The sequence below is a fragment of the Pseudochelatococcus sp. B33 genome (assembly GCF_053570585.1).
The window spans coordinates 1-57671 of the sequence record NZ_JBSEFH010000003.1 but is presented as its reverse complement, the minus strand read 5'-3'; the positions used below and the strand labels follow the sequence as shown (position 1 = coordinate 57671).

47 protein-coding genes (1 of these 47 running past the window's edge) are annotated in these 57671 nt (G+C 63.4%); 18 read left to right on the top strand and 29 right to left on the bottom strand.

Annotated features, from left to right (window positions below):
- From ACUSIJ_RS03815 to ACUSIJ_RS03805, 3 genes are all read right to left on the bottom strand, one after another.
- Window positions 1-13, bottom strand: the 5' portion of a protein-coding gene (locus ACUSIJ_RS03815) for a flavin reductase family protein (RefSeq protein ID WP_449307044.1). Its footprint begins 551 nt before the window's first position; only the first 13 of its 564 coding nucleotides appear in the window; the start codon lies at window positions 11-13; the stop codon falls past the left edge of the window.
- An 88-nt stretch (window positions 14-101) separates the two neighbouring features.
- Window positions 102-431 carry a hypothetical protein gene (locus ACUSIJ_RS03810; RefSeq protein ID WP_449307043.1) on the bottom strand — a complete coding sequence of 110 codons (330 nt, stop codon included), beginning with the start codon at window positions 429-431 and terminating at the stop codon, window positions 102-104.
- A 56-nt stretch (window positions 432-487) separates the two neighbouring features.
- Window positions 488-1354 carry an SDR family NAD(P)-dependent oxidoreductase gene (locus ACUSIJ_RS03805; protein WP_449307042.1) on the bottom strand — a complete coding sequence of 289 codons (867 nt, stop codon included), beginning with the start codon at window positions 1352-1354 and terminating at the stop codon, window positions 488-490.
- A gap of 176 nt (window positions 1355-1530) precedes the next feature.
- On the opposite strand from ACUSIJ_RS03805, the gene ACUSIJ_RS03800 reads away from it, so the two are divergent.
- Window positions 1531-2484: an AraC family transcriptional regulator N-terminal domain-containing protein gene (locus tag ACUSIJ_RS03800; protein WP_449307041.1), complete on the top strand. Its 954-nt coding sequence runs from the start codon at window positions 1531-1533 to the stop codon at window positions 2482-2484.
- Window positions 2485-2607: 123 nt separating this feature from the next.
- On the opposite strand, the gene ACUSIJ_RS03795 is transcribed toward ACUSIJ_RS03800, so the two are convergent.
- Window positions 2608-3246, bottom strand: a complete 639-nt coding sequence (locus tag ACUSIJ_RS03795; protein WP_449307040.1) for an isochorismatase family protein — start codon at window positions 3244-3246, stop codon at window positions 2608-2610.
- 124 nt (window positions 3247-3370) lie between these two features.
- On the opposite strand from ACUSIJ_RS03795, the gene ACUSIJ_RS03790 reads away from it, so the two are divergent.
- Entirely contained in the window at window positions 3371-4393 is a 1023-nt protein-coding gene (locus ACUSIJ_RS03790) for a carbon-nitrogen hydrolase family protein (protein WP_449307039.1), read from the top strand.
- 74 nt (window positions 4394-4467) lie between these two features.
- Here ACUSIJ_RS03790 and ACUSIJ_RS03785 read toward each other — a convergent pair whose 3' ends face one another.
- Window positions 4468-5208, bottom strand: coding sequence for an enoyl-CoA hydratase/isomerase family protein (locus tag ACUSIJ_RS03785; protein ID WP_449307038.1), 741 nt, complete (start codon window positions 5206-5208; stop codon window positions 4468-4470).
- A gap of 31 nt (window positions 5209-5239) precedes the next feature.
- Entirely contained in the window at window positions 5240-6403 is a 1164-nt protein-coding gene (locus tag ACUSIJ_RS03780; protein ID WP_449307037.1) for an FAD-dependent monooxygenase, read from the bottom strand.
- 453 nt (window positions 6404-6856) lie between these two features.
- Between ACUSIJ_RS03780 and ACUSIJ_RS03775 the strand changes: the two genes are divergently transcribed.
- Window positions 6857-8632: a thiamine pyrophosphate-binding protein gene (locus tag ACUSIJ_RS03775; RefSeq protein ID WP_449307036.1), complete on the top strand. Its 1776-nt coding sequence runs from the start codon at window positions 6857-6859 to the stop codon at window positions 8630-8632.
- Between the two features lie 60 nt (window positions 8633-8692).
- On the top strand, window positions 8693-10132 hold the full coding sequence (locus tag ACUSIJ_RS03770) for an aldehyde dehydrogenase family protein (protein WP_449307035.1): 1440 nt from the start codon (window positions 8693-8695) through the stop codon (window positions 10130-10132).
- Window positions 10133-10184: 52 nt separating this feature from the next.
- Here the strand turns inward: ACUSIJ_RS03770 and ACUSIJ_RS03765 are convergent, their stop codons facing one another.
- Window positions 10185-11696: a 4-hydroxyphenylacetate 3-hydroxylase family protein gene (locus ACUSIJ_RS03765; protein ID WP_449307034.1), complete on the bottom strand. Its 1512-nt coding sequence runs from the start codon at window positions 11694-11696 to the stop codon at window positions 10185-10187.
- Between the two features lie 265 nt (window positions 11697-11961).
- Between ACUSIJ_RS03765 and ACUSIJ_RS03760 the strand changes: the two genes are divergently transcribed.
- On the top strand, window positions 11962-12519 hold the full coding sequence (locus ACUSIJ_RS03760; RefSeq protein ID WP_449307033.1) for a MarR family winged helix-turn-helix transcriptional regulator: 558 nt from the start codon (window positions 11962-11964) through the stop codon (window positions 12517-12519).
- A 169-nt stretch (window positions 12520-12688) separates the two neighbouring features.
- A complete protein-coding gene (locus ACUSIJ_RS03755) occupies window positions 12689-13225 on the top strand; it encodes a flavin reductase family protein (protein WP_449307032.1) in 537 nt (178 codons plus the stop codon).
- 53 nt (window positions 13226-13278) lie between these two features.
- On the opposite strand, the gene ACUSIJ_RS03750 is transcribed toward ACUSIJ_RS03755, so the two are convergent.
- The 4 genes from ACUSIJ_RS03750 to ACUSIJ_RS03735 all read right to left on the bottom strand — a co-directional run bounded on the left by ACUSIJ_RS03750 (window position 13279) and on the right by ACUSIJ_RS03735 (window position 16103).
- Window positions 13279-13770, bottom strand: coding sequence for a MarR family transcriptional regulator (locus tag ACUSIJ_RS03750; protein ID WP_449307031.1), 492 nt, complete (start codon window positions 13768-13770; stop codon window positions 13279-13281).
- Window positions 13771-13878: 108 nt separating this feature from the next.
- A complete protein-coding gene (locus ACUSIJ_RS03745; RefSeq protein ID WP_449307277.1) occupies window positions 13879-14055 on the bottom strand; it encodes a DUF2798 domain-containing protein in 177 nt (58 codons plus the stop codon).
- Window positions 14056-14127: 72 nt separating this feature from the next.
- The gene (locus tag ACUSIJ_RS03740; RefSeq protein ID WP_449307030.1) at window positions 14128-15324 is read right to left on the bottom strand and encodes an amidohydrolase family protein; all 1197 of its coding nucleotides are present in this window, start codon (window positions 15322-15324) and stop codon (window positions 14128-14130) included.
- Between the two features lie 86 nt (window positions 15325-15410).
- A complete protein-coding gene (locus tag ACUSIJ_RS03735; RefSeq protein ID WP_449307029.1) occupies window positions 15411-16103 on the bottom strand; it encodes an amino acid synthesis family protein in 693 nt (230 codons plus the stop codon).
- Here ACUSIJ_RS03735 and ACUSIJ_RS03730 point away from each other — a divergent pair.
- On the top strand, window positions 16086-16937 hold the full coding sequence (locus tag ACUSIJ_RS03730) for a hypothetical protein (protein WP_449307028.1): 852 nt from the start codon (window positions 16086-16088) through the stop codon (window positions 16935-16937). The two genes, ACUSIJ_RS03735 and ACUSIJ_RS03730, sit on opposite strands and share 18 nt — an antisense overlap.
- A 47-nt stretch (window positions 16938-16984) precedes the next feature.
- On the top strand, window positions 16985-17650 hold the full coding sequence (locus ACUSIJ_RS03725) for a GntR family transcriptional regulator (RefSeq protein WP_449307027.1): 666 nt from the start codon (window positions 16985-16987) through the stop codon (window positions 17648-17650).
- Window positions 17651-18066: 416 nt separating this feature from the next.
- Here ACUSIJ_RS03725 and ACUSIJ_RS03720 read toward each other — a convergent pair whose 3' ends face one another.
- Entirely contained in the window at window positions 18067-19032 is a 966-nt protein-coding gene (locus ACUSIJ_RS03720) for a Bug family tripartite tricarboxylate transporter substrate binding protein (protein ID WP_449307026.1), read from the bottom strand.
- A 1124-nt stretch (window positions 19033-20156) separates the two neighbouring features.
- Here ACUSIJ_RS03720 and ACUSIJ_RS03715 point away from each other — a divergent pair.
- Window positions 20157-20852 (top strand): GntR family transcriptional regulator, encoded by a 696-nt coding sequence (locus ACUSIJ_RS03715; protein ID WP_449307025.1) that lies wholly within the window; start codon window positions 20157-20159, stop codon window positions 20850-20852.
- Window positions 20853-20927: 75 nt separating this feature from the next.
- Here the strand turns inward: ACUSIJ_RS03715 and ACUSIJ_RS03710 are convergent, their stop codons facing one another.
- Together ACUSIJ_RS03710 and ACUSIJ_RS03705 are read right to left on the bottom strand one after the other, a co-directional pair.
- Window positions 20928-22211 (bottom strand): TRAP transporter large permease, encoded by a 1284-nt coding sequence (locus ACUSIJ_RS03710; RefSeq protein ID WP_449307024.1) that lies wholly within the window; start codon window positions 22209-22211, stop codon window positions 20928-20930.
- Window positions 22208-22846 carry a TRAP transporter small permease gene (locus ACUSIJ_RS03705; RefSeq protein ID WP_449307276.1) on the bottom strand — a complete coding sequence of 213 codons (639 nt, stop codon included), beginning with the start codon at window positions 22844-22846 and terminating at the stop codon, window positions 22208-22210. The genes ACUSIJ_RS03710 and ACUSIJ_RS03705 overlap by 4 nt, the downstream gene beginning before the upstream one ends.
- A 411-nt stretch (window positions 22847-23257) precedes the next feature.
- On the opposite strand from ACUSIJ_RS03705, the gene ACUSIJ_RS03700 reads away from it, so the two are divergent.
- From ACUSIJ_RS03700 to ACUSIJ_RS03690, 3 genes are all read left to right on the top strand, one after another.
- The gene (locus ACUSIJ_RS03700; RefSeq protein WP_449307023.1) at window positions 23258-24280 is read left to right on the top strand and encodes a TRAP transporter substrate-binding protein; all 1023 of its coding nucleotides are present in this window, start codon (window positions 23258-23260) and stop codon (window positions 24278-24280) included.
- 185 nt (window positions 24281-24465) lie between these two features.
- Window positions 24466-24930 carry a tripartite tricarboxylate transporter TctB family protein gene (locus ACUSIJ_RS03695; RefSeq protein ID WP_449307022.1) on the top strand — a complete coding sequence of 155 codons (465 nt, stop codon included), beginning with the start codon at window positions 24466-24468 and terminating at the stop codon, window positions 24928-24930.
- A 210-nt stretch (window positions 24931-25140) separates the two neighbouring features.
- On the top strand, window positions 25141-26640 hold the full coding sequence (locus ACUSIJ_RS03690; RefSeq protein WP_449307021.1) for a tripartite tricarboxylate transporter permease: 1500 nt from the start codon (window positions 25141-25143) through the stop codon (window positions 26638-26640).
- 97 nt (window positions 26641-26737) lie between these two features.
- On the opposite strand, the gene ACUSIJ_RS03685 is transcribed toward ACUSIJ_RS03690, so the two are convergent.
- From ACUSIJ_RS03685 to ACUSIJ_RS03675, 3 genes are all read right to left on the bottom strand, one after another.
- Window positions 26738-27451, bottom strand: coding sequence for a DNA helicase (locus ACUSIJ_RS03685; RefSeq protein WP_449307020.1), 714 nt, complete (start codon window positions 27449-27451; stop codon window positions 26738-26740).
- Window positions 27452-27706: 255 nt separating this feature from the next.
- The gene (locus ACUSIJ_RS03680; protein ID WP_449307019.1) at window positions 27707-28990 is read right to left on the bottom strand and encodes a cystathionine gamma-synthase family protein; all 1284 of its coding nucleotides are present in this window, start codon (window positions 28988-28990) and stop codon (window positions 27707-27709) included.
- Between the two features lie 188 nt (window positions 28991-29178).
- Complete coding sequence (locus tag ACUSIJ_RS03675; RefSeq protein WP_449307018.1) at window positions 29179-29871, bottom strand: TetR/AcrR family transcriptional regulator; 693 nt, start codon at window positions 29869-29871, stop codon at window positions 29179-29181.
- A 289-nt stretch (window positions 29872-30160) separates the two neighbouring features.
- Between ACUSIJ_RS03675 and ACUSIJ_RS03670 the strand changes: the two genes are divergently transcribed.
- From ACUSIJ_RS03670 to ACUSIJ_RS03660, 3 genes are read left to right on the top strand one after another with little or no spacing between them, the layout of a single operon-like run.
- Window positions 30161-32314: a TonB-dependent siderophore receptor gene (locus ACUSIJ_RS03670; protein WP_449307017.1), complete on the top strand. Its 2154-nt coding sequence runs from the start codon at window positions 30161-30163 to the stop codon at window positions 32312-32314.
- 5 nt (window positions 32315-32319) lie between these two features.
- Window positions 32320-33441: an ABC transporter substrate-binding protein gene (locus tag ACUSIJ_RS03665; RefSeq protein WP_449307016.1), complete on the top strand. Its 1122-nt coding sequence runs from the start codon at window positions 32320-32322 to the stop codon at window positions 33439-33441.
- Between the two features lie 9 nt (window positions 33442-33450).
- The gene (locus ACUSIJ_RS03660; protein WP_449307015.1) at window positions 33451-34575 is read left to right on the top strand and encodes a DUF2218 domain-containing protein; all 1125 of its coding nucleotides are present in this window, start codon (window positions 33451-33453) and stop codon (window positions 34573-34575) included.
- Between the two features lie 44 nt (window positions 34576-34619).
- Here ACUSIJ_RS03660 and ACUSIJ_RS03655 read toward each other — a convergent pair whose 3' ends face one another.
- The 12 genes from ACUSIJ_RS03655 to ACUSIJ_RS03600 all read right to left on the bottom strand — a co-directional run bounded on the left by ACUSIJ_RS03655 (window position 34620) and on the right by ACUSIJ_RS03600 (window position 52815).
- Window positions 34620-34943, bottom strand: coding sequence for a DUF2149 domain-containing protein (locus tag ACUSIJ_RS03655; protein WP_449307014.1), 324 nt, complete (start codon window positions 34941-34943; stop codon window positions 34620-34622).
- A complete protein-coding gene (locus tag ACUSIJ_RS03650; RefSeq protein ID WP_449307013.1) occupies window positions 34943-35416 on the bottom strand; it encodes a MotA/TolQ/ExbB proton channel family protein in 474 nt (157 codons plus the stop codon). The genes ACUSIJ_RS03655 and ACUSIJ_RS03650 overlap by 1 nt, the downstream gene beginning before the upstream one ends.
- A 65-nt stretch (window positions 35417-35481) precedes the next feature.
- Complete coding sequence (gene cobN / locus ACUSIJ_RS03645; RefSeq protein WP_449307012.1) at window positions 35482-39417, bottom strand: cobaltochelatase subunit CobN; 3936 nt, start codon at window positions 39415-39417, stop codon at window positions 35482-35484.
- A gap of 16 nt (window positions 39418-39433) precedes the next feature.
- Window positions 39434-41395, bottom strand: coding sequence for a TonB-dependent receptor domain-containing protein (locus ACUSIJ_RS03640; RefSeq protein WP_449307011.1), 1962 nt, complete (start codon window positions 41393-41395; stop codon window positions 39434-39436).
- 225 nt (window positions 41396-41620) lie between these two features.
- A complete protein-coding gene (locus ACUSIJ_RS03635; RefSeq protein WP_449307010.1) occupies window positions 41621-42487 on the bottom strand; it encodes a DUF58 domain-containing protein in 867 nt (288 codons plus the stop codon).
- Window positions 42488-42497: 10 nt separating this feature from the next.
- Complete coding sequence (locus tag ACUSIJ_RS03630; RefSeq protein ID WP_449307009.1) at window positions 42498-43526, bottom strand: AAA family ATPase; 1029 nt, start codon at window positions 43524-43526, stop codon at window positions 42498-42500.
- Window positions 43527-43531: 5 nt separating this feature from the next.
- On the bottom strand, window positions 43532-47731 hold the full coding sequence (locus tag ACUSIJ_RS03625; protein WP_449307008.1) for a VWA domain-containing protein: 4200 nt from the start codon (window positions 47729-47731) through the stop codon (window positions 43532-43534).
- Window positions 47728-49188, bottom strand: coding sequence for a hypothetical protein (locus ACUSIJ_RS03620; RefSeq protein WP_449307007.1), 1461 nt, complete (start codon window positions 49186-49188; stop codon window positions 47728-47730). Before ACUSIJ_RS03620 ends, ACUSIJ_RS03625 begins: the two co-directional genes overlap by 4 nt.
- 89 nt (window positions 49189-49277) lie before the next feature.
- Complete coding sequence (locus ACUSIJ_RS03615; RefSeq protein ID WP_449307006.1) at window positions 49278-49478, bottom strand: hypothetical protein; 201 nt, start codon at window positions 49476-49478, stop codon at window positions 49278-49280.
- Between the two features lie 44 nt (window positions 49479-49522).
- Window positions 49523-49984 (bottom strand): hypothetical protein, encoded by a 462-nt coding sequence (locus ACUSIJ_RS03610; protein WP_449307005.1) that lies wholly within the window; start codon window positions 49982-49984, stop codon window positions 49523-49525.
- Window positions 49985-50070: 86 nt separating this feature from the next.
- Window positions 50071-51519, bottom strand: a complete 1449-nt coding sequence (locus tag ACUSIJ_RS03605) for an alkaline phosphatase (RefSeq protein ID WP_449307004.1) — start codon at window positions 51517-51519, stop codon at window positions 50071-50073.
- A 315-nt stretch (window positions 51520-51834) separates the two neighbouring features.
- The gene (locus tag ACUSIJ_RS03600) at window positions 51835-52815 is read right to left on the bottom strand and encodes a helix-turn-helix transcriptional regulator (protein WP_449307003.1); all 981 of its coding nucleotides are present in this window, start codon (window positions 52813-52815) and stop codon (window positions 51835-51837) included.
- Between the two features lie 234 nt (window positions 52816-53049).
- Between ACUSIJ_RS03600 and ACUSIJ_RS03595 the strand changes: the two genes are divergently transcribed.
- Genes ACUSIJ_RS03595 through ACUSIJ_RS03585 form a run of 3 tightly spaced genes read left to right on the top strand, consistent with a single transcriptional unit; the run spans window position 53050 to window position 57484 of the window.
- Window positions 53050-55035: a TonB-dependent receptor gene (locus ACUSIJ_RS03595; protein ID WP_449307002.1), complete on the top strand. Its 1986-nt coding sequence runs from the start codon at window positions 53050-53052 to the stop codon at window positions 55033-55035.
- The gene (locus tag ACUSIJ_RS03590; RefSeq protein ID WP_449307001.1) at window positions 55035-56300 is read left to right on the top strand and encodes an MFS transporter; all 1266 of its coding nucleotides are present in this window, start codon (window positions 55035-55037) and stop codon (window positions 56298-56300) included. The genes ACUSIJ_RS03595 and ACUSIJ_RS03590 overlap by 1 nt, the downstream gene beginning before the upstream one ends.
- Window positions 56297-57484, top strand: a complete 1188-nt coding sequence (locus ACUSIJ_RS03585) for an FAD-dependent monooxygenase (protein ID WP_449307000.1) — start codon at window positions 56297-56299, stop codon at window positions 57482-57484. The genes ACUSIJ_RS03590 and ACUSIJ_RS03585 overlap by 4 nt, the downstream gene beginning before the upstream one ends.
- Window positions 57485-57671 lie beyond the last annotated feature (187 nt).

Sequence of the window (57671 nt, the reverse complement as noted above, 5' to 3'; positions counted from 1 at the left end):
TGGTCTTCGTCATGCTACGGCTCCTTCAGGGAATGCACTAGCCGCGCGGCCGTCATCGAGCGCCGCGCCGGGAGGAACGCCCGGGACGGCCGACTGTTTCCTCATCGCATGTAGGACGCGATCAGCACCAGCCCGCAGGCACCGACGAGAAGCAGGATCTTCAAAGGCGAGGCGCTCTCGGCCAGGAAGGCGACACCGAACAGGATGGACGAAAGCGGCAAAGCGCTGGCCACCAGCGGCAGCGCGATGCTCAGGTTCACTCCCGTGGCGACCAGCCGGGCAAGCAGACCGATTCCGACTCCGAAGCCCAGGAACATGCCGATCGTCGGCCACAGCGCCGTCAGCCCCTTGGTGGCAGGTATCAGGAGAGCCCCCGCCACCTGGGTGGCCGTGCTCACAAGCAGCAGGATGATGACAGAAGGCGTGAACATCGGCATTTCCCTTCCTCCGACATGCTCGACGGAAATCGGCGTTGCCCGGGCTGGCGCTATTCCGTGACGGCGGTGGACCGGGACAGTTCGCGCCACCTGTCGGCTTCAGCGCGGTTCGTCTCCGCGCGAGCGATCAGGATGTCATAGGCGTCGGCGCTCGCGGCGAAGCGCACCGGCGGATCGTCCGAAGCCACCAGCGTCACGACCGCCTTGCCGAGCTTCGCCGGATCGCCGGCCTGCCGGTGGTTTATCCGGTCGAGATGGGCTCTGACGCCGGCCGAATAGTTCGCATAGTCCGGAATGGCGATGTCGCCGTAGGAGACCGAGCTCGGGTCGAGGAAATCCGTCCGAAAGAAGCCGGGCTCGATCAGCGTGGTCCTGATGCCGAACTGCGCCAGCTCGATGCGCAACGACTCCGACCAGCCTTCGAGGGCGTGCTTGGTGGCGCAGTAGATCGATCCTCCTTCGGCGCCGGCCAGACCGCCGGTCGACGATACCGTGAAGACAAGGCCGGAGCGCTGCGCGCGCATCAGCGGCAGCACAGCCCGGGTCACGGCAAAGACGCCGAAGACGTTGGTCGCGAACTGCCGGTCGATGTCGGCGACCGATTGCTGCTCGAACGCGCCGAGCTGGCCGTAGCCGGCATTGTTGACCAGCACGTCGATCCGCCCGAAGCGCCTGGAGGCGTCAGCCACCGCCGCATCGATCGACGCCTGATCCGTGACGTCGAGCCGCAGCGCCAGAAGGCGGCCATCAGCCTGGCCGGCAAGTCCGGCTTCGACAAGTCCGGCTTCGGCAAATCCGGCTTCGACCTGTTCGGGCCGGCGGGCGGTAGCGACGACCCGGTCGCCTGCCTCGAGCGCCGCACGCGCGATCTCAAGCCCGAGCCCACGGCTTGCACCGGTAATAAACCACGTTTTCATGCTCATATTCCCATGACTTCCCCGATCCACCAGGCGAGCATGACCGGGGATTGCGGGCGGCGTTAGCTCGATCCTGCCGAATTATTGCCCGATCCTCTGTCCGGCGACTTTTTTGAGAGCCGATGGGCCGCCAACTCGCTATAGTGCAGTGAGCTGAAGCGCCGTGAGACCGTGAGATGGAATACAGGACGACAAAAGAGGACGAAGCCCGGCGCCATGAGACGCTGACGATCCGTGCTGAATTGGCAAAGACGATTGCGACCCTGCTCGGCGACCGCGAGGCGCTTGAGGCACCCAATCTCGGGCTGACACTCATAAAGCTCACCAGCCCCACGGCTCCAACGCCCTACCAATACGAGCCGTCGCTGGCGATGATCATAAGGGGCCGGAAGCGGGTCATTCTTGGCGACACGACCTACTGGTACGACGAGTCCCAGTTTCTCCTCACCGCTGTCAATTTGCCGACGATCACCCAGGTCCTCGAAGCAAGTCCGCACGACCCGTACATGTCCATCCTCTGGAAATTCGATCTGTCCGCCGCCAAGCAGCTCATCGCGGAGATCGACACGGAGGAGCCATCCACGGGACCCGCGATGGCGGTCGGTCCCGCGACCAGGTCCTTGTACGATGCTCTCGCACGGCTGATCGATCTCCTGGCGACGCCGAGCGACGCGCCGATCCTCGGCGACCTTATCCAACGAGAGATGCTTTACCGCGTCCTGACCAGCCCCGCCGGTGCGCGACTGCGCCAGATCGTGCGGATCGGAACACAGAGCAACCGCGTTGCGCGCGCCGTCGCCTGGCTCCGGGAGAATTACAGGTCGCCGCTTCGTGTCGAAGAATTGGCGCGTATCTCGGGAATGGGCGTCTCAACGCTGCACCATCATTTCCGCGTCCTCACCGCGATGAGCCCGCTGCAATTCCAGAAGCATCTGCGGCTTCACGAGGCCCGACGCCTGTTGCTGGCGGAGGAGGTCGATGCGGGAACGGCCGCTCTTCATGTCGGGTATGAAAGCGCCACGCAGTTCAATCGGGAATATCGACGTCTTTTCGGGGCGCCACCTATTCGGGACGTGAAGGCTTTGCGGTCAATTTCAGCGGCCCCTACCGAAACGGCTGCGGCCATCTAGGCGCTGAACAAGGGCAGTACGCGCGCCGACCGTTGCCTTTCCTATTTTGTGGCGGGCCCACCCACTTGCGATCGCGGGCAGGGGCCCCGGCGATGTCGGCTGCCCGTGTCAGCCGCCGCGCGTCTACTTTTTGAGCGACGCCAGTTTGGCCAGCGCCTCGCTGCTGTGAATGACGTCAGCGTATTTTTGTTCGAGGTCGAACAAATTCGCCTCATGCGGCCCGACTGCTCTATCGCCGACGCAATCGCGCAACACGATCGGCCGATACCCCGCGCACAGGGCGTCGACGGCGGTTGCGCGCACGCAACCGCTTGTGGTGCAACCTGCTATAATCAGGGTATCGACCCGGCGTGTTGCCAACCAGCCGGCAAAAGTGCTGCCGACAAAGGCCGACGGAAACTGTTTGTCGATGACGAGCTCGCCGTCCACCGCTTTCAGTGTATCGACCGTCTCCGCGTGTGGTGAGCCCACGCGCAGCAGGTTGTTCGTCGGGAGCTTGATGTTGAACAAACCGAAGTTGCTGCCATCCGCGGCGTAGATGTGGCGCGTGTGTGCAATGGGAATACCGGCTGCGCGCGCAGCCTCCAGAACGGGCTGTGTGTTCGCGATGGCATCGCGGATATTGCCGCCACCGAGCACCGCCGGGTCGGCGAAGCCGTTGGTGAAGTCGATAACGACGAGGGCCAGACTTTCCCCGAACCCCAGTCGCTGCCCAAACCCCTGGCGCTGATATATCGCGATATCGTCTGTGACGTCGACCATTTTTGCCCCTTGATTATCGTATTAATGTCTTACAATATAATGCTAACCAGTATCTGGCCGGAACGCAAGCCGCGGTATCGAATGGATGGTCATGCGGGAGGGCGGGGTCGGGAGGGGAAGAACAATGGATCAGATGCCGAAATTCAAGGTGGCGGCTGTTCAGGCCGCGCCGGTGTTTCTTGATCGCGCGGCCAGCGTTGCCAAGGCCGTGAGTCTGATACGGGAGGCCGCCCAAAACGGGGCTGCCATCGTGGCGCTGCCGGAGGTGTTCATTCCCGGCTACGCCTACTGGAACTGGATCACCGATCCGTTCACCGGCAGCGAATGGTTCCGCCGCCTGTATCTGAGTTCACTGGTAGTGCCCGGGCCCGAGGTCGCCCTGTTATGCCAGGAGGCGCGCCTTGGAAACATATGGGTCGTGATCGGCGTCAACGAACGCAGCACCACCAGTACGGGTGTCATCTACAATACCAACCTCGTCATATCCAATGAGGGTGCACTGGTCGGCCGTCACCGCAAGCTCGTGCCGACTTTCGCCGAGAAGCTGACGTGGACGGGCGGCGACGGCAGCAGCCTGCGTGTTTACGATACGGGTTTCGCCCACCTGGGGACGCTGGCGTGCGGCGAGAACACCAACACGCTTGCCCGCTTCGCGCTACTGGCGCAGGGCGAGAAGCTCCATGTCGCGAATTATGTCGCTTTTCCCTTCACCGCCGACTACGACATGACGGAGGCAATCAAGATTCGGGCTGGCGCGCATGCTTTCGAGGGTAAGATCTTCAACATGGTCTCGTGTTCGGCCATGTCGCCGCAGATCGTCGACATGCTCGCAACCGATGATCGCATCCGGGAAAAGCTCACGGGAACGCCCAATGCCTTCACCGGCGTGTTCGGGCCGAACGGCCGGCTCGTAACGGAGCCGCTGATTGACGACGAAGGCATCGTCTATGCCGATATCGACCTCAATGACTGCATCGAGCCCAAGCAGTTTCACGACATCATCGGCCATTACAATCGCTTCGACATATTCAGACTGAGTGTCAATCGGGCGTCGACGCCTCCGGTCGATCTGTCTCCGGTCGCGCCGAACATGCACGAGTGGCATGCACCGTTCGACAACGCCGACGACGTTCCGGAAGGCAGTTGAGGCCTAGCCGTACCGTCGTCAGCGCTGCGGCCGGTTCTGCGGTCTCCTTGCGTATACTGGCATTATTGCGCCGGTCAGCTCCCGTCTTTCGGTCTTTTCGCGAAATCGCGATGCGACATCTCATTGGCGTACAGGGAAATGCCGAGCGCCGGCGCATGGGGCGCGGGCAACCCCTCTGTGCGCGCAAGAAATTGCTTGACCAGCGCAATGGAGCGTCGGTCATAGCCCGCTATCTGGCCGGCGAGGCGGGCGGCGAGATCGTCGAGGTCTTTGCTTTCGACTGCGCGCGCGGCAAGCCCGGCCTGAACGGCTTCGCTGCCAACGAGCGCGCGGCCCGTGTAGATCAGGTCTCCCAGCAGATTGCGCGGCAGCACGTAGCGATAGTGGCTGAGCACGATCGTGGGCGGAATACCGTGCGGAATTTCCGGAAAGCTGAGAAGGGCGTCGTTGGCGACGAGCACGATATCGCAACGTGCCGCCAGCGAAAGGCCCGCGCCCTCGGCTCGCCCGCGTATCACGGCGATGGTGACGGCGCGGCATCGCTGTACGGCTTCGTTCAGCCGCTGGATGCGCTCGAACTCCGCGGTGAGATCCAGCGGGTCGAACGACGGATCGGGAGAGCGCTGACGCCCCAAAGAGAAATCGGGGCCAACGGCGCCCAGCACGATCACGGCCGGACCGCCTTCGAGCGGGTTCACGCGCTCGAACTCTGCGGTGAGCGCCTCGATGGTCGCCTGGTCGATACGGTTGCCCGCATCGGGCCGGTTAAGCGAAAGGTACAACACACTTGATGCTTCGTTGAAAAGTATACTCATCCGCTTTTCCTCTCTGACGATATTATTCGATTCAGATCACGTATGTATTGAGAATTCGATCGCTGACGGCGATGCGGTTCGAAGCATTGAGCGCAAGCTCACGGCGCGCCTCCTCCATCTGCGCCGGGGTTTGCACGGATTGCTCCTGTTCCAGCCATTGGCGTGAAAACGTGTAGACGAAGGCGCATCTGGCGTACCGGGTGCGCGAGTAACGCATGAGCCTATCCTCGACGCTCCCGTCTCGCCGGGTCAGTTCATGCGCCAGGATCAACCCGTCCTCCGCCGCCATCGCTGCCCCCTGGGTGAGATGCGGAGGAACGACATGCGCGGCATCGCCACCCAGAACGATCCTCCCTCGATGCCACGGCCACGGAAGCAGCAGAGGTTCGAGCGGGCTGTAGACGATGTCGTCGTCATCCCGCAGCGCAGCGCTCACCTGCGCGACATAGCTTCCGAACTGGGAGAGGCGCTCCCGCAGCAGCGGCACGAGATCTTCCCGGGGGAAGAAGGCGCCGGCAGGCTCGGGGCGGATATTGAACAGGTACATCGTTTCCTTGTTGATCGGCATGGCTCCGGCCTTCCCGCCGATACCCTGAAAGAACTCCATGCCGGTGACACAGTCGGGCCGCGGCACCTGAACGCGCCAAGCGCCGAAGCCGCAATGGGTGGGCACGAACATCGTCCCGAACAGATGCAGACGCGTGGCGGAGCGGATGCCATCGAAACCGGCCACCAGATCGAAGGTTTCGGATCTGCCGTTGCTGAAATCGACCGTGACATGCGCCGGATCGTCCTCATGGAAGACGTCGGCGGTGACGCCAAGACGCACCTCGACACCCGCGCGCGTGGCGCCATCAAGCAAAATGCGATGCAACTCCGCGCGTGGCAACGCGCAGACGGGCGGAATGCGTGCGTCGCCCAGCAGGAACCGGTGCTCGGCGATCAACCGTCGATCGGCGTCGAAAATGGTCATATGATCATAAATGAAGCCTGTATCGAGCACCTGATCGAGCACCCCGCAAGCGTCATAGACCCGCAAGGCGTTTGCCGGCTGTCCCAGGCCGACCCCCGGGACATCGAAGCAGGGGCGGCGTTCGATCAGGACGACCTCCACACCCCGTTGCGCGAAGGCGACCGCCGCCGTCAGACCGCCGACCCCGCCGCCGATCACCAGGACCCGCCCGATCTCGCTCATGCCTGTGCCCCTCTCTTAATTCAAGCCGACGCTCTGACTGGCGCGCTTTGCCTGCCGTCAATGCGATAGAGTCGACGATATATAACTCAAGTTACACACCTCCCATCTCCGGTCAATACGCGCCGCTCGCATTTTGTCGGCTCAACGAGAGAAAGCGCCCGGCAGCGGGGGAAAAAAGAGCATATGATACAATACGCTAGTTTGTGTTTGACATGTATGTCTTACAATCTTAATGTCGAACATATCTTCCAAGGGGATTGTGAGGGGGCACCACATGATGAACTGCTCCGGTCATTTCCATGGCGATAGGCCTGTCGGGCCTCGCATGTAGCGTTTGATCGCGCATGCCACGCCGCTGTCCCGTCTCAAGCTGACACGCGGCGGTAAACCGCTCTGGAGGACGGTTACGCCAGCGCGGAGGTGTATTATTATCGACAATAAGGAACTGGAAGTATGAAAAAAATAGAAATTCCGAATGTCGTACCTTCGAATACCGCCGAGTGGGGCAGTGATGTCGCCGCCAGTATGCTGAGGGCGCTGGATATTCCCTATATCTCGCTCAATCCCGGGGCAAGTTATCGCGGATTTCACGACAGCATCGTCAACCATCTCGGCAATGAGACCCCGAAGATGCTGTTATGCCTCAACGAGGATCACGTCGTTTCCATCGCGCACGGCTATGCCAAGGTGACGGGGAAGGCGATGGCGTGCGTGCTGCATAGCAACGTCGGCCTGCTGCATGGGGCGATGGGCATCTTCAACGCCTGGTGCGACAGAGCGCCGATGCTGGTGATTGGCGCGACGGGGCCGGTGGCGCCCGAAAAGCGGCGGCCGTGGATCGATTGGATCCACACAGCCAAGGATCAGGGCGCCGTGCTGCGTGACTACACCAAATGGGATGACGAGCCGCGTTCGGCTCCCGGCATCGTCGAGGCGTTCCTGCGCGGCGCCCAGCTCACCAACAGCCAGCCCACCGCACCTGTCTACATTTGCCTTGACGCCGGTCTTCAGGAGCAAAAGCTCGACAGGCCCGTGAACGTGCCTGACGTCGCCCGCTATCAGCCCGCTCCTGCGCCGCGGGCGCGTGCGGGCGAGGTGGAGGCGGTCGCGGACTTGCTGGCGACGGCCAAGAATCCGCTTGTCCTGTTCGGTCGCGGGGGGCGGTCGCAGGAGGCGTGGGACCGGCGTGTGCGCCTGGCCGAACTCGCCGGCGCCGGCGTGATGACTTCGGTGCGCGAGCGCTCCATCTTCCCGACCGATCACGGCCTGCATGTGGTGCCTCCGTTCTACTGGCTGAGCCCGGCCGCCAAGGAGATCGTGCGCCAGGCCGATGTCATCGTGAGCTTCGACTGGGTCGATCTCAACGGCTTCCTGCTGCAGGTCTCTCGGGAGACCGAAGCGTTTCCCGCACGGATCGCGCACGTCTCACTCGACAGCAGCCTGCATCGCGGCTGGAGCATGGATTACTTCGCGCTGCCGCCGGTCGACGTCCCGGTCGCAGCCGACCCCGACGGCTTCATGACGGAGGTGCTGGCCTGCCTGGAAGCGAAGCTCGACGGCAGACCGAAATGGGATGGGGTGAGCAGGAATACCGCGCCCGAGCCTGCCTACAGCGCCAACGCGGCGACCGAAATGGGACCGCGCGACATCGAGGTTGCGCTTGCCCGCATTCGCGGCGCGCAGAAGTTTACCCTGGCCCATGTGACGATCGGCTGGGCGGGCGATACCTACCATTTCAGGGATCCCTACGATTTCATGGGCCACGACGGTGGTGCAGGGCTTGCGGCGGGACCGGGCCTGACGGTGGGTGTCGCGCTGGCGCTGAAGGATCAGGGGAGGCCGGTTGTATCGGTATTGGGCGACGGCGATTTCCTGCAAGGGGTCACGGCACTCTGGACGGCGGCGCATTACGGCATTCCGGCGCTTTTCATCGTTTCCAACAATCGCTCCAACTTCAATGACGAAATCCACCAGGAGGCCGTGGCGAAGGCGCGCGGACGTCCGGTCGAAAACCGCTGGATCGGCCAGCGCATGTCGGAGCCGGTGGTTGATCTGGCCGCGATGGCTCGCGCGCAGGGCGTGGAGGCGGAAGGCCCCGTCAGGACGGTCGATATGCTCGAGGCCGCCATCGAACGCGGACTGACGGTCGTGCGGCAGGGAAAGCCGTATCTGATCGATGCCCACGTCACGCCGGGATACGCCAGTCCGCCTCTGTCGCGCGGCGAATAGGAAGCAGCGCCCGGACAATCACGAACGGGATAGCCGTTCCGGGAATTCAAGGAGATCCCTGTGAGCAACAATGCCAAGTTCTACATAGATGGCCAGTGGGTCGATCCGCTAAAAGGGCAATTGTTCGATGTCATCAACCCGGCCACGGAGGAGGTCGCCGGGCAGATCAGTCTCGGTTCGGCCGCCGATGTCGATCGAGCGGTTCGGGCCGCGCGTGCGGCATTCCCGTCGTTCTCGCAGACATCCAAGGAAGAGCGCCTCGCCTTGCTGGAGCGTATCATCGCCGTCTATGAGCGGCGGTTTGAAGACATAGCCCAGGTCGTCACGGCCGAGATGGGATCGCCCATCTGGTTTGCGCGCGCGGTGCAGGCCGACACGGCGCTGGCGCATTTCAAGCAGATGCTGAAGGTGCTGCGGGACTACGATTTCGGTCACATGCTCGGCAAGACGCGCATCGTACGCGAGGCGATCGGCGTTTGCGGCTTCATTACGCCCTGGAATTGGCCCGTCAACCAGATCGCATCGAAATTCGCGCCAGCGCTGGCAGCCGGATGCACCGCGGTGGTGAAGCCGAGCGAAATTGCGCCGCTGAGCGCCATCATACTGACGGAAGTTCTGCACGAGGCCGGTGTTCCGAAAGGCGTATTCAATCTCGTCAACGGCGATGGTCCCACCGTCGGGGAGGCGATCTCCGCCCACCCCGATATCGACATGGTGTCGTTTACGGGCTCGACGCGGGCCGGTATCCTCGTCGCCAAGTCGGCGGCCGATACGGTCAAGCGGGTGCATCAGGAACTGGGCGGGAAGGGCGCCAACATTATCCTGCCGGGCGCTGACCTTGAAAAAGCGGTTTCGGCCGGCGTGCTGCGCAGCTTTACCAACTCCGGGCAATCGTGCCAGGCGCCCACCCGCATGCTGATCCACAAGAGTCAGACGGACGAGGCCGTCGCCATCGCCAAAGCGACTGCCGAAGCCGTCGTCGTGGGCGATCCGTTCGCGCCGGATACACGGCTGGGACCACTCGTGAGCAGGGCGCAGTTCGACCGGGTACAGCACTTCATCAACACCGGCATCGACGAGGGGGCGATGCTGGTGGCGGGCGGTCCGGGCCTCCCGCCGGGGCTGAACCGGGGCTACTACGTGCGCCCCACGGTCTTCGCACATGTCGACCCTCGTGCGACGATTGCGCAGCAGGAAATTTTCGGCCCCGTCCTGTCGATGATTACCTACGAGGACGAGGACGACGCCGTCAGGATCGCCAATGATACGATCTATGGACTGTCGGGCTACGTGTTCGCCGGCGATCTGCCGGAAGCCCGCCGGGTCGGCCTGCAGCTTCGGGCCGGGCGCATTTACCTGAACGGCGCTCCCCATGGCGCATTGCAGGATGTAGAAGCGCCTTTCGGCGGCTACAAACAATCAGGGAACGGCCGCGAAGCGGGCATCTACGGGCTTGAGGATTTCCTCGAGATCAAGGCCGTCATCGGCTACGAGATCTGAAAGCCGCGACATCGCTGTCGGGGAGGCGCCGGGCATCCCCGGCGCCTCCATCTCATTCACCCGCCACCGGCGGCAGGCTGAGCGCCTGATCGACGAGCGCACCCGCTCGCCTGAAGTCGTAGTTGCGGAACATGTTCATCTTCACGAGGAACGACGCCCCGCCGTAGAATTTCTCGTATTGCTGATGGCGGTTGCCGAACTCCGTGCCGATGAAATCCCAGGCCAGCCGCATGAGGGCCACGCGCTGGCGCGCGTCGAGGTGCGACGATCGATAGTAGCGCTCGATATCGGCGGCGGTTTCGGGGTTGTCGAAGTCCTTGATCGACGACGGCAGCGTGATCATGGCCGCGCCGGTGAGTTCGCGGACAATGTCGATCATGCGCGGGTTGATCTCGGACTGAAGCGCCATCACCGCATAGAGGAGCGAGGCCGACGGCCACAGCACGCCTTCGTCGTCGTAGTAGGCTGCTGTCTCCTGCGCGTGCAGCATGCCCTCGACGATCGAGGCGAGGGAAGCAAGTTCGCCCATCTGCACCTGCACGGGCGGCGCGCTGTCATTGCCGGTGGCCTCGTTCATGCGCTTGGCGAGCCCCAGCAGGAAACGCAGCTTGGTCGCGAAACGCGCCTGCGCCTGGTGATTGCCGTACAGATGCGATGGCGTCTTCCACCATTGGTCCCGGCAGAGCTCGAGATCGCGGTAGATGAAGACATGCTCCCATGGCACGAACACCTCGTCGAGCACCACGAAACAATCCGTCTCGTCGAAACGGCTCGTCAGCGGATAGTCCCATGAACTGGTGGCTTGCGGGGCGAAGGCGCGGCGCGAATAAAGCCTCACGCCCTCCGCGTCCAATGGAATGGCGACGCTGATGGCGTAGTTCTCGTCGCCGGGCTGGAGCGGATGGATGCTGCTGAGGTGCAGATAGTCCGCATAGACGCCGCCGGTAGCAAGCTGCTGCCCGCCCGATACGATAATGCCGCCATCGACTTCGCGTACCACGCCGGCGTAGAGGTGGGGATCGGACTGCTTGTGCGCCGGCTTGCTGCGGTCGATCTGGGGCGGGACGATCGCATAGGAAACATAAAGATGATTGTCGCGCAGGTAGCGATAGAAATTGACGACGTTATCAGCGTATTGCTGGCCGGACCTGGCGAATACCGAGGGCTTGGCAGCATAGCCCGTGAAGAAATTGGCCACGTGATCGGGCGTGCGGCCCATCAGGCCGAACGTCAGCTCGGCCCATTTTTCAGCGGCAATGCGCTTGGCGCGCAGGTCGGCGTGCGTTCTGGGGATCTGGTAGCAGCGCCATGCCAGGGCTTTCGTTTCAGGGTCTTCATATAGCATGACATCGCGGTTTTCGGGGGCTGCGGCATAGTCGATCAGCCGGGCGATCTGGCGTGCGCCTTCGCGGAATGCCGGGTGGATCGTGGGGTCGCTCACCCGTTCGCCGTCAAGATAGACGCGCCTGTTGCTGGCTTTCAGATCTCTGAGAAAGTCCGCTCCCGTGCGCAGGCCATGCTCGCCGTTGCGCTGATACTCCCGGACGTTTGTTCGTGCTGACATATCATGTTCCCTCGTTATTGAGCGGCTTCTTGCGTGGAGCCCTGCGACATGCGGCTGCGCCGGTCTCCCCGCCCTCGGCCCAATGGCCGGTTTGTGCGATGCCTCACATAATAGATACGATATGAATATAATTATGTATATAAAAAAATAGCTAGTATCGTACTCAAAACGATGGAGACGCGTGAAGCCCGATGCTAGTGAGGAAAGGGCGAGACAGAGAATGCATCGGCGAATTCGCTTGTCGACGAATCCACATGGAGGAAAAATGCGCTCACCCGCCCGCGCGAAAGGCGATCTATTCCGCCCTCCTGCCACCACGTCGCGGCAGTCGTTTCTTCAAAACGGCAGCGATCAGGGCTTTCGGGAGGCCATTTACATCATGGTGATGGCGCTCGATGGCCTGCTGAAGTGCCGCGATATCTTCGGCAAGGAACTCGGCCTGACGGGCAGCCAGTTCGCGGTGCTGATCGGCACGGCCTACCGGCAGGGGGCGGAAGGCGTCACTGTGCGCGACCTCGCCGAACACGTGCGGCTCGCGGCCCCTCACGTCACCACGGAGGTCGGGCGCCTCATCCGCCTCGGCCTGCTCACGAAGTGCCCGCACAGCAGCGACCGGCGTAGTGTGCTGGTGTCGCTGACGCCGGCCGGTGAGGAAGCTGTCTTGCGCGTCTCGCCGCTCGTGCGGCAGGTAAACGATATCCTTTTCGACACGATCAGCGCCGAAGACCTCACTCACGTCGTCAACGTCATGCGCACATTGGCGCTCAATGCGGAGCGGGTTTTCGCGCAGATGCGGCTGGGAGAACTGACGAAGAAATCATGAACAGCATTCCGGTCGGGTGGTGTCCAATTCTCACCGGGCGTGCTTGACGCGGCGTGGCGGGCGCTGTCAAATGACGGTAAGATTGTCAGACAAAACGTGTCGCTCGCGGGAGGCGGCGCCGGCGTCTGAACAGGTTTCTCCAGGTGATGTCGTCGATAAACGAGGCTGAATGATGAGCGATTCCGAACGGCAATTCCGGGATGTCCTGGGCCTTTTCCCCACTGGGGTTGCAATTGTCACGACGATCGCTCCCGATGGTTCTCCGTTGGGTGCGACGGTGAGTTCGTTCAACTCGGTTTCGCTTGCGCCGCCGTTGATCCTGTTCAGCATCGCGAAGAAGGCCCATGCGCTTTCCATCTGGGAAGAAGCCGAACATTACGCCGTCAATCTGCTGCGCGAGGATCAGAGCGAGCTATCGACACGTTTCGCCCGCGCGCTGAGTGATAAATGGAGTGGCATCGCCCCCGTCAACAAGGGTGACAATATCCTGTTGCCCGAAGCGCTTGCGTGGTTCGAGTGCAGCCGCTATGCCTGCCACGATGGTGGCGATCATATCATTCTCGTCGGCAGGGTCACGGCGTTCGCCGCGGCCGGCGACAGCAACCCGCGTCCGCTGGTGTTCTACAAGGGCAGCTATCGCAAGCTTGACGGTCATCAAGAGATCCAAACCCCGCGCGGCCTCGATTATCTGGTTCACGGCTGGTGATGGGCCCCGGCCGGTCAGCGGCGACAGCAAGCCCGCCGCGTGATGCAATAATTCTACGCTTGCGGTTCCGATCCGACGTAAAACCGCGAGATCTCCAGCGCTGCATAACGTTGGCGTGGAGTCACCGTTGCGCGAAAACAAGCGACCTTCACGTGAACATCGTTGACGATCGCACGTAGCCGCTCCCGGCCCTGTTCCGTCGCCGCGACGAACGTCGTTCTGCGATCGCGCTCGGAACGTATGCGCCTTACCAGCCGCGCTGTTTCCAACTGCAAGACGAGACGGGAGGCAAGAGCGGAGACGATGTTGAGGCGTTCCGCCAGATGCCCCACGGGAAGCATATGGTCGGGGGCTCCGTATATCTGGATGAGCGCCTGATGCTGCAGCGGCTCAAGCCCGTTGGCACGGCTGCAGTCGTCGATGATGCGCTGGACCTTTCTGACGATGTAGCGTGCGTCGGCAACGATCTCCATATAGTCGTCGAAGCCGTAGATGTGCTCATGTCCGTCCGTATCGTTCCATATGACACGCCCTTCAGCTTCCACAGCCCGCTTCCTCCCCATGGGTATGACATGCGATCATCGATGGGGACGTTACTGCACTGCAAGTGCGGAAACGGCAATATCGAACATGGGCCTTCGTCGCATAGTCCCTCATGGTGGCGGGTGGCACACGCTCGTAACGATTCTCCGGACGAGAGGGGTGACGGCAACGACGGCGGGAAAGGCGACGCACCACGCCGCAGGCCATGCCGTAAGCCATTTAAAGAAAAAATCCGGCGCGGGCCCGATGGAGCGAAAAGTCGCCACCCCGGTCACGATGAACGACACGAACCCCGACAGGACCGCACCGAATACGAAACGCGCGCAGGAGTGAGGTAGCCGTATGCTCACCTCTCCACCTCAATGGCCCTGACCGCTGAAATCGAGGGGAAGCACGCACTTCGCCACGCGCACGTTCCTGATTGTCGCCGGTGTGTTGCGACTGCGGCCCACGAAACGGGGCACGCCCGCCGAGACAACCGCACCCACGGCGGGGATATCGCCATTGCGCAAAGCGCTGAGGGCGTCCGTTTGCGAACCTCCGGCGCTGGCGTCGATCAGCACCACATCAGCGTCCCTGCCCGGGGCGAGGATGCCGCTGTTCAGGCGATAAACCTGCGCATTGTTGCCGGTGGCGGCAGCGACAGCGACCTCGGGGGCGATGCGTGTGAGGGAGGCAAGGTGGCTGATCGTATAGAGCATGCCGAGCGGCATGATTCCGCTGCCGGTCGGCGTGTCCGTCGCGATCAACAGCCGGTCCAGCGCATCCTTCTGATGCAGCAGGTTGGCGACGAGCAACGTCGTGCGCAGGTTGCCGGCCGTGCAGATCTGCAGGGCGATCTCCGACTCATCGACCAGTCGCGGAAAGTCCTCATCCGGAATGGCGACCGGGCCGCCGTTGACGTGATAGGAAACGCGGGGATTGATGGCCAGCACATGATCCGCCCAGATGCCGCTCGATCCGGGAATGGATGACCCGCCTGTATGCACCATTGAAATCATGTCGTACTTGTGCGCGAGGGCGACGAGCGGTGCGTAGTCGAAGGGCGAGGCAAAGGCACCGAAGCCGGCCTTCACCATCCACACGCCAAGGCGCGCGAGTTCCGCGAAATCGGACTCGACCAGGCCGGGCTCGAGAATGAGCGAGCCGGCGTGCACCCGCATGCCGCCGGGACGATACGTCTCGAAACATTTCAAGGCCGCGACGGCAAGCGCCTTGACGCCGGCCACATCCGTGGGGCGTCCGGGCACGTGGACTTCCGAGGCGCTGATGCTGGTCGTGACGCCGCCATGCACATAGCTTTCCAGAAAGCCGACGGTTCTCTGGCGCGGTGTATAATCACCGAACGTGATGTGCACGTGGGAATCGATGAGGCCGGGGATAGCGACGACGCCATCGGCGTCGATAATCACGTCGCAGCCGTCCAATGATTGTGCGGAATCGTTGCCGATGCTCGATATCCGTCCGCCTTCCATGATGATGCAATTGCCTGGAACGACGGGGTTGTTGATATCGCCGCTCAGGATGGAGGCAAGATTAACAATGGCTGTCCGCATGCTTTTCCCCTCTGGTGCTTGCGTCCCGAATGCCTCGCGGTAGTCTGGCACAAGAGCCGGTTCCATTGCCCCTTATGCCCGCTCGGTCAGGAAGCGCGGTCGCGCGCACGAACCTCCTCATGCGTCAGCCCGCCGACGCGCGCGTTCAGACGACCACGATTGGCCAGGCAGAATATCACCGCTATTTCATCCGGTGCAGGGGCATCCGGCAGCGAGAGGGTCATCGTGTTATAGTGCGAGCGCACATAGACATCATCGACGTGGTTCATGGGCACGTCGATCGGCGTGCCGGGCGCCACGACCTTGGTCACGGAGGAAATCCAGGCTTTTCCCCGGCCCAGCGCCTCGCGGAACGGTGCGGCGAATTCGGTCGTCAGCAATGCGTTGGCGTGCTCCAGTTCTCCCGCGAGACCCACGAGACCGCCTTTGCCATAACCTTCCGCCTCGTACGGACCGAGTGCTTCGATCGCTCTGCCGACCATTTGCCGGCCCAGTTCGACGCTGGCCTCAATAGCGGGACGCAGATCCTCGACATAGCCGTTGATAAGCGGATTTTGGACGACGGCAACGGTGGCGATCCGGCGCAGGGGGCGCTCGGTCACGCGTCCCGCTTCTTCCCATTTTTCGTCAATGATTGTGAATGTCCGCCGTATATTGAGTTTCATCGAATACTCCCATAAGAAAATCCGGTCGGGAAAACAGACCCGTGAAAGCGCGACCCTGCGGCGACGACAGATCTCCCAACGGAATCTGGCCCGCAATTGCCTCTTTTTGTTCAAGCAGCGTTTTTGAGAACCGGTTCTTATTTTTCCGCCGATACCCCCGACCTCCCTCACGAGCTTGACTCGCATCATGCTAGACATATACTGTCGTCAGACAATCTGTCAATCAGGGTATTTGTGATGCCGCGTCATAAGGGTGAGGCCATTCTGTTCTCGGAAATGACTCCGGGAGATGAGTTCGAGGATGAATTCAATCGCTGGTATGACGAGGAGCATATTCCCGTCCGTATGAACTGCCCCGGATTCGTCAGCGGGCAGCGCTATCGTGCCAACGGCTCGCCGGGTTATCTCGCCGTCTATGAGCTCGATCATCTCGACGTGCTGAAGACGGAAGCCTATGCGGCGATCAAAAACCAGCCCTCCGCCCTGACGGCGCTGATGCTGTCGCGGGTAACGGGGTTCACCCGTTATCTGGCGGTGGAAACGTCCGTGGTGGCGCACGATGGCGATCCGGAACGACAGATCGACGCGCCCGTGCTTTACGCAGTGTTCTTCAATGTTCCGTCTGCGAGCTTCGAGGCATTCGACGCGTGGTACGAACAGGATCACATTCCACTGCTGATGCAATCCCCGGATTGGCTGATGGTGCGGCGCTTGCGCATTGCCGATGGCGCGCCGGAAACATTCACCCATCTTGCCCTTCATTATCTCGCCGATGTGCGGGCGCTCGCTTCACCGGAGCGCGAGAGGGCGCGCAATTCTCCCTGGCGGGCCGAAATTGCGCGCAATCCGTGGTTCAAGGGCAAGTATCTCGTTTTCGATCGCCATGGCGGAAGGCAGCAGGCGACGCATGGGATCGGATCGGATCATCTTCCAGTTCGTTCCGGTTAATTGGGGGGTATCGTCCGACGGGTATGCGGACCAGGAGAAGATGCTTCATGGATCTGCGCATTGCTCCCGTGACAGTTCAGCGGCAAACGGTCGAGAGGCTTCGCGCGGCGATACTGGCCGGCATGTTTCAGCCGGGCGAGCGGCTCGTGGAAGCAGAGTTGCAGGCTCTGCTTGGTATCAGCCGTCCATCGTTGCGGGAGGCCCTGCGTAGTCTGGAAGCGGAGCGGCTGATCACGATCATTCCCAATCGCGGCCCTTATATTCCCGTGGTGCCGTGGGAAGAGGCAGAGCAGATCTACCGGGTCCGCGCGCTTTTGGAAGGGGAGGCGGCCGCACGGTGCGCTGCCTTGCGCGGCGAAGAAACCGCTGTGGCGCTGAATGGGGCCGTCGAGATGTTCGCAGCCGCCGTCCGAGAGGGTAACAGTGCTGGCTGTATAGAGGCCGCCGCCCGGTTTTATGAGGTGCTGCTCGATCAATGCGGCAACAGCATCATACGGGATACGCTGCGAAGATTGACGGCCCGCATCAACTTCCTGCGCTTCCGGTCACTGTCGCAACCGGGCAGAATGGATCAAAGTATGCGCGAAATGGAGCAGATTGCAGCGACGATCGCTCGGGGCGATGCAGAGGCCGCACGTCAGGCCGCCCGTGAGCATACGCGGCGCGCATGCTGCGCCGCACGGCAATCATACGAAGACGATTTGCTGGACTAGAGCGCTTTCCGTTCGAACGGAATCGTTTGAAAGATCATAATTCACTCAAAATCAAAAAGTTAGAGCATGTTGTCGTTTCGGTGAAAAGACAACATGCTCTAACGTTCCGTTCGCGCGGAAAACGGAGAGAAACGCGGCAGTGTTTGCTTGCGGCAGACCATCCGGCGATGGTGCGTTGACAGGCGGATCGACACCATGATTGTGAGAGACGGACATTAAACCGGCGTCACGCAGGCTGAAATCACGGAGGTTTTCTGCAGGCGGCGATCTGTCGTGGCGTTCCCGCAGCTGTCGACGGTTTCGGGGCCGCGCGCGAGCATTCGCGCAGGACGCCGGTGACAGGGACCACGATCCCCAGCCCAAATAGCGCGTCGGGCCGAAAATACAGACGCTTTCCGGCCCGATTGCTTCGCTTCTCACTGCTCCGGCTTCAGTCCGATCGACTTGACGAGCGGGCCGAAGCGATCGTGTTCGGCCACATAGAACTCCTTGAGGTCGTCCGGCGTGGAACCCACGAGGACGGCACCCCGCTCGATGAGTCTCTCCCTGAAGTCAGGATAGGCGATGGCTTTGGCGATATCCGCGCTGATCTTGTCGACGATGGTTTGCGGTGTGCCCTTGGGCGCTACGATGGACGACCATGACTGGATTTGCAGATAGTCGTACTCGGCTTCCACCGCATTTGGCACGTCGGGCAACAGCTGCGAGCGTTCCGCCGCCAGGGTCGCTATCGCCCTGAGCTTGCCGGCCTGAACGTGAGGAATGACTTCCGTCGGTACGCCGGCATAGAAGTCGATCCGGCCGGCGATCAGGTCGACAACGCCCTGCCCGCCGCTTTTATAGGGCACGTGCACCATATCGAGAGTTTCCCGCTGCGCCAGCAGTTCCCCCACGAGGTGAGAGGTGGTTCCCGCTCCCGGCGAGAGGTAAGTGACGCCGGGATTGGCACGCGCGTGCTCGACGAGCTCCTTAATGGTATGGACCGGCAGGTTCGGGTTGACCACCAGGACCATGGGATAATAGGCGACGAGCGATATCGGCTCGAAGCTCGTGTCGGTTTTGTATTTGAGATCAGGGTACACGTGCTGCGTGATGACGAACGGCGGCGGCGCCAGCAGCAAGGTATAGCCGTCGGCGGGGGCACGCGACACATACTCGGCTCCGACGGTCGTGGTTGCGCCCGGGCGGTTTTCCACAACCACCGGCTGACTCCAGACCTCGCCTAGCTGTTGAGCGAGGTTTCGTCCCATGATGTCGGAGGAACCGCCGGGCGCATATGGGACGACCAGGGTGACCGGTTTGGTCGGAAACGTTTCCGCGCGCGCGTCGCCGAAAGGCTGTGAGAACAACAAGAACAGTGCTAATGTCAACGTCCACTTCATCCCAGTTCCCCTTTGGATCACTATATTTGTTGATGTTCAGTGATTGTCGCGAAGGACGGTGGTCGGTAGCGCGGCGCGCCGACAATCGAAATGGTCGCCACTGCGCTGTCTTTTGCTGGTGCATCGAATGTCCCGAAAATCGCACCCATCTTTCAGTCTGATGCATTCGGGCGGCACTTTGGGCCGCAATCGTGCCCGCCGACCCATCTGTTTGTCCGCGTATCGGATTGTCGCCGAGTTGACGGTTCGCCCAGGGGAGCCTGTTGCCGTGGCGCCATGCTCCGTTGTCCCCTTGTGCTGACAACCACATGATGAAGATTATCTAAATGTATGACAATTTGTCAATAATAACGCAACAAGGTGCTTTTCCGCTGGATGGCGGCGCGGTGTGGTGATGAATGAGTGGCTTCAACCGGTGCGTCAGGACGTCTTGCGCATCGATGGGCCTGTGGATGACCGGACAGTCCGGTGCAAGCAGCGCGACCGCATTTCCTTGGAATCATCGAGAATGTGCAGAAAATCGCCGTCGAAGCGCTGCGGACATGAAGCAGCGGGCAGCTTGACACAGGCATTGACGCACGGACATACGTCCAGATGCCGGAAAGGACTGCACGAATTCTGCGATCGTTCACCGTAAAAACGGGGAAGAAGTCTCCCGCTTCCATCGTCGCGTGCAAAACACATCCAGGAAGGCGGAATAGTAATATATTCCAAAGGGTTATGAATTTTGCAACAGTTGAATTGTTATAAATTCTACTTGACGATACCAACCTTATGATATTGTAGATGAGGATGGATCGTCAGGCTGTTTCGGCGCGCCCTGGTGGGCGATCGAGGGGCGGACTGAAGATGCGCAAATTGGAGCCATCCGATTTTGTCAGACAGGGAGACATTTTGCAGATATGCATCCTGCAGGGTTCTCGCCACAGGGGGCGTTCACGATGCCAGCCGCGACTGAAGATTGCGTTGCGCTCGGTGCAGTGGCATTTCGCGCCGTGTTTTGGTCTGCCGTAGGCTGGGTCCAGATCGGGCGAAGAGCGTTTGCGGGACGATCCGTCGGAGTGCTGCGACACGTATGCGTAAGATCGTCCAAAGAAAATTATTAGGTGGGAATAAGGTAAGCCATGACACCCTTCGATCTTCGCGTGTCCCCCAAAACGGTACAGCATCAATCGGTTGAAAAACTTCGCGCAGCCATTGTCACTGGCGTTTTCAAACCGGGTGATCGGCTTGTCGAGGCTGAGCTGTGTAAGATGCTCGGCGTCAGCCGCCCGTCCATACGCGAGGCGTTACGCAGCCTTGAGGCCGAGCGGCTGGTGGTGATGATCCCCAACCGCGGACCGCAGATCCCGGTGCTTTCCTGGCAGGAGGCAACGGAGATCTATCAGGTGCGGGCGCTGCTGGAAGGGGAGGCGGCGGCGCTGGCCACGCGGCACGCGACGCCTGCCGATTGCAAGCGCATGCGCACGATACTGACAGCCTTCGGAAAAGCGGTGCGGGCAAACGACAGCGAGGCGCAACTGTCCGTGACGGTCGAACTCTACGATGAGATATTGCGTCTGTGTCGCAACAAGATCATCAAGGAAATCCTGCATGGATTGCATGTCCGCATCAATTTCTTGCGTGGACGCTCCATGTCGCTGCCCGGGCGTGCGAAAAACAGCCATCAGGAAATGAAGGCCATCGTCAAGGCGATCGAGGCGGGGGATGAGGAAGGCGCCCGCCGCGCCGCGATAGAGCACGTGGAGCAGGCCTATAATTCCGCCCGCGCCGCCTATGAACTCGAACAACCCGGAATCACCGCCAAAGATCCGTCCTGATCCGAGGAGGGCCGACCAACCGATAAGGACAAGCCGGGACATCGCCTGTTGCGACGGCCCGGCTCGCTTTGCGGGCTACATTTGGCCGAACCATCGCATCGGTGCCAGGGTGATGGCGGGCACATAAGTCAGCAGCATCAGCATGGCCAGGTAGATGAACAGGAAGGGCACAACCCCGCGATAGAGCGCCGGCAGCGGCGTCCTGAACAAGGCGTGCGAGGCGAACAGGTTTAGCCCGAACGGCGGCAGGAACATGCCGATGGCCAGGTTGACGGTGACGATAATGCCGAAGTGCAGCGGATCGACGCCGGCCTGGGCGGCGATCGGCGTCAGCAGCGGCGTCAGCACCAGAATGGCCGGGGGCGGCTCGAGGACGCTGCCGACGAACAGCAGCACGAAGTTGATGACGAGCAGCAGCAGCCAGGTTTCGAGGTGCAGGCCCTGAATGAAGGCGACAAGCTGTTGCGGAAAGCCGCTGGTGGCTACCAGCCATCCATAGGCGCCCGCCGCACCAACGAGTATCATGATCTGTCCGACAAGCACCGCGGAATCAAGCGTGATGCGCAGCACATCGCCCCAACTGAGTTCCCGATAGATAAACACCGATACGAAGATCGCATAGATGCATGCGATGCCGGCCGCTTCGGTTGGCGTGAACACGCCGCCGTAAATTCCGCCAAGAATCAGGATGGGCGCAAAGACGGCGAAGACCGAACGGCGCAGGGCGGCCAGGATGACATCGAGCTGCGGCGGGTCACCCGCCGCGATGTTCCTGAGACGCGCGCGCACAACGACGTATACGGCAAGCGCCCCCCCGATAAGCAGTCCCGGGACAATGCCGGCGATGAAAAGCTGCGTTACCGATTGCTGGGCAGCGATTCCGTAGATGATCATGGGGATGGACGGGGGAATGATCACGTCGATGACGCCGGTCGCAGTGATCATGCTCACCGAGAAAGTCCGCCCGTAGCCGTTTTTCTCGAGCGCGGGCAATGTCAGCTTGCCGATTGCCGCGACGCAAGCGACGCTCGACCCCGACATGGCGCCGAAAGCCGACGCCGATCCGATCGTCGCAATGCCGAGCGACCCGCGTACGCCGCCGACGGTCGACATGATGAGCGTTATCAAGCGCTGGGCGATGCCGCCGCGCGCCATGATGTCGCCAGCCAGAATGAAGAGCGGAACCGCCAGCAGCGAAAAGGTGTCGAGACTGCCGAAAACGGCGGTATGAACGGCATAGATGGGACCGATGCCGAGATAGAGGACGCCCGCTGTGCTGGCTATCAGCAGGACGAGAAATATCGGCATGCCAAGCACGAGAAGGGATACCGGAAGGCCAACAAAAACGAGCGCTGTCATGGGTTGCCTTCCTGTGCCTTTGTGTGGGCGGTTCCCGTGCCGGCGGCCGCCTGCGCCTCGGCGGCGGCGAGATCCGGGTAGCTCTCGTCGTCATGATCACTCGGACGCGCGTCCAGCCCGAAGGCAAGGAGGCGCAGCACGATCATGATTGCAAATGAAGTCAGGCCGAGCGGAACGAAGCTCTGGGGTATCCACATCGGCACTTCAAGCGCATCGCTCCGTTGGTCGAACGCATACAGCATCGAGACGATTTCAATGCTGGCAAAACTGATGACAAGTAGTACTGTAACTCCAAGCACAGCACAAAAAAGAACTACAATCCGTCTGAGGTGACGTCTCATGCGATACAGAAAAACATCCAGCTTCATGTGTATCCCACGCCATGATACTGTAATTCCTCCCACGAAAACCACGAAAATCATCAGGTACAACATACTTTCTTCGGCCCAGAGTATGGGGGCTGCGAAGAAATAACGCCCTGCGACGTTGATTCCGTTGATGGCCACGATCACCAGGAGCGCAATTCCCGCGAGATACATGCACACGTTGCTGATCGCATCTCCCGTGCGCCTGATCGTTGCCGCCCAATGTGCGTGACTGTTCACCGGTTGTGTCAGAGAACATTCTTTATGCATCACCAATCCCACTTCTCCCAGCCGTACAGGTCAGTTCTTGGTTAAGCTGGCTTTCGCCCAAGCCTGTCCTTGTTTCAGGCGCTTGCTCTGGATCTGTCTCGTCGCGCTTCGTAGCATGCCGGGCGCAATCCGTTCTTGCCATTGACCCTGATATATGTAAGACAATCTGTCAATCTGGTTATGTGAGGCGCCGAGCGCCGAACGTGCGCGATCTCGTATCGGTTGCTATCGACAAGCAAATCGGATGCCAATCCGGTTGTCGGGGTGGCGGTTGTGTTCAATAATCCAGAGAAACACCTGCAAACAGGTGTTGGCATCCGGTTAATGCTGCTTCGTTTTGAGGCGTGGCTGTTTTGCCATGGGGAACATAGCAGCTCTAATCGCGATAAACAGACGGGAACGGAGCGTTAGATGAACACGATAGTTAGATATTTCATTGCCATGCTCGGCATGGGCGTGCTGGCGGTCACTGCACCGGCCGGCATCTCCAGGGCGCAGACGGCACCGATCGTGATGAAAATAGGCACTGCGACGGTCAACGATGCGCAACATGAATGGATGAAGCGCTTTGCCGCCCAGCTCGACGAGGATACCGGCGGCCGCATCAAGGTTGAGATCTATCCTTCAAGCCAGCTTGGCCAAATCCCGCGCATGATCGAGCAGACGCAGTTCGGGGCGATCCAGGGTTTCGTCGGCCCGCCCGAATTCCTCACCGGCGTCGACAGCCGTTTCCAGTTGCTCAGCGCTCCTGGCTTGTTCACGGACGTCGCGCACGCCAACCGTACCTTGCAGGATCCCGAGTTCAACAAGGCCTTTCTTGAACTGGGCTCCGACAAGGGCCTCAAGGGACTAGGGCTTTTCATCTCCGGGCCGACCGTATTCGTATCGCGCAGGCCCATTACCAAGCTTGCCGATTTCGAGGGCCTGAAGACCCGTGTTCCGGCCGGATCGCTGCAGATCGGCCAGGTGCGTGCGCTCAAGGCTGCTCCGGTGCCGATGTCGCTCGGCGAAGTGCTGCCCGCGTTGCAGCAGGGCGCACTCGACGGCGTCATGAGCTGCGTGCCGATTTTCGTCGCCCTGCGCTTCAACGATGCAGCCAAGCATCTCATTGAAACCAACCACGGCATCATTTCCGCAACGACAGTCATCAGCAAGCTTTGGTTCGACAAGCTCCCTCCCGATTTGCAGGAGGCCGTCGTCAAAGCCGGCAAGAAAGTCAGCGAGGAACTTTTTCAGTTCTCTCTTGACGACGTGAATAACGGCTATGAGACGTGGGTCAAGAACGGCGGTGAGATTGTCCGGCTTTCTCCCGAGGAGCAGAAGCAGCTCATGGACCTTGTATTGCCCGTCGGGGAGGAGGTAACCTCGAAGAATCCCCAAGAGAAGGCACTGTACGAGATCCTGCTCGCGGCCGCGGAACGGACGAGGGACTGAGCGCATCGCCGAAAATGCGAGCCTCCAGCATGATTGACATCGTTGTCTGACAATCTTAACGTTAGATCAACGAACGGGCCCAAATTCCGGCTGCCTGCCGGCGCGTGGCGGATTCAACCCGCCTCGCGTGATGCCTGAGGCCCTGACAACCAAGAAATAAACCAGAGTGGACATGAGGGAGCGGCATGCATGTCGGTAACAGGGATTTTCTGTCGGGGCTTCTGTTCTGTTGTCTGGGGGCCGGGTTCGCCGCGATGGCGCCTGCCTATGCGATCGGGTCTCCGGCGCGGATAGGGGCGGGATTCTTTCCTCTTGTGCTTGGCATTTTGCTGGCGCTGATCGGGCTGATCATCATGCTGGCAAGCCTTGTCCGTTCAGCAGGCGGGGCGGAAGCGGGGGGCGTGCCTTCCTGGTCAGGAGTCCGCTCCCTGGGGGTGCTCGTTGGTGCTGTCGTTCTGTTCGGCATGATGCTGAACGTGTTCGGCCTTGTCGCGTCGGTCATCGCGCTGGTGCTGGCGGGAGGGCACGCCAGCCGCGAGTTCAAGCTCGGGGAAAGCTTGCGTCTTGCGGCGTGTCTTGCTCTTTCGTCGGCGCTTCTTTTCGTGGTGGCGCTCAAGCTGCCGATCGCACTGTGGCCCAGGTTTCTGTAGATCTTCACCGCCGCCTGGGTGTCATCCGGCGAACGCTGTGACGTGCGCGTCGCCAGACCGTTCCGTTAACGGCCTATAGCGTTTTCGAGCGACGTGGAAACCGGTTCGCGTGAAGAAAACGCGTTAAACCAAATAGTTCGCGTGTTTCAGCGTTTCCGTGAAGCGCTGAAACACGCTAGCGCCGGCGTAGGCCACGTTGGAGATGACGCAATGGACGTATTTTCGCATCTCGACCTCGGTTTCAGCGTTGCGTTGACGGCATCGAACATTTTGTACTGTTTCACCGGCGTGTTGTTGGGCACGCTGGTGGGCATCCTGCCGGGGCTGGGGCCTGTCGCCAGCATCGCCATGCTCTTGCCGGTCACCTATGCGCTGCCTCCCAGTTCCGCGTTGATCATGCTGGCGGGTATTTACTATGGCGCGCAATATGGAGGCTCCACGACAGCGATCCTGATCAACATCCCGGGCGAGTCGTCGTCGGTCGTTACGGCGATCGACGGCTACAAGATGGCGCTGAAAGGACGCGCCGGCCCGGCGCTCGGCATTGCGGCGATTGGCTCTTTCATTGCCGGATGCGTATCGACGCTGGCGGTGGCGTTCCTGGCGCCGGTTCTGAGCGATGTCGCGTTGAACTTCGGCCCGGCCGAGTACTTCTCCTTGATGGCGTTCGGACTTGTGGCGTCGGTCGTCCTGGCGCGCGGTTCGGTCATCAAGGCGATCGCCATGATCATTACCGGCCTTCTGCTCGGTCTTGTGGGAACGGACGTCAATTCGGGCACGGTGCGGTATGCCTTTGGTATTCCTGAACTGGCCGACGGCGTCGGGTTTATCGCCCTGAGCATGGCGTTGTTCGGCCTTGCCGAAATCGCGACCAATCTGGAGGGCAAGGTCGATCGCGACGTGTCGCCGCGCGCCGTGGGTCGCGTGCTGCCGGGGTGGCCAGATGTGAAGCAATCCGCGCCGTCCATCGCGCGTGGCACCATTCTCGGCTCATTGCTGGGCGTGCTGCCCGGCGGCGGCGCGCTGCTGGCTTCGTTTGCTGCCTATACGCTGGAGAAGCGTACCGCTCGTCCCCCGCGGACTTTCGGCGAGGGTGACATTCGCGGTGTCGCGGGGCCGGAAGCCGCGAACAATGCAGGAGCGCAAACATCGTTCATTCCGATGATCACGCTTGGCGTCCCCTCCAATCCGACGATGGCGCTCATGATTGGCGCGCTGATGATCCAGGGTATTGCACCCGGGCCTGGCATCATGACGGAGCAGCCGGAACTCTTCTGGGGGCTCATTGCATCGATGTGGATTGGCAACCTGATGCTGCTCGTCCTCAATCTGCCGCTGATCGGCATCTGGATTAGGCTTCTAAAGATCCCGTATCGATTATTGTTCCCGTCGATTCTGGTATTCTGTGCCATCGGCGTCTATTCGTCGAGCAACAACGTTTTCGATGTTTACCTGATGGCTGCGCTGACGGTACTTGGCTACATCTTCATCAAGCTTGATTGCGAGCCGGCACCCCTCATCCTGGGCTTTATCCTGGGACCGATGATGGAAGAGAATCTGCGCCGCGCGATGCTGATCTCGCGCGGCGATCCCTCTACATTCTTCAACCAGCCGATCAGTCTGAGTTTCCTGGTGGCGATTGTGGTGCTGCTTGTCATCCTGATACTGCCGTCGGTACGCGAGACCCGTGAGGTGGCGCTGCGCGAATAGGTGTGAACAAGCACCGCAGACTTCGATCTCGTCCCAATTGGGGTGCATACGGGAGTCCTGCCGGGGCGCTTTCTCGGCATCCCGACAGGAGATCCGGTCAGGCTACATCCTGAAGCCGGACTTGGCCGTTGTGCAGAAAACAGGCTTTGGAGAAGATGCCCAACTCGACGGGATTAGGCAGGCGAATGTCCCGGATACCTGGGACAGGGTCGCGCTCCGGGTCAAAGGAACGGTCGATCTGAGAGATGAACCCCAGGATGACCCCGGTCTTGCGCGCAAATTTCCGGAGAACCTGCATCTGCTCCGAAAGAGATGGCTTGCTTCTTTGCTGATCGAGAATTTGCAAATAATCGATGATGGCAACCGTTCCACGGGCCGGGCCGGCCAGATGCCGGATGATAAAATCGGCGCTGATGTCGTCCGAGGCCACAATTTCCAGCTTGTCGCCAAGGCTGTGAGCGTATCCATCCAGTGAATGGATACGCTCCCTTGTTTCACGCTCGGTATATTCCAGCGTGAAAAAGAGTGCCCTCCTGCCCTCGCGAGCCGCATCGAGCAGAATCTGAAGCCCCAGCAGGGTCTTGCCGTGTCCGGGGCGAGCACCCAGCAACAGCAACTCCCCGTTCGCAAGTTTGGAAAGCACGGTTTTCGACGGCGAGTGCATGGCGAACTGGGAAGAGAGCAGGCTCCATCCCGCAAAACCCTCCTCCCGCGCAATGCGATCCAACGCTTCGTGGAGGGCAATTTTTTCGTCCCGACCCAGTTGTTTGGCCCGGCGTTTCAGTTGGTAGATGGGGGCGGACAGCCTCATCAAGGAACCTCCATTACGAGCCAGAGACGCAATCCCTCCTTATGCGGACGCTCGAACAGATGGTTCGATGATCTCGTTACCCCGTATGTGCAATACTTCCCCGATTGGAGGGGGGAGGCGCGGGCCAAGCCTGTTTCTGAAGGATATCGCAAGGCGGCAATCCGGACAAGCGCCATGACGGCGATGCGGGATGAAGCGGCCGTTGCGGCTGCTATGGGCCGGGCGCCACCCTGATCGCAGGTGAGGCCGCCCGGCCTACGCTTCGTCCAGCGCCAAGGCGAGATCGGCAATCAGGTCGTCGGGGTGCTCGATTCCAATCGACAGCCGGATCGTCGAGTCAAGCACGCCGATGCGTTCGCGCACATCTGCCGGCACACCGGAATGCGTCGTCGTCGCGGGATGGGAGGCGAGCGACTCCGTTCCGCCGAGACTGACGGCGAGCTTGAAGATCTTCAGCGCGTTCAGGAACCGGAACGAGGCCGGCTGACCGCCATCGATATCGAAGGAGAAGGTCGAACCCGCACCGCTGCACTGGGCCGCGAATGTGCGGGCGGTGGCCGATTCCGGATCGCTGTAGGGCAGATAGTGAATCGTCTCGACCTTCGGGTGATCCCGCAGAAAGTCGGCCACGGTCTTCGCGTTGCTGTTTGCGCGCTCCATGCGGATCTGCAGCGTCTCCAGCGACCGTCCCAGCATCCAGCACGAATGCGGATCAAGCTGCGTGCCAATCGCGCCCCGCAGCGCCTTGACCTGCTTCATCAGTGCGCTGCCGCCGAGCGCGGCTCCGGCAATCAGGTCCGAATGGCCGCCGACATACTTCGTCAGCGAGTAGAGCGAGATATCCGCCCCGTGTTCGATCGGTCGCTGGAAAACCGGCCCGAGCAGCGTGTTGTCGCATGCGATGATCGGCGTATGGCCCTGCTTTTCGCCGATCGCATCCGCGATCCGGCGGATCATCGCGATATCGACCAGGCTGTTGGTCGGATTGGCGGGCGTCTCGACCAGGATGACCGAGACGCGGCCCTTCGCTGTCGCCTCGTCGGCCGCAGCCTTCACCGAAGCCTCGCTGACGCCGTCGTCAAATCCGACGGCGGAAACGCCGAGATTGAGGAACGTCCTGGCCAGCAGCGTTTCGGTGCCGCCGTAGAGCGGATGCGAATGCAGGATGACATCGCCCGGGCGCACGAAGGTGAGCAGCGTCGTGGCGATTGCCGACATGCCGGATGAGAACAGGGCACAGCTTTCCGTCCGCTCGTAGACGGCAAGGCGGTCCTCGACGATCTCGCTGTTCGGGTGGTTGAAGCGCGAGTAGACGAGGCCGGCGCCTTTGCCTTGCGGCGGTTCCTTGCGGCCGGAGACATAGTCGAAGAAATCCCGGCCGTCCTCGGCGGACTTGAAGACGAAAGTCGACGTCAGGAAGACGGGTGGCTTGACGGCGCCTTCGGAGAGCTCCGGATCATAGCCGAAATTCAGCATCTGCGTTTCCGGATGCAAGGCGCGATTGCCGATATGGGTTTGCGACGGATGCGGCGCGGTCATCGGAGGTCTCCTCAAAGACTGTCACGGGCTTCGCATTGCAGATTATATCAAATGCAGTCGCGATTTCCCGCGATTTCGCACCGCATTGGGTTACGGGGGCAACCTATTGCGGAGACGACGGATCTGGTGCATGCGCCCGTTGAGGATGTTCTTTTTCAACGCCCGTTTTTCAATATCATCAAAGCTGACTACGGAGCAGCATCAGCCTGCGCCGGCGGGGCCAATCTCTCAGCTTGAGGCTCCGCCAATCCGTCGATCAGCCAGTTCCACACGGTGCCGAAATAGGCGTCCAGCGCTTCCGGCGCGTCATAGTCGGAGCCGCCCAGCATGGCGCGTGTCGTGGGCACGGAAACCAGGCTGTGAATGAGATAGGCGGCCATGAATGCCGGATCTCCGGCCCGCAGGAAGCGTCCGGCCTGCGCCGCGCTGACGGCATCGATGAGCTTCTCCATGAGAGGATCGGGCTGTGAGACGCCCGAGTCCTGCTTGCCGAACACGATGGCCTCGCTCAGCGTGATGCGCTTCAGGGCGATGAGATCCCGCTCCATGTTGATGGCGAGAAACAGCCTCAGGAGGCTTTGCAGGCGGGTGAGCACGTCGCCTTCAGTCGGCGCGAGATCCCGCACCCGTTCCAATACCTGGTTGCGGGCATATTCGACGACACCTTCGAACAGCGCCGCTTTCGAGGGAAAGCGCCGGTAGATCGTGTCCTTTCCCGCTCCGCACGCTGCCGCGACCTGTTCAACGGATGTCCCTGCAAAACCCCGGGAGGCAAACAGCCCGAGGGCAGTCTCCAGGATACGCGAGGTCGGCTCTTTTGCCTCCTGCTTCGTTGGTCGTCCGCTTCTGGATTTCGAACGCGCCGATTTTCGGTCAGTCATATTGTCCCCATTCGTGCATGCCGCTCATACGTACGGGCCGGACTTCTTGTGCTCCCGGCTCCCGGCGCGAACCTGTGAGACCATTTTCCTCCTCGCGTCAACCGCCGGATCCGTTCCAACCCATACCACAATATCAATCAATTCCAATTCTAATATGATGATAATCAACGGAAATAAACTGGACAGGACCGTCCCGTTTGTTTATTCGTCGTGACCGGTTTCAAGGCGTGCGCCGCTGGAAGGTTCTCATGTCGCCGAACCTGCCCGAAGGCGGCATCAGGGGGATTCGATGGTTCAGGGTTCAATGCGCATCGCTTGCATCGCTTTGGTCGGCGTATCGACGCTCGGGATGGTTGCGGCGTCCGCCCAGGATGCTGCCATCCAGCTCGATACGGTCGTCGTCGAAGGCGAAGCGCCTCTTGCGGATACGCGCGACCGGCTGTTTGTCGGGCGCACGATATCGGCAACCAAGACCGAAACGCCCGTCCTCGAAACGCCGCAATCGATAACGACCGTCTCGCGCAGGCAAATCGATGAGCAGAATCCGCAGACCGTGAGCGATGCCTTGCGCTATACCGCGGGCGTGCTCTCCGATCGCGACACGAACGCGCGGTACGATTCCGTTTTCCTGCGCGGCTTCGGAGCGTTCGGCACCTCGACGACCTATGTCAACTTTCTTGACGGCCTGAAGCTGCCGCGGGGGCAGGCCTTCGCCCAGACCTCCATCGATCCTTTCCTGCTCGACCGCATCGACGTGCTCAAGGGCCCCTCGGCGGTGCTTTACGGACAGATCAGCCCGGGCGGGCTGGTCAATCAGATCAGCCGCATGCCGTCTGAGCATCCCTACAACGAGGTCCGTGTCGAGGGAGGAAGCCACGGCAGGATCCAGGGCGGGCTGACGTCACGCGGGCCGCTGACAGCCGATGGCAGGTGGCAATACGGTCTGAGCATGATCGGCCGCTCGGCGGGCACGCGTTACGAGGACGTCGACGAGAAGCGTTTCGGGGTTGCGCCGGCGCTGAAATGGCAGCCCGATCCGGATACGTCGCTCCTCGTATCAGGCTATTTTCAGCGGGATCCGGAGGGCGGCTATTTCAACTCGCTCTATCCCCGCTTTCTGGCACCTGCCGAATACCGGTCGAGTCTCAACCGCAAGCTGAACATCGGCGATCCGGCCTTCGACGCCTTCGAGCGGGAGCAGTACGGAATCGGCTACAAGTTCGAGCATCGCTTCAATGATCTCGTGACCGTCAGGTCGCACTTCCGCTATTCGCATGTCGATGTCGATTTCAGATCCCTCCAGATGTCCGGGCCGATCTCGACCGCCGGCATCATCCCGCGCCACGCCCTGCGATCGATCGAGGATGTCGACGGTGTTGCCTTCGACAATCAGGCCCAGTTCAATTTCGATACCGGAGCCATAGGCCACACCGTCCTCGCGGGGGTCGACCACCAGAATTCGACCAGCGGATGGCAATATCTGTTCGGCGCCGCCACCCCGCTCGATGTCGTCAATCCGCGTTACGGGCAGCCTGCCGGCCCGCTCGCGAAGATCATCGACAGCGATCAGACGGTCCGGCAAACCGGGCTCTACCTGCAGGATCAGCTGAAGTTCGGCGGTTTCCGCGCTTTGCTCGGCGTCCGCCACGACTGGACCCGGCAAGAGACCGACAACCGCCTCGCGGTCACGCGTTCGGAGCAGGAGAGCGACAAGACGAGCTATCGGGCAGGGCTGCTCTACCTGTTCGACAACGGCCTCGCGCCCTATGCGAGCTACTCGACATCCTTCGAGCCGGTGATCGGTGTCGGCGCCGACGGGGCGGCCTTCGTCCCCACCGAAGGCGAGCAGTATGAGGTCGGTATCAAGTATCAGCCGACCGGTTTCGATGCCCTGTTCACGTTCTCGGCCTTCGACATTCGCCAGAAGAACGTCCTGACGGCGGGTGTCATACCGGGGTTCAGCGTCCAGCAGGGTGAGATCAGGTCCCGGGGGCTTGAATTCGAGGCGAGGGGAAATCTCACGAAAAACCTCGGCCTCATCGCCGCGCTGACGCTGCTCGATACCGAGGTTTCAAGATCGGGCGACGCCTCGATCGTCGGGAACCGGCCGCAGGCTGTTCCCAATCACTTCGGATCGTTTTGGGGAAGCTATACGATCGACGAGGGGCTGCTGGCGGGGCTGACGATCGGAGGCGGGGTTCGCTTCGTCGGCGCGAGCTACGCCGACGACGCCAATACGGCGAAGGCGAGCGGCTATACCCTCGTCGACGCGGCCCTGCGCTACGACTTCGGCGCGAAAACGCCAGCCCTGGAGGGGCTGGAGGCGACGCTCAACGTCACGAACCTGTTCGACAAGGACTATTACTCGAGCTGCAGCTCCAACATCTATTGCCAGTTCGGCAACGGACGGCAGGTGCTGGCGGGCCTGCGCTACAGATGGTAGGCGCCATGGCGATCGATCGGCGCGCTTTCTGCGGTTCCGTTATTATGGGCGGCTTCCTATCCGCAGCTCCCGCGCGTTCCGGTGAAGCTTTCGAGATTACCGATGTGACGGGCCGCAGGGTATCCCTTGCCGCCCGGCCGAAACGGATCGTCCTGCTGGAGGCGCGGGATATCGTTAGCATGGCGCTCGTGCATCCGGATCCCGCGTCGTTCGTGGCCGGGTGGGCGGCGACCGACCGCATCGACAGCAACCTCCTGTTGCGGCGCTTCGATCCCGATCAAAGGATCGAGGTTGTCGGGAGCCAGACGCCCGATACCGTTTCCTTCGAGAAACTGGTCGACCTGTCGCCGGACCTTGTCGTCGCCAATCTGCTGATGGCTCCCGACGGCGGCAACGATCTTCTGGTCAGGCGGCTGGAGAGCGCCGGGATTCCGGTCATCTTCAGCGATGCATCGAGCAATGCCCGGGCCGGAGAGCGCTCGCGGCGCGGCCCCGTGGCCAATCTGCATGACGAAATGCGGATGTGGGGCGAGCTTCTCGATGCGCGGGAGAAGGCGCAGGCTTTCGCCAGGTTTTTCGATGAGCACATCGCGGGAGTGGCCGGGCGGGTAGCCGATGCCGCCCCCGTGACGACCTACCTGGAAGTCCAGTCGACCGTCGATGACTGCTGCTGGGCGGCGGGTAACAGAATCTGGGGCGAGCTGCTTGAACTGGCGGGCGGTACCACCTTGCCGGGCGTTGCCGCCCCGTGGTTCCAGAAGCTGTCGCTCGAATTTCTGCTGACGACACCCCATGACGTCTATATCGCCTCGGGCGGGGAGTGGGCAGCGGGCGGGCGGCCGGCGATCGCTCCGGGCCTCGACCCGCTCGCAGCCCGCAAGGGGCTTGAGCGCCTGATCCGGCGCACCGGTTTCGACACGCTGCCCAGCGTGCAAGGCCGGCGCGTTCACGGGATCTGGACGGGGTTGATCACGGTGCTTCCGCTCAATGTCCTGTTCGTGGAGACCGCCGCGAAGTGGCTGCATCCGGATCGCTGTCGCGATCTCGATCCGGAGGCGACGCTTGCCGAGATCAATTCGCGATTTCTGGCGACACCGATGGAGGGTCCGCTCTGGATTTCGCTGTAGGAGGACATCATGACGCAACCTGTGCGCGGCCAGCGCCTCTACCGGGCGACCGCAATTGTCGACTTTCCAAGGATTGCCGATTTTCTCGATTCCGTCCTGACCTCGATCGCCACGCACGACATGACGGTCACGCCGGAAAACGGCATTCACAGGGTGACGACGCCGTTCGGGCACGCAACCGTGGAAGCGCTGCCGGGCCGATTGAACCTGGAGGTCGAGACTGCTGACCGGAACGCGCTCAACCGGCTGAAGCACGCGCTCGTCGGGCCGATCCTGTTCATCGCCGCCAGCGAGAATCTGGACATCCGATGGTCCGGGGATGAAACAGGTCCGTCCCTTCCGGATGATCTGCGCGTCCTGCGCGTCGATCGTGTCACGCAACTGACGCCGCGGATGCGTCGCATTGCCTTTCATGGCGAAAACCTGGCTCGCTTCGATCGCCCCGACCAGCTCCACTGCAGGGTGATCTTTCAGCCGAAGGACGTCCGGCAGCCGGAGTGGCCGCGGCTCGACGATCGGGGGCATGTCGTCTGGCCGAACGAGCAAACGCTCGATACCCGCGTCTATACGATCCGGCGCATCAACGCGGAGGCGGGGGAGATCGCCATCGATTTCGCCCTTCACGACACACCCGGACCCGCCACGCGCTGGGCGCTCGCCGCCCAACCGGGCGATATCGTCGGCATTCTCGGCCCTGCGGCCCATGGCCCGAAGCCAGCGTCGTTCGTCGTGCTCGCCGGCGACGAGACCGGTCTTCCGGGGATCGCGAGGATTCTCGAAACGCTGGACGTGGACGTCAGGGGACATGCCTTCATCGAAGTGGCCGGCCGGTCCGAAGAGCAGCCATTGACCGCTCCCCCCGGGGTGCAAATTCGCTGGCTTCATCGCCCGGCAAGCGGTGACGGTGAAACCTCGCCTCTCCCCGATGCGGTCGAGACCGTCCGATGGCCCGCCGATCTGGAAACGGCCTTCTTCTGGGGCGGCTGCGAATACAGCGCCTTTCGCCGGATCCACCACTGGCTCCGCGATCGAATCGGGCTCCCGCGGGAGCGCCAGGTCCTGCATTCCCATTGGCACCGGCGGATGAGCGAGGAGGATATCATTCGCGCCGGCGCCGAGGCGTACCTGCCGTAATCCTGGGAAGCGGCATTCCTTAATGTACGTCAGAAGGCCCGCACCTACGGAAGGGACGAGGCGGCCTCCGGCACGTAGATCATCCTGCCATCGTCGAGGCGATAGGTGATCCCGGCACGCACACCCTGGCCCTCGCCGATCTTGCCGCTTGCCTCGTAGCGTTTCAGTTCCCGACCGTCCTTGACGGTGATGCGCATGTCCGGTTCGCCGGGGTTCTCCACCACCGTCACCTTCGCGGCGGAGAACGGATTGAGCGGATTGGTGACGATGACGATCATCAGGATGCCGATTACCACCAGAAACAGGTCGATGAGATTGACGACGGACAGGATCGGGTCGTCGGCATCATCATGGTCCAGAAACCGCATCAGGCAACGCCTCCCGCGCGTTCGAGGGTGCGCAACTCCTCCAGCAGCCACCGCCGCCGGATCGTCAGGATGAAAAATGTGATGCTGGCGCTGATGAGGGCGAGAATAACGGCCGAGAAGGCGACGACGAGATTGTCGCCGACAGAGGCCGCGTCGCCGCGGCTCAAGGCCAGCAGCGCGGGCCCCATCGGGATCATCGTCGCCACGAGGCCAAGCATCGGCGCGGCGCGCGAGACGATGCGCAGCCATTCCAGCCGTTTCATGATCCGCAGTTCGAGATCGTCGCTGTGCAGCGCCTGCCCGGCTTCGCCCGCGAGGACCGGACGGTACTTGCCGCGCCAGCGCTGGGCGGTCTCGGCCAGAAACATGCCGAGCGCCACGAACGTATAGGCAAGCGATGCGGCGATCAGTATGAGCACAGGCGTGAGGAACAGGCGCGACAGATCGTAGAGGCCAAGTTCGAGACCGTTCATGGGGGGGAACTCCGGCTAAAGCGTTTTCAAGCAAAGTGGGTACCGCTTTGCGTGAGGAAAACGCGTCAAATCAAAAAGATAGAGCCTTTCTGCGTTTCAACGAAACGCAGAAAGGCTCTATTCCGTGAGGCGTTGGCACGCCATTGAAGGCCCGCGCCGGCCGCCAGCAGGCCGAAAAGGACGAGAAGCGACGCCCACAGCGGCCAGCCGTCGTTCGGCTGGTCCGCCGCCATTTCTTCCAGCACCTGGCCTTGAACCGCCTGCGTCGCCCCCGCTGCCGGCTCGGCGGGCTCCAGCGGCACGCCGGCCACTCCCTGCGTGGCGGCGGGTGTTGTTGACGCAGCGAGGCCGAAGCCGGCTGCCATGCGCTCGACGAACGCCCGGGTCAAGGGCTCACCGACGTCGACATTGTGGTTGGCAGCCAATTCCTGCCAGCGTTCCGCAAGTTGCCGGCGCGTATCTGCGGGCGCGTTCCAGTATGCCTTGCGGATGGCTTCGACCATGCGCTCAAGGAGCTGTGCCTGTGCGGTGGGGTTGTGCGTCTCGAACCAGGCGTCGATGTCGAGATTGCGGATGTCCGCCACATAGGTCTCGAACAGGGCCTGCCACTGGTCGGCGCGCACGGTTGAGGGATCGACCGCCTGCCAGCCGAACAGGTTGTTGGCCGCGTTGAGCATGGCGAGCGTGCCGGCATAGCCTTCCGCCTTCATGCCCTCGATCCACTGCGGGTTGAGAGTGCGGGTGCGCAACTCATCCGACAGGACGCGGGCGAGGGATGCGGTCCGTGGTGCGCCTTGACGCAGGTCCGAGACGTAGAGCGATGGACCCTTGCCATCGAGGTGGCGGATCGCGAGCGACAGACCGCCCAGAAATTCGAACGGATGGTCGGTGGACAAGACGCCATGCAGATTGGATGAGCGCGACATGACGGCGGCCTGTGTGCCCTTCAACTGCTCGGCGAAGAGGTTGACGGAAGCCGGGCTGATGCCCCAGGCTTTGGCGCCGTAGGCATAACGGGTACCGTCGAGGAAGCGTGCGGCAAGTGCGGAATCGTCCTCCCAGGTCGTGGAGCGCAGGGTCATGTCCGGCAGGCCGGAGCCGTAGCTGCCCGGCGCGTTGCTGAAGATGCGCAGGCGCGCCTGCTCCCGCGCCTCGTCGGGCGGCAGGCCTTTCTGCGCCAGCGCGGCGGCGATGCGGGCGCTGTTGGCGGCCACCGGGTTATCCGCCTCGTCCACGGCGGCAAGGCGATCGATCGCATCGGCCAGCAGCCGCAGGAAGCCGTCGAACTGATCGCGGTAGACGCTCGTCGCCTGCACAACGACATCGACGCGCGGCCGGCCGAGCTCGGCGGCGGGCACGATCTCAAGCGCGCGGACGCGGCCGCCTTCGTCCCACACCGGCCGCAGGCCGAGCGCATGGAGTACCTGCGCCTCGGTCACGCCGAGATGGCGCACCGCCTCCGACGACCAGAGACTGAACGCGAGCTTCTCTGGCCGGGCGCCGCCGTGATCCTTGCGAAAGGCGTCAACAAGCTGCTCGAAGGCCTGCCCGCCGGCCTCCCAGGCGGCTTGCGTCGGTATCCGGTCCGGCTCGAAGGCATAGAGGTTGCGGCCGCTTTTCACATCGGGATTGCGGACCGGGTCTCCGCCCGCGCCGGGCGCGACGAAGCGGCCCTCGAGGCCCGCGAGCAGCGCCTCGATCTCGCCGGGCGCGGCAAGGCCGGCCTCGAGTGCCTCCGCGCGCCCGAGAAAGCTCTTCAACGGATCGGGGAGGGAGGAGCGGTCCGCGCCCTCGCGCAGGTATTTTCGCAAGGTGGCGAAAGGTGCCGTCTCCGTCAGCTTCGCGAAATCGTCGACGAAAAGCTCGTCGGATCCCGCGCCGACCGCCTCATAGTAGGGCTGGCCGAGCTGCTGCATGACGGTCGCCAGCCGGTGGTCGGGGAGAGCCGGCTGGCCGAACGTGTGGAGCCCCAGCGGCATGGCCGTTCTCGCCAGCGCGTGCAGGTGGTCGTGCAGGACCGGCAGGAACGCGTCGAAATCCTGCCGCGCCGCCTCCTCGCTCCAGCCAAGGTCGGTGTGCATGGTGGCCTTGATGGCGGCGTCCGTGATCGCGCGCGCCGTTCTGTCCCGGACAGCGCCTTCGTCGAGCTGCACGTAGTCGTGGATCAGGTGATGGATGTCGCGCAGCTCGTCGTAGAGGCCGGAGGGGGCGAAGGGCGGGGTCTGGTGGCTGATCGTGACCGCGCGGCCGCGTCGGCGCGCCTGCAGCGCTTCGGCGACATTGTCCTGGATGTAGGGATAGAACACCGGCACATCGCCGACAGTCAGGAACGGATCGTCATCGGCGGCAAGCCCCCGGTCCTTGCCCGGCAGCCATTCCTGCGTGCCGTGCGTGCCGAGATGGATGATGGCATCGGTGCCGAGCGCCTCGCGCAGGTAGAGATAGGCGGCCATGTAAAGGTGGTCGGGCGGGCTCGACGTGTCGTGATAGTGCCCGCCGGGCGTGCCGTCGCGCGGCATCTGCGGCATGATGACGAGCTTGCCGCGCGTGAGTGCCGGAATGACGAAACTTGGCACGCCGTCCACCACGCGCACGGCCCAATGCCTCGCCGGTTCGCCCCAGTGGGAAAAGGCGCGGCGCCTGGCCGGCGAGAGCGAGGCGAGCCAGCGTTCGTAGTCCGCGACGGGAAGGGTGACGGCGAGGTTCCGGCGGAGCAGATCCTCCAGCGGCACGGTGCGGTAGAGGCCGCCGAGCATCGCCTGACCCGTTGCGATCATCTCCTGTTCGGCGAGCGGTGGCACATCGTAGCCCGCTTGCGACAGGCGTGCGGTGATGGTTTCGATGCTGGCGGGGACATTGAGGTTCGAGGCAGAGAGGTTCTTTTCGCCGGCGGGATAGTTCCAGAACAGCAGCGCCAGACGCTTGTCGGTTGCGGGCTTGCGGCGCAGCGCGACGAGGCTCTTCAGCTTGCCGGCCAGCGCATCGAGCTGGGCGGGCAGGGGAACTTCCGCCCCATTGTCCACCGCGCTCAGCACGATGGGGTCCGTCATGCCCCAGGCTTCGGGACCGGCGAGGAAGACCGCTGCCGTGCGCATCGGGATGCCGGTCGTGGCCGCTGCCCATTCCCGCGGACCGCCCTCCCGGAAACCGGTCGTCTGGATGACGGGGATGTCGAGGGCGAGGAACTCGGCGCTGCGCGCGGTGCCGTTCTGCAAGTGGGTGAGGTTGACGAGCGCGTCCGCTCCCGCCGGCCGCAGAACCTTCGTCAGGCCCTGCGGGTCCGCGCTGTCGAACCAGAACACGATGGGCAAGAGGCCGGCAGCCTCGGTGCGGGCGATGAGAGCGTCGACAAGCCCGGTCTGCATGCCCGACACGACGCTGCTATGAACGATGAAACCGATGCGGCCGGCGGGGTTCTCCCAGCGTTCGGCCCCCCAGGCGAGGTAGGCGTCGAGCGTATCGAAGACGTGCGGCGCGGCCGGATGATAGAAGCCCGTTTCGGGCAAGCGCCGCGGCGGCGGGAATGCGGAAAGGTCGCCGCCCGTTTTCCACGCATGGACGGCGGCGAAGAACTGACGAAAATTCTCCGCCCCGCCGCCGGCATAGTAGCCGGCCAGAACCGACGCTTCGCGCGCGGCGATCCGGTGCCAGACGGGCCGCCCGCCGCCGACAACGATGACCGGCACCACTGAGGACGCAAGCCGGTCGCCCAGTGCCTGCTCGACGCGTGACCGGTCGCCCGGTCGCGGGACGTCGAGGACGATGAGATCCGCGCCCGTCAGCCAGTCGTCCGGCGATGAGTTGGCCGTTTCGACGTCGACGCTTTCCAGTGCGACATTGGCCGCGTCGGCAATGGGATGCATCGCCGCGAATTTCGCCGGCAGCACGAAACTGCTGGCAAGCACGCGCACGACCGCGCGTGCGGTCGGAGCGGCCTCCTGGGCACCGGAGGAGGCCACGAGCAGGGCCAGCGCAAGCGGGATCAAGGCAAGGGTGCGCACGATCCGAAACATCCGGCTAGAACTTCGCCCGCAGGCCGAGGAAATAGCGCCGCCCTTCGTCCGCGAAGGCATAGTCGGCGGACTCGTCGGCGAGGCGGACATCCGTGATGTTCTCGATACCCACCTGAAGATGGATCGCCTCGTTGATGGCATAATCGCCATAGACGGAAACCATCGTATACGCCGGCTGGCGTCCGGATGCGGTCGTCGTCCTCTGCGCGCCAACGTAGTTGATCCGCAGAGAGGTGGTCAGGTTTTCGAGCGGCGACCAGGCGAGCGTGGCGTTCGCCGCGTGCCGGGATCGGTCCGGCAGGCGCTCGCCCGTTTCCCTGTCGATGGGGTCGAGATAGGTGTAGTTGGCGTCGAGCCGTAGGTTCGGCAACAGCTCCACGCCGCCGCCAAGCTCGACACCGCGGATGCGCGCCTCGTCGACATTCCTGTAGGACCATTGTGCGCCGGGCGCGCCGGTGCAGCGCAGGACACAGACGGCCTGGATGAGATCCTCGACATTGTTCTGGAAGGCCATGACCCGTGCCGACCAGATGCCCTGCTGGTATTCGGCGCCGACCTCGAAGGAGAGGTTGGTTTCCGGCTTGAGATCGGGATTGCCGACGATGGTGAAGCGGCCGCCGCCGGCGATGGCCTCGTAGGTGGGCGAGAGCTGCTTCAGCGTCGGCGCCTTGAAGCCGCTGCCGACGCCGCCCTTGAAGGTGAGCGCATCATTGAAGTGGTAGAGGAGGTAGGCGCGCGGGCTCGCATGCCAGCCGAACTCCTCATGATGGTCGAAGCGGCTGCCAAGCACCAGCTCGAGTTGCTGCCCAAGCGAAATCTCATCCTGGATGAAGCCGGCATAGTGGGTCTGCTGCGCGCGCCCCGCATCGTTGACCGTCGGATCCCTCAGCTTCTCCTGACGGATCTCGCCGCCGAGCGTGAACTTGTGGTTGGTGAAGGGAGAGAAGCTGATCTGCCCGTCGCCGACGGTGTCGATGAACCTGTGCGGGCCGGAAGCCGGAGCGCCGTCGCTGCGGGCATTCTCGCGCCTGAGCGTCATGTTGTAGAAGCGCAGCCGGCTCGTGCCCCAGTCCCAGTTGCCTTCGTGCGACAACGAGAGCCGCTGGCGCCAGATCTCGTCTTCGGAGCGGTAAAAGGTCGGGAAGGGTCCTGCGCCCTGCAGGTTGCTCCACCTCTCCTCATATCCGCCGCTGTAGGAAAGATCGATGCGCTGTCGCGCATCCGGCGTCCAGGTGAGCGCTGCGGTGCCCGTGAAGGCTTTCTCGTCACCAAGCGATGACAGCCGCGGATTGTCAGGCGAGGCAAGCTCCGTCCTGCCCCGGAACTGGCCCCACAGATTGAGCCCGAGAACGCCCGGAATGACGGGACCACCGACATAGCTGCTGAGGTTGTAACCGTTGCCGCCGCGCCCGTGCTCCGGGAATGCGCCCCAGGTCGAGAACGAGCCGCGCCATACGTCGGTCGCGCGCCGGGTGATGATATTGACGACGCCCCCGAGCGCCTCCGAGCCGTACAGCGACGACATGGGACCGCGCACAACCTCGATCCGTTCGATCGCCTCGGGCGGCACCCAGCCAAGCTCGAAATCCGAATGGGCGATGGCCGAGGCCGAATTGCTGATGCGCATGCCGTCGACAAGGACGAGCGTGTGGTCGGGCAGCATGCCCCGCAGAGAAATCCCCCGCCGGCCGAGCCCGATGCCGGTCAGTTGCACACCGGGAGTGCCATTGACGGCGTCGGCAAGGTCGCGCACGGGCCGTTCCCGCAGTTCCTCACCCGGTACGACCGTGACGCTCGCCGGTGCGTCCCTGAGGGACCGCTCCCCCGATGTCGCCGTCACGACAACGGGGTCAAGGACGATTTCCGCGTTTTCCACGCTCGACTGGCCGTGGGCTGCAACAGCAGGGGCAGCGACGAAGGCGGCAATGAGGAAGGAACGGGTTTTCAACGGGCGTATGCGGGTCATTGAAGCCCCTGTGCTGGTGCCGGAGGAGGATAATGCTGAAAATGATATGTTATAACGTTGTGTAAAGTGTAGGCGCCTGTAGCGCAAGACCCGAATGTGGGATTGTCAACAACCCTCTCCCGGCAGCGGTGCAATGCAACGGCAAAACACCGTCTGGACGGCGATGGGGCGACAGGCGTCGGTCTCGTCGTCCCACTCTTCGTCTGTCGGGGTGGTTATCGGCGGCTATCCGAGCAGGCCTGCTGCCCGTAGCGTATGAAGGAAGAAGCGCGCGGGATCGGTATCCGTTCCGACGAGGAAGTAACGGCCGCGCAGGCGGGTCAACGTCGCGGAGAGTTCTTGCTGCCAGCCGTCGAAGGCCTGTCTGTAGCGATGGATCGTTTCGTCGTCGAGCACAATTGCCATAGGCTCGCCGGTCTCGCTGTCTGTCATCATCACCGCCCCCTGTGTGACCGGCGCCATGTCCTGGGAAGTGGCGATGTGGACGGCGACGAGCTCATGCCCGGCGGCGGCGAGCGGTTTCAGCGATCCGTCGATAGCATCGTCGAGCCAGTCGCTGAGCATGACGACGAGGCTCGACGGCGGCATGGCGCCGAGCGCGGCCTGCAACGCCCTGCTGAAGGGCGCGTCACCGCCGGGCTGCTGGCGTTCGAGCCACGCAAACAGTTCCCCGGCGCGGCTCGATCCATGAAGGCGTTGCGACCACCGCAGGTTGTCGCCGGCGAAGCCGAGTTGCACCTGATCGCCGGAAGCCAGGGCGACGAAACAGAACAATTGCGCCAGCATCGCCGCCAGCTCGTAGCGAGCCGCCGAGCCGCAGAGCATGGAGGCGCTGGCATCGAGCAACACGAACACCGGCAGTTTCCGGTCCACCGCATACTGGCGCACCCACGGATCGCCCAGCCGGGCCATGAGGCGCGGATCGAGATGGCGGACGTCGTCGCCTTCCCGATAGGGGCGGTGGCCGGCGAACTCGAGTCCGGCGCCCAGGGCGCGCGAGCGCCGCTCTCCGGCGTTGACGGACGGTTCGGCCGAGGTGATGCGCAGGCGGGCGCCTGCCAGCCGGTCGAGCAGTTGTGGAGACGGCTTCATGGCATCGGCCTCATGCGACCGTCCTGACGGTATGGTCGAACAGGTCGAGGACCAGTCTTTCGATGTTGATGTCTTCGGCGCGGCCCTGAAAATTGAGCTGGATGCGATGGCGCGTCGCCGGGAGCAGCACGGCGCGCAGATCCTCAAAGGCGACGTGGTGGCGGCCGCTGAGCAGCGCATGGCCCTTGGCCGCCAGCATCAGCGCCTGCGCGCCGCGCGGGCTTAAACCGAAGCGGACGAAGCGGTTGACATCCGCGCCGGCTCCGCTGGAACCCGGCTGGGTCGAAACAGTGAAAAGCGCGACCGCGCGCGCGACATGCGCGGCCACCGGCACGCTGCGCACCAGCGCTTGCAGGGCCAGGATGTCGTCCGGCGAAAGGAACCGCTTTGCCTCGCGCACGCGGACGCCCGTGGTTGCGCCGAGAATGGCGACGAGCGTTTCGGCATCCGGGTAGCTGACGTCGAGCCGGAACAGGAAGCGGTCGATCTGCGCCTCGGGCAGCGGATAGGTGCCGTCCATCTCGATAGGGTTCTGGGTCGCAAGCACCACGAAGGGACGCGGCAGCGCCATCGTGGTGCCCGCCGCGCTCACGGTTTTCTCCTGCATGGCTTCGAGCAGCGCCGATTGCGTGCGCGGCGTTGCCCGGTTGATCTCGTCGGCGAGCAGCAGCTGGGTGAAGACCGGGCCGGGCTGGAAGGTCAGGGTGTTGCGGCCCTCCGCATCCGGCGCAAGCACCATCGAGCCGGTGATGTCGGCGGGCATCAGGTCGGGCGTGAACTGCACCCGCGCGAACGCGAGGCCGGCGACGTCGGCGAGGGTCTTCACGGTCAGCGTCTTGCCGACACCGGGAGGCCCCTCGATCAGGATATGGCCGCCGGCGATCAGCCCGATCAGCAAGCGCGTGACGAGGCCCGGCTGACCGAGAACGACCTCGTTCATTTCACGCCGCGCGTTCTGAAGGGCAGCGAGCAGGTGCTCAAGGGAAGAAGTGTCGTCCGGCGTGGGTGTGGGCGGTGCCGGGGCGGGTGAAGTCGGCATGATGACTATCCTTGGTGACTATGCTTGCGCGTTTCGCGGGGAATACGGCCAGCGGGGGAGCCGGTGTGGCGGTACGCCAGCTCAAGCATGAAAAGGACCAGTGCGAGGACGAGGAAGAACGGCCACGCCCGGACGGTTTGCCAATGGCTCCTGGCGGTTGTGTCCGTACCGCCGCCCGCGCTGCCGCTGAGAAGCAGCAGAGACGGCAGATCGACGGTGTTGTCCGGCTGGTCGCGGCTGACGGAACGGGCGATATGGAGGCGCAGGCCCGCTTCGCTCTCGCCCGCGCCAGCGGACAGTGCAATGTCGCCCGCCGTTTCGGGAAAGAACGAGGCCTGCCACGCGCCGGTTTCCGCGGGGCCATCGACGTTGCCGGTCAGCGGCAACTGTTGCTCCTGACCGTCCGCCGTCTTCATTGTGAGGACCGGCGGCTCGTCGGAGCGTGCAGCCTCCGTGACGCGCACATCGATGCGGTCGCCGATGCGCCTGGCCGTGATGTCGAGGCCCGGTTGCGGGAGGACGGGCAGGAACTGGCGCATGGCTTGCGACCACAGGCGGGGATAGTCGTCCATCGCCTCCCACGCACGCGACCACGGTCCCATGCCGTCGCCCGCCACGGCGAGCACCTGCCCGAGACCGTAGCGCCAGGTGGCGAGAAAGGGCACGGGCTCCTGCCGTTCGTCGAGTACGATCCACGACAGATGCACCTGCGGCTTCGCCGTCGTGCGCACGAAGCCGTGGACGGGCGGCAGCCGCTCCGGCAGCCCGGCGAGGAATGGCTCGTCCGTTGCCACCCGTAGCGGTTGTGTCGTGATCTCCTCGATGGGGGAGCTCGCGGAGAGCAGCGTTTCCTGCGAGATGATCGAGGGCAGTGCCTCGAAATCGCCGGAGGCATGAAAGGCGCCGCCGCCCAGCCGGGCGATATCCTCGGCGATGCTGGTTTCCGCGGTCGAGCCGATGGCGATGGTCGATACGGTGATGCCCTCAGCGCGCATGTTGCCGAGCAGGGTCTGGAAATCGGCGAGGTCGCTCATGCCATCGGTCATCACCACCACGTGGCGCGCGGCCGCCGGGTTGTCGCGCAACTGGCTGTAGGCAGAGACGAGCCCTGGATAGATGGCCGTGCCGCCGCCTGCCCGCACGCCCGCCAGTGCTCGCGCGACCTCGGCAGGGTCGTTTACCGGCTGCAACGGAAACACGGTTTCCGCATCGGCGCTGAACATCACGATGCCCATCCGGCTACGGGCGTCGAGCAGGCCGGCGGCGGCCATCACCGCCTGTTTCGCGATGTCGAGGCGCGTCTTCGTGCCCACCGTCTGCAACATGGAGCCGGAGCGGTCGAGCACGAAGACGAGCGCCGTTTCCGGAACGTCGCGCGGGATCCGGCTCGACAATGGCGATAGCCGCTCAAGCGGTGTGGCAAGATAGCCGCCGGGGCCGAAGCTGTCCGGACCACCCAACAGGAAAAGCCCGCGGCCATGGTCGCGCACGGCCTCTTCCAGTGACGTCTGCCGGCGTGTCTCCAGCGCAATGGCCGGCACGTTCATCAACACGATGCCGTCATACGCGAGCCAGTCTTCGGTGCGCGCGGGGGCTGCGCGCGGCTCCAGTGTAATGGCATCTAAGCCTTGCTCCCTGAGCATGCGGGCGAACTCCTCGCGCTTGCCCGCCTGCGGCGAGATCACGGCGATGCGTGCCGGTTGGCGCACGGTGACCCACACACCGTTGGTTTCGTTGCCCGTCTGCGGATGGTCAGCGACAGAAAGGCTCACATTGAAGAATGTCTCGCCCGCCCGTTCAGCCATAACGGGAATATCGATGCGGTTGGCACCCGCTTGGAGAGCGATGGCGAGATCGCCAAGCGGTTCGTCATTGCGGGTGATATGGACGGTTGCGGGGGCAGCCGCGGCCGCATGTACCTTTAGGGTGAGCGCGAAGCTGTCCCCCGCATAGACCGGTGACGGAGCTTCCACGGATGAGACGCCGGTCTCGCCCATCGGCCCTGCAGGCGCGAGCGGGCTGAAGGCGACGCCGCGCCGCGCCAGCGCCGTGACGAGGGCGCCCGCAGTGTCCGCCTCGTGGGCGAGCGGCGGCGGCATCAGGATGCGGCGCACGCCGTCCCGCGGCAGCAGCGCCGCGGCGAGTTGCAAGGCGGCGGCCATGTCGCCCCGGAACGCGGCTCCGGCGGGAGGCGTCGTGGAGCCATCGGCGATCTGGGGAATGGCGCTGTTGATGACCACGATTGCATCGGGCGCAATCGCCGCATCGGCCGGACGCATACCCGGATCGAGGATGGCGACCGTCGCTTCCCGGCGGGAGGGAAACGGCAACGGCGGATCGAAAAGCGCCAGCAGCACCAGCGCCAGGATCGCGACGCGCAGCCACGGCAGGCGCCTGCTCCTGCCTTGCCGCCGGCGGAAAAGAACGCCCTCGGCCAGCAGCACCACCAGGAGCACGATGATGAAAGCCGCCGTGATTTCGGCGGGCGCGGTCGTGTCGCTTGGGGGTGTTGGCTGAGCGCCCGAGGCGTCGACGGCGCTTTCATCGGTCCTCGCGGGATTGACGGCAAGAAGCGCGGTCCTGCCGTTATGCTCCAGCCCGAACAGGCCGGCCCGCTCCGGTACGAAACGGGATGCGGCGATGGCGCGGGCGGGGGCGTCGCCGCCATCCGGGTTGCTGGCATCCATACGCGTCAGCGTTCCGCCGCTGAAATGGCGCGGGACGGCGCATTCCGTGCCGACCACGCAGGCGGGTGCGAGAAAACCACCGGGTTGAAAGCCGAGCCATTCGACGAGATTGGCCGCGAACAGCACAAGGCTCGGCTGCCGCGCCCAGTTCGATCGGCGCGGGTCGAAGGCAAGGTGGATGTCGCCGCCCTCCGGCGTCGTGCGCGCCGTCAGCGCCGGATGTCCCTGCGCCGCCAGAAGCGTGACCGCGCCGTCGAGCGGGGTAAGGGAAGCCGCGGCCTCGAACTGAAGCGCGCTCCAGTCGATGCCGCCGGTCAGCGCATGGCTGCCGTCCCATTGGTCGAGAGTTCCGCCGGGCAGCGGGCGCAGGCCTTCTCCGGCAACGCCGGCATCGCCGATCCACAGGGATGAGACCTCCGGCCGGCGCGGGACCTGCGTGTTGTCGATCACGATGAGATCGAAAGGGTCGAGATCGTCCGGCAATGCCGATGCCTGCTGGACCTCGACGCCTCCGACCGCCTGAAGAGCCTCGACGAGTGGCTGCCCACCTGGACCGATATGAAGGATCGACATCGTTTGCGGGCGGCCGGTGACGACGAAGCGGACGCGGTTGTCGAAATCGGCGGCGTCCTCGGGCAGGGCGAGTTCCACGACACCCGCACCCGGCAGATCGAGTTCGGCGGCGAAGGATGATGCGCCGCTGACCTCGAGGCGCTGTCGTTCTCGCGCGGCGGTTTGTCCCGCAGGCGTGAACTTTACGGCGATCGCCGTCGCTTCCGGTCCGGATGCGCGGTTGATAGCACCCTCGACCGTCCATCGCCCGTCTTCCGGCGCGACGGGCACGAGACGGGCGTTCAAGCCCTTGTTGCTGGCGGGCGTGCCGACAATGATCGTATCGACGGCAGCGCCGCCTGCCGCCTCGGCGGCCTCGTGCGGCAGCGGCGCGTCGGACAGGCTGACGATCCGGGTCGTTTCTCCTGCACGCAGCAAGGTGGTCAACAGGGCCGACAGTCCGGCGACGTCGGCCGCACCCTCCGTTGCTTCCACTTCGTCAATCGCCCCGCGCAGCACCTCGGGTCTGAACGGCTGGCGAGCGATCACGGGTCGCGCGGCAATGCCGGTTGTGACGAGCGACACCCGCGCTGCTCCGTTGCCGGTTGCCGCGAAGCGTGCAAGCCGCTCCAGCGCTTCCCCGAACCGCGTGGAGGAGCCCGAGCGCGTCTGCATGCTGGCAGAGGTGTCGAGCACGATGACGATGTGATCGGCATCGCCTCCCGGTCCCCACAGCGGGCGCGCCAGCGCGAGCGCCGCGAGCAGCACCGCGAGAAGCTGGAGAAGCAGCAGCGCGTTCGGACGTGGCCGACGCCGGGCGGCGGCTGTCCAGCCGGCCACGCCCTGCACACGCTTCCACAGCATCAGCCCCGGCACGACGACGGCACGGCGCGCACGTGTGTGCAGGGCGAGCACGACGGGCAGCAACGCCAGAAGGGCGAGCCATACGGGGGCGATGAAGCTCATTGTCCGGAGCGTCCCTGGCCGGGCCGGTCATCGGGGCTGGTGCCGGGCGCTGAGAAGTATCGCGTCACGATGCCGGCGCGATCCGCAGCGATGGCCTGCCGGACAACCGGTGCGACGGCGACGGGCGCCCAGACCCTGCCGGTATCCGCGTTCGCCTCCATCTGCCGCGCGCGTCGCGCGTCGCGCTCCGCCTGCGGTTCGACGTAGAGCCGCACCCTGCGGCCCTCGTTGGGCGTTGTCGTATAGACCTCAAGCTGCTGGCCCGATGCGGCTTCTTCCGGAAGGGCGTTACCCGGCGCAGATGGCGCCGCCGTACCGGTGGCGGAAAAGGCGCTGTCCCGTCGCTCGGCGTCGCCTCTCCCGCTCATGGTCATGGCGGCAGCTGCCCGAGGGTCCGATCGCCGCATGGCCCAAGGCGGAGTGGCGTCGCCGCCCTGTGCGGCTGCGTCCGGGGAGAGGCGGGCGTCGGGTGACGACCGGGGCGTCGACGTTTGCGCCATGCCGCGCGCCGCGCGCTGCTGCGCTGCATCAGCCCTCCGTATCGAATCATGAACCGCGTCATCCCCGAAGATCCCTGCATCGTCGGGACGCATTGCGGATGATCCGGTCCGGCCGGCGGGCAGGCCCGATATGTCGTCCGGCTCTTCACCATGTCGGCTGGCGGCGGCAAGCGCCTCAAACGGCCCGGCGAACTCGTCGGGCAGCCGTTCCGACATGTCGGCCCGCACGCGCGCGGCGTCCCGCTGCGGGGAAGAGTCAGGCAGGCCGCGAGGGGAAAGCGCGGTGTTATCCCGTTGGGGAAGCGTGCGCGGGCTCTGCTGCGCCGCTGCGTCCACGGCGTCGGCTGGTTTCGGAGGCTGTTCGGCTGCGACGGCATTTTCGGCCGCAGCCTCGTCACCGGACGCCGCTGCGCGCGGCCGATCGGTTGCCCCTGACGGGAGGAGCTGCGCGCCCCACAGGGACGCGCCCGCGATCAGCATGGCCACCAGCGACAGGCGCAGCGCGCGGGTGGCGAGCGGCGCTGCCTTCCGTAACGGGGTGCTGCGCGCGATGGTGCGGGCGTCTTCCAGCAGGGCTTGCGCGACGGGGCCGTCCGGTGCGGGAGCGCTGCCGATGTCAAGCGCAGTGGAAAGCGCTTGCAAAACCTGCAGACGGCGCTCGATCCGGCGGGCAACGCGGATGAGGGAAGGGCGCTGCCGGAGCGCGCCGGCGGCAAGGCATGCCGCGACGGAGAGCCCCGCCGCCATGCCCCACCAAGCCGCATCGTTGTCGGTGACTGCAACCGGCAACAGGTGGATTCTGGCGTTGAATACGACTAATGCCGCCGTCAGCAAGCCCGCGATAGCGCCGATGGAAAGCGCGACAATCAACCGTCCTGCCGTTTCGCGTCTCCTGACTGCCTGCAGGAAACGCCCGATCTCGGCTCGCGCTTCTGTATTCTCAACCGCCCGGTCCACAGGCAGTTCCTCCTGTCGAGCAGCGAAAGAAGCTTGCGCTGCAAGGAAGTGGGACGGCGGCAACCCGGTGCGGCCGTCCCGCCCTGTATTCAGATCCAGGAAATCAGCTCTTTGGTCTCGACGATCTCGAACTGGTCGTCGCCGACCTTCTCGACCTTGCGACCGTCGGAAAGCGCATAGGCAGTCTCTTTTTCTCCGGCTTCGCTGACGCTGTGCGTCTCGACGACGGTGTAGACGACGCCGGTATCGCCTTGGGCGCGGAAGGTCTTGGTGCGTGCGGTCTCGCTCATGATGGATCTCCGAAAGAGGTGCGGAACGATGGTGCGACCGGCCGTTACTGGGTCTTGACCGCGATCGGCCCGATGGGCGCAACGTTTGGAAGCGTCAGCGTGACCTCCGCGGCCTCGGCGGGCGGGGCGTCGAACTGCGCCTTCCAGTCGCCGACGCGCGGATTCTTCTTGGGGTCGTAATTGAACGTGAGTTTGAGCGCTCCGGGCGCGGCGGCCTTGCCGTTCTCGCGGTGGAGCGGGTAGCGCTTGTCGCCCGCGGTCAGGTAGATGGCGTCATCCATCGCGTCGGCAGACAGTTTCTCGTAGATCGTTTCGCCCGAGTAGCCCTCGTAGTCGGTCTCGAAGCGCAACTCGATGGCCACGGTGTTGTCCTGCCGGACAGCCTTGCGGACGGTGGCCCACGCCTTGCCGCTCTTGGTCAACGGCTTGTCGTCCGCCGCGTGAACGGCAGCCGGGATGGCGAGCGAAATCATAATGCTGGCCAGAAGGCCGGAACGGAAAAGCATGATCGGTCTCCGGGAAAGGGTGGAGGGCCTCTGCGGTCCTCCACGGACGATCGGGCATGCGCGGTGGCGTACTTGCCGGCCGCGGATCAGTTGGCCGCCGCCTTGGTCGGCGCGGCGATCCCGAAGGCATTCAGACCGGCGCGGAACACGTCGGTGTTGTCGACGTAGACCCGGCTTTCCTCCGGCACGTCATAGGCGGCAAGGCCGGGGTCCTTCTGCGCATTCTTCACGAAGAAGTCGGCGCCGACGCCGTGCGCATAGAGCGGCACCAGCTCACGCGTGTGGTTGTCGGTGTGCCAGCGGACCAGCGGCAGCGCACCCGCGCCCTGGTTGACGACTGGGCTGTAGGCGTTGACGTTGGAATCGGGCCCCTGCAGCAGGCCGTTGCCGTGGTCGGTGGTGACAATCACCAGCGTCTCGTCCCAGGAGCTCTTGTTCTCGACCCAATCGACGACGGCCTCGACCATCTCGTTGAAGTCGATCTGCTCCTCGATGAGGCGCGGCAGGTTGTTGGCGTGCGCGGCCCAGTCGACAGCGCCACCCTCGACCATGAGGAAGAAGCCGTTGTCGTTCTTCTCAAGCAGGTTGATGGCGCCGAGCGCCATGGTCTTGAGGTCCGGAGTGTTGTCGAGCCGGTTGCCGGCGGTGACGCCCGGGCGGTTGAACTGCAGGGTCTGGATGTTCTGGGCCGTGCCGATCACCTTCGACTTGCCCTTGAGGTCGAGTTCGCCCTTGGCGAGCGCCTCGAAGTCGGCCTTCGTCTCGATGTGGGCATAGTCGGTCTGGCCGGAGGTCAGGCGCTCCCAGGTGTCCCTGCCGCCGACGAAGCGGAAGGCCCGATCGTCGGGGTTCTCGACGCGCGTGCCCTCGCCCTCGTAGTAGGGATGGCCGGTGCCCATGACCACGGTGGCGAGGCCGCTGTCGACGATCTCCTTGCCGAGGCCGACATAGTCGTTACGGCTGACGTTGTGGGCGAGGAAGCCGGCGGGCGTGGCGTGCGACCACTCGACCGAGGTGACGACGCCGAGCGAGCGGCCGGATTCGACGGCATATTCGCCGATGTGCTTCAGCTTCTCGCCGGTGTTCGACCAGTTGATCGCGTTATTGTAGGTCTTGGTGCCGGAAGCGAGTGCGGTGGCGGCGGCGGCGCTGTCGGTGAAGTCGGCGCGGGTATAGTCATAGCCGGCGAAGAAGCCGGGGAAGGCGCCGAGGCTGCCCTCGAACACGGTGTCGACCTTCGCGTCGTCCCAGAGCTTGGCGGGATCGAAGGTGACAGAGCCCTCGTTGGTGTTGGTGGGTTCGTTCGAGGTGTTGAGCGGATAGGTCGAGGCGAAGACCTTGACGTCGAAATCGTCGTAGGCCTCGTGGCCGAGCGCGCCGTGGCGGAAGAAGCTTGCCGCGCGCCACGTCTCGATACCGGCGCCGTCGGTGATGAGCACGATGACATTCTTGGCCTGCGGGTTCTGCGCAAGGGCAGGCGCTGTCAGCGCGGATGCAAGGCAAAGGCCAAGCGCAATCTTTTTGAGAATGGTCATATCGGTCTCCAGAGGAAGCAGGACGGAGGTTCCATCGCCCAGACTCCGGTATCGTAATAACATTGCATCTTAACGACAGCAGACTTTGGCGCGGATCGACCGGGCGGGGCCGCGACGGCAACGGGACCGGGAAGAGGAGAGTTCGGGTCCGCCAGTGTCAAAAAAACTAAAGAAATGAGAGTGGGTTACGCAACAGACCTTGATCAACAATGATGCAACCCGCTCCAGATATTGCGGGCGGGTGCCGAAACGTTTGCGAAAGGCATCTGCCCGTCATCCGCCGCACCGGGAAACCGTTCAGCTCCGGTCCCGGCTTCATCCCCTGTACCGACTGGGGGACGTTCCCCTGGCCTCGCGGAAGACCTTGCTGAAGTGGCTGAGGCTTTCGAAGCCTACCGACAGCGCGACTTCCGTCACACTGCGTCCCTCCAGCAGAAGCGAGGCCGCTGCGTTCAGTCGCACCTCCTTCAGATAGGCGTGGATGGAATTGCCGACGATCCGGCGAAAGCCTTGCTTGAGCTGACGCTCATTCAGCCCGACCTCGCGGGACAGGCGGGCGATCGTCCAGTTTTCCGGATAACTCTCCTCAAGCAGCCGGCGAGCGTTCGCGATCTTTCGTTGTTCGTCCGGGCGTAAGGCCGGCAGACTACCGGCGGCATTCTCCAAGGTCGACACGACGATGCTCAGGGCCTCGACGGACCTGCTGTAAAGATAGAGCCGCCGCGCCAGCCCCTCGTCCATCCGACAGGCGAGCATCTCGCTGGCGACGCGTGCGAGCGCGGCATGGGCCGGAAACCCGATCAGGAAGATTCCGCTCTCCGGGACGCTGTATTCCGTCAGCAGCGCACCGCCGAAGCGGGCAAGCGGCAGCCCTCCGAGCTTGAGGAGATGATCGATTTCAAACCGTATATCGACGAAGCGCAGCTTCGCCGTCGCCAGGATGGTGTCCGTGCCGCTGCTGAATCCGTTGCTGGCGAAGAGCGCGGCAGTGCCGTCGCTGAAATGCAGTGGTGCCGCACCGTCGATGGCAAGCGTGCCCCTGCCGTCGAGAAATACGCTGATCGAGAAAGTCGGCGGTCCGGATGCACTGAAGGTGACATCCTTGGGCACCGGTGTGTCCACGGCGTAAATCGTCACCGTTTCGTCGGGCCGCTCGACACGAACTCTCTGTCGCCAGCCGAGTTCCTCTAGCTGCCGGTCGACGGCGTCTCGCCAGGTGCCGGGCACCGTCTCCGACAGGTTGGTCACAAGGCCCCTCGGCTCATAGCGAGGACCGTCGGGTGATGGGGCGGTCATGGTGTCCTGCGCGCTGCGGCGTTCCGGGTATGTGGTTTGTCGGCCACACTTAGGAGCCCGCTCATTTCAGGGGGTGGTCAAAGTCCCGATCCCGTTAATACAGGTACCGATAGCGTTAGACAACCTCTTGCGACGCTCTTTAGATCAAATGAATAGCATCGAAAAGGTCAAGGTTGTTTAGAAATGCTCTCAACAAGAACGTTTGTTTGGAATTTTTCTGTTGTTGTGCTTGCAATGTACTTTATTCCCGTGCATGCGCAGGAAAATGACGATACGCTCGTTCTGGACACCATCACAGTTACGGCGAGCAAGCGCGAGCAGTCGCTGCAATCCATTGACGGTGCTGTCTCGGTCCTGCCCGGCGAGACGCTCGAACAGCGCAACATTCTTACGGTCAATGACCTTGAAAAGGTGCTCCCCGGTCTCAAGATCGACGCGCGCGGCAATCGCGCCTACGCAAACTTCACCGTGCGCGGTGTTTCCTCCCCGGATTATTACAATCCCGGCGTCCAGGTCTATGTGGATGGCATTCCGCAGCCCTCTTCGGCGATGGTGCAGGATCTCGTCGATGTCGAGCGAGTGGAATTCCTGCGCGGGCCGCAGGGTACGCTTTACGGGCGCAATGCCTACGCTGGCGTGATCAATATCATTTCACGCAAGCCCGAGGAGCAGCGGCTGTCGCTGTCCGGAACAGCCTCCAACCGCCTGTTCGATGCAGGCGCGGCCACCACGGCGGTTGTGGTGCCGGACAGCCTCTATCTCGATGCCGCCGTGACGCAGCGGCATGATCGCGGGCAGATCCGCGATATCGATCGTGCCGACAGGCTCGTCGACTGGTCGAACACGTTCAGCGGACGCCTGGCGCTGCGTTACCAGCCGCTGAACGGCCCCCTGGATGCCGGGCTGTGGGTTTCACACGAGGCACTGCGCTCGCGCGAGGAGACCTATATTCTCGATCAGGATGTTCGCGGCCGCCGCTATCGCTCCGGCCTCCTCGGTTCCTACAACCTGCTCGATCGCGAGATGACGACGGTCGGAGCCCGTGCGAGCTATCGCTTCGGCGATTTCACCCTGTCCGGCCATGCCGGCTACCAGGATGTTTCGCTCGATCGCCGGATCTTCGGCGGTGATTATCCCGAAAGCGATCGCGGTTTTACCGGTGAGGCGAAGCTGACCTATGACGCGGGTGGCGCCCTGACCGGGGTGGCGGGCGTGTCGTTCTGGAGCAGCGACTTCACGCGCGAAACCGGCGGCTACCCGGGCTACTACGGCCCGTCTCACAACGCCGTCGACAGCCGGAGCGTCGCGGCGTTCGGCGAGGCGACCTATGCGCTGACGGACCGGCTGGATGTCACTGCCGGCGCCCGCGTGTCCTACGACCGGGCGTCCATCGATTTCCACCGCCTGGACAGCTACGGCACGGGCATGGGCCTCGACTTTGACCGGTCCGCAGATTTCACCAGCTTCCAGCCGAAGCTGTCTCTCGGCTATCAGGTGTCGGACACGGCGCGGATCTATGCACTCGTTTCGCGCGGCTACAAACCCGGCGGCTTCAACCACGCGGTTTCCTATGCCGAGGACGCGCTGCCCTACAAATCGGAGACCGCGTGGAACTTCGAGATGGGCGGCCGCGCCGCGCTGTTCGACGGCAAGCTCGACCTGTCCGCCGCTGTCTATCACATCCGCTCGCAGGACAAGCAGATCTATGTCGGGCCGGCGTGGTTCCAGGTGTTGCGCAACGCGGGCGATGCCGAGAGCACCGGCATCGAGGTCGAGGCAACGGTTCGTCCCACCGACAGGCTGACATTGACCGCAACGGGAGCGTTCGGCCGCTCGGAATTCTCGAACATGACGGACCCGTTCACGGGCCAGCGCTATGATGGCAAGCGCGTGCCCTATGCGCCGGACGCAACGGGCAACCTGTCGCTGCGTTACGACGTCGAACAGAATGTCATTCCGGCCCGCATGACCCTGACGGCGGCCGCCCATCTCGTCGGCAAGACATGGTTCAACGAGGCCAACACGCTGTCGCAATCGGCCTATGCCACCTTCGACGCCGGCCTCGAGCTCGCTTTCGACCAGGGGCTCACGGTCAGGCTCTTTGCCGACAATATTGCTGACACGACCTACAGGACCATGCGTTTCGACTATAACGGCAGCACGCTCAATACGATCGGACAGGGCCGCGTCATCGGCATGTCGATGCGGACGCAGTTCTGATGACCGGGATACTGGTGCGCGGCAGTTCTTCCGGAGCCGAGCGGCTGCCCTTTCCCCGCGTGCTGGTGGCGATTGCGGGTATCTACACCGCCCAGTCACTTGTCGGCGGGCTCACCTTTCAGGGCATTCCCGTGATCCTGCGTGATCGCGGGGTGGCGCTCGACATGATCGGCCTTGTGTCGGTCGTCATGTTGCCGTGGGCGCTGAAGTTTCTCTGGGCGCCCATGGTCGAGCGTTACCGGCTCCCCATTGGCACGCGCAGGCGTTCCCGGCGTGTCATTCTCGTCGGCGAGGCCATCGTGGCTGCCGTTCTGCTGGCGCTGGCGGTGCTCGGGCCGGATCGACACGCCGTGCTCCTGCTCATTCTGGGCATCGTCGCGCTGTCGTCAGCGACGGTCGATATCGCCTGCGATGCCTTCGCCATCGAGCAACTGCATCCGCTGCAAAGGGGCTGGGGCAACACGGCGCAAGTCGGCGGCGGCTATTTCGGCATGGTTTTCGGCAGCGGCCTGTTCGTCGTCATCGTTGCCTTCGCAGGCTGGGCGCCGGCGGCCATCGTCATGGCGGCACTGGTGCTGTGCCTCGCCATCCCGTTCATGCTGCTGAGAGAGCCGGCCCGGCCGGCCAGTACCGGCTTGCCTCATCGTCCCAACCTGCGGTTCGCATTCTCCCGGCCAGAAGTACGCTGCGGCCTTCTGCTGACCATGCTGTTCGAGCTCGGCGTCAGGCTGGCACAGGGCATGGGCGGGCCGTTTCTTGTCGATGCCGGCCTCGATCTGGCGCTGATCGGCGCGCTGACAGGGGTCGGCGGAACGGTCGCCGGCCTTGCGGGGACGTTTGCCGGCGGCCTGCTGGTGCGCCGTCTGGGCGCGCGCCGCGCCATCCTCGCGGGAGCCGCTGCGCAGGCGATCGCGCTCGCCGGCCTTACGGCTGTCGTGCTGGCTGGCAGCACCTCCCATGTGCTGCTGGCCGGCCTCTTCATCCTGCTGAGTGTCGCCATGGCAACCGGCTTCGTGACGCTCTACTCGCTGCTGATGGGGCTGGCTTCACCGCTGCAGGCCGGCGTCGATTTCACGCTGTTCCAGTGTGCGGACGCGTTCATCGCCGGCCTGTGCGGTTTCGCGGCGGGCGCCATTGCCCAGCGCTTCGGCTATGGCATCTGCTTCTCGCTCGCGGCGCTTGCCGCCGTCACGGTTGTCCTGGCCATGCCCGTGCTGCTGCGCCGGCTTCCTCCTTCCGACTACGTAAAGGAAACGCACTCATGACGCGCTCCGTTGCCGTCATCGTCGGCGCCGGCGTCGCGGGCCTCGCGGCGGGCTGGTGGCTCAACCGCATCGGCTGGGACACGGTGATTGTCGATCGACGCCGGGATCTGGAGGAGGGCGGCTACATGCTCGGCCTGTCGGGCCCCGGTTACGCCACCGCGTCCCGGATGAGTCTGCTGCCGACGCTTGAGGGCTTGTCCTACATCATCAACGAGAATGTCTACCGCGACCGGCATGGCCGCGAACTGTTGCGCCTGCGCTACCGGGAATTCCTGCGCGACCTGCCTTATGTGGCTCTCCTGAGAACCGACCTCGTCTCGACGCTGCGCGATGCACTTCCCGACAGCGCCGATATCCGCCTCGGCACGACGGTCTCCTCGATCCTGGATGACGGGGGCAGGGCGTTCGTGACGCTTGACGACGGTACGCGGATAGAGGCCGATCTGGTGATCGGGGCTGACGGCTTCCGTTCCGCGACCCGTGAGACGCTGTTCGGCAGCGTGCCCGGGCATTTCGAGCATATGGGCTACCGGTTCGCTGTCTATGATTTTGACGCACGGGTCCGGCCTGGCTCGGATTTCATGTCCTATACCGAACCCGGCCATCTCGCCGAATACTATGCCCTGAAGAACGGGCGGCTTGCGGCGCTTCACGTCTGGCGGGAGATGGATCCCGCTGCCGTTCCGGTGCCGGATCGCTGGAGTGTGCTGGAGCAGGTGACGCGCCGCAGCCATCCCCTCGTCCGGGACATGCTGAAAGCAGCACAGGCCGGCTCCGCGCCGCTCATCGACAGCCTGACCATGGTCAAGCTGCCGCAATGGTCGCGCGGCCGGGTCATGCTTGTCGGCGACGCCGCCCACTGTCTGACGCTCGTGTCGGGGCAAGGGGCGGGCATGGCGGTCAGCTCCGCCGAGCTGCTTGCCGACGCGCTGGAGAAACGGCCGGTTCCGGAAGCGTTGCGCGACCACGAAAAGCGGCTGCGGCCGGTCATCGAGCGGCTGCAGCAGCGCAGCCGGCGCATGGCTTCCACCTTCATCCCCGCAAGCCCGCTCGCGTTCCATCTGCGCAACGCAGTGCTCAAATATATGCCGAAGGCATGGCTTGGCCGGTATTTTACGAATGCAATCCGGTCGGAAATCGATCTGGCTGGATCGGACGGCCCGTCCGGCGCAGTGCGTGAGTAGCTTGCAATATCGGCAGGCGATTATTGCAGACCGCTCTCTTGTCGGGATCGAGCGTTTGTCCTGTTGCGCCGCCCATTCGTCGAAGACGAGGCCGCTCAAGGCCCCCCATCACCGTCGCGAACAGCGCGATCGGCCAGAACGGGCGCAGAAGGCGGATGCCTTCGGCAATCGGGCTATCTCTTGCCGT

What these genes read in the sequence shown, in the direction of transcription:
- ACUSIJ_RS03810 (WP_449307043.1), bottom strand. Translation starts at nt 431, where the DNA reads ATGTTCACGCCTTCTGTCATCATCCTGCTGCTTGTGAGCACGGCCACC.
- ACUSIJ_RS03805 (WP_449307042.1), bottom strand. Translation starts at nt 1,354, where the DNA reads ATGAAAACGTGGTTTATTACCGGTGCAAGCCGTGGGCTCGGGCTTGAG.
- ACUSIJ_RS03800 (WP_449307041.1), top strand. Translation starts at nt 1,531, where the DNA reads ATGGAATACAGGACGACAAAAGAGGACGAAGCCCGGCGCCATGAGACG.
- ACUSIJ_RS03795 (WP_449307040.1), bottom strand. Translation starts at nt 3,246, where the DNA reads ATGGTCGACGTCACAGACGATATCGCGATATATCAGCGCCAGGGGTTT.
- ACUSIJ_RS03790 (WP_449307039.1), top strand. Translation starts at nt 3,371, where the DNA reads ATGGATCAGATGCCGAAATTCAAGGTGGCGGCTGTTCAGGCCGCGCCG.
- ACUSIJ_RS03785 (WP_449307038.1), bottom strand. Translation starts at nt 5,208, where the DNA reads ATGAGTATACTTTTCAACGAAGCATCAAGTGTGTTGTACCTTTCGCTT.
- ACUSIJ_RS03780 (WP_449307037.1), bottom strand. Translation starts at nt 6,403, where the DNA reads ATGAGCGAGATCGGGCGGGTCCTGGTGATCGGCGGCGGGGTCGGCGGT.
- ACUSIJ_RS03775 (WP_449307036.1), top strand. Translation starts at nt 6,857, where the DNA reads ATGAAAAAAATAGAAATTCCGAATGTCGTACCTTCGAATACCGCCGAG.
- ACUSIJ_RS03765 (WP_449307034.1), bottom strand. Translation starts at nt 11,696, where the DNA reads ATGTCAGCACGAACAAACGTCCGGGAGTATCAGCGCAACGGCGAGCAT.
- ACUSIJ_RS03760 (WP_449307033.1), top strand. Translation starts at nt 11,962, where the DNA reads ATGCGCTCACCCGCCCGCGCGAAAGGCGATCTATTCCGCCCTCCTGCC.
- ACUSIJ_RS03755 (WP_449307032.1), top strand. Translation starts at nt 12,689, where the DNA reads ATGATGAGCGATTCCGAACGGCAATTCCGGGATGTCCTGGGCCTTTTC.
- ACUSIJ_RS03740 (WP_449307030.1), bottom strand. Translation starts at nt 15,324, where the DNA reads ATGCGGACAGCCATTGTTAATCTTGCCTCCATCCTGAGCGGCGATATC.
- ACUSIJ_RS03725 (WP_449307027.1), top strand. Translation starts at nt 16,985, where the DNA reads ATGGATCTGCGCATTGCTCCCGTGACAGTTCAGCGGCAAACGGTCGAG.
- ACUSIJ_RS03720 (WP_449307026.1), bottom strand. Translation starts at nt 19,032, where the DNA reads ATGAAGTGGACGTTGACATTAGCACTGTTCTTGTTGTTCTCACAGCCT.
- ACUSIJ_RS03715 (WP_449307025.1), top strand. Translation starts at nt 20,157, where the DNA reads ATGACACCCTTCGATCTTCGCGTGTCCCCCAAAACGGTACAGCATCAA.
- ACUSIJ_RS03710 (WP_449307024.1), bottom strand. Translation starts at nt 22,211, where the DNA reads ATGACAGCGCTCGTTTTTGTTGGCCTTCCGGTATCCCTTCTCGTGCTT.
- ACUSIJ_RS03705 (WP_449307276.1), bottom strand. Translation starts at nt 22,846, where the DNA reads ATGCATAAAGAATGTTCTCTGACACAACCGGTGAACAGTCACGCACAT.
- ACUSIJ_RS03700 (WP_449307023.1), top strand. Translation starts at nt 23,258, where the DNA reads ATGAACACGATAGTTAGATATTTCATTGCCATGCTCGGCATGGGCGTG.
- ACUSIJ_RS03695 (WP_449307022.1), top strand. Translation starts at nt 24,466, where the DNA reads ATGCATGTCGGTAACAGGGATTTTCTGTCGGGGCTTCTGTTCTGTTGT.
- ACUSIJ_RS03690 (WP_449307021.1), top strand. Translation starts at nt 25,141, where the DNA reads ATGGACGTATTTTCGCATCTCGACCTCGGTTTCAGCGTTGCGTTGACG.
- ACUSIJ_RS03685 (WP_449307020.1), bottom strand. Translation starts at nt 27,451, where the DNA reads ATGAGGCTGTCCGCCCCCATCTACCAACTGAAACGCCGGGCCAAACAA.
- ACUSIJ_RS03680 (WP_449307019.1), bottom strand. Translation starts at nt 28,990, where the DNA reads ATGACCGCGCCGCATCCGTCGCAAACCCATATCGGCAATCGCGCCTTG.
- ACUSIJ_RS03675 (WP_449307018.1), bottom strand. Translation starts at nt 29,871, where the DNA reads ATGACTGACCGAAAATCGGCGCGTTCGAAATCCAGAAGCGGACGACCA.
- ACUSIJ_RS03670 (WP_449307017.1), top strand. Translation starts at nt 30,161, where the DNA reads ATGGTTCAGGGTTCAATGCGCATCGCTTGCATCGCTTTGGTCGGCGTA.
- ACUSIJ_RS03665 (WP_449307016.1), top strand. Translation starts at nt 32,320, where the DNA reads ATGGCGATCGATCGGCGCGCTTTCTGCGGTTCCGTTATTATGGGCGGC.
- ACUSIJ_RS03660 (WP_449307015.1), top strand. Translation starts at nt 33,451, where the DNA reads ATGACGCAACCTGTGCGCGGCCAGCGCCTCTACCGGGCGACCGCAATT.
- ACUSIJ_RS03655 (WP_449307014.1), bottom strand. Translation starts at nt 34,943, where the DNA reads ATGCGGTTTCTGGACCATGATGATGCCGACGACCCGATCCTGTCCGTC.
- ACUSIJ_RS03650 (WP_449307013.1), bottom strand. Translation starts at nt 35,416, where the DNA reads ATGAACGGTCTCGAACTTGGCCTCTACGATCTGTCGCGCCTGTTCCTC.
- ACUSIJ_RS03640 (WP_449307011.1), bottom strand. Translation starts at nt 41,395, where the DNA reads ATGACCCGCATACGCCCGTTGAAAACCCGTTCCTTCCTCATTGCCGCC.
- ACUSIJ_RS03635 (WP_449307010.1), bottom strand. Translation starts at nt 42,487, where the DNA reads ATGAAGCCGTCTCCACAACTGCTCGACCGGCTGGCAGGCGCCCGCCTG.
- ACUSIJ_RS03630 (WP_449307009.1), bottom strand. Translation starts at nt 43,526, where the DNA reads ATGCCGACTTCACCCGCCCCGGCACCGCCCACACCCACGCCGGACGAC.
- ACUSIJ_RS03625 (WP_449307008.1), bottom strand. Translation starts at nt 47,731, where the DNA reads ATGAGCTTCATCGCCCCCGTATGGCTCGCCCTTCTGGCGTTGCTGCCC.
- ACUSIJ_RS03615 (WP_449307006.1), bottom strand. Translation starts at nt 49,478, where the DNA reads ATGAGCGAGACCGCACGCACCAAGACCTTCCGCGCCCAAGGCGATACC.
- ACUSIJ_RS03610 (WP_449307005.1), bottom strand. Translation starts at nt 49,984, where the DNA reads ATGCTTTTCCGTTCCGGCCTTCTGGCCAGCATTATGATTTCGCTCGCC.
- ACUSIJ_RS03605 (WP_449307004.1), bottom strand. Translation starts at nt 51,519, where the DNA reads ATGACCATTCTCAAAAAGATTGCGCTTGGCCTTTGCCTTGCATCCGCG.
- ACUSIJ_RS03600 (WP_449307003.1), bottom strand. Translation starts at nt 52,815, where the DNA reads ATGACCGCCCCATCACCCGACGGTCCTCGCTATGAGCCGAGGGGCCTT.
- ACUSIJ_RS03595 (WP_449307002.1), top strand. Translation starts at nt 53,050, where the DNA reads ATGTACTTTATTCCCGTGCATGCGCAGGAAAATGACGATACGCTCGTT.
- ACUSIJ_RS03590 (WP_449307001.1), top strand. Translation starts at nt 55,035, where the DNA reads ATGACCGGGATACTGGTGCGCGGCAGTTCTTCCGGAGCCGAGCGGCTG.
- ACUSIJ_RS03585 (WP_449307000.1), top strand. Translation starts at nt 56,297, where the DNA reads ATGACGCGCTCCGTTGCCGTCATCGTCGGCGCCGGCGTCGCGGGCCTC.